The organism is Enterovibrio paralichthyis, from assembly GCF_019209835.1.
Lineage (GTDB): Bacteria > Pseudomonadota > Gammaproteobacteria > Enterobacterales > Vibrionaceae > Enterovibrio > Enterovibrio paralichthyis.
Map to the genome: position 1 here is coordinate 1 of NZ_JAHUTS010000023.1, position 56,767 is coordinate 56,767.

At 52.3% G+C, this 56,767-nt stretch carries 52 protein-coding genes and 3 tRNA genes (1 of these 55 cut by a window edge); 27 read left to right on the forward strand and 28 right to left on the reverse strand.

What is annotated here, in order from left to right; translation table 11 throughout:
* Nucleotides 1-164: 164 nt before the first annotated feature.
* The 5 genes from ychF to lolB form a co-directional block, all read right to left on the reverse strand.
* A complete protein-coding gene (ychF, locus tag KU854_RS19660) occupies nt 165-1,256 on the reverse strand; it encodes a redox-regulated ATPase YchF (RefSeq protein WP_218360048.1) in 1,092 nt (363 codons plus the stop codon).
* Between the two features lie 51 nt (nt 1,257-1,307).
* Entirely contained in the window at nt 1,308-1,898 is a 591-nt protein-coding gene (pth, locus tag KU854_RS19665) for an aminoacyl-tRNA hydrolase (RefSeq protein ID WP_054778562.1), read from the reverse strand.
* A gap of 144 nt (nt 1,899-2,042) precedes the next feature.
* Nucleotides 2,043-2,990, reverse strand: a complete 948-nt coding sequence (locus KU854_RS19670; RefSeq protein ID WP_218360049.1) for a ribose-phosphate pyrophosphokinase — start codon at nt 2,988-2,990, stop codon at nt 2,043-2,045.
* Between the two features lie 45 nt (nt 2,991-3,035).
* Nucleotides 3,036-3,887: a 4-(cytidine 5'-diphospho)-2-C-methyl-D-erythritol kinase gene (gene ispE, locus KU854_RS19675; RefSeq protein WP_418885868.1), complete on the reverse strand. Its 852-nt coding sequence runs from the start codon at nt 3,885-3,887 to the stop codon at nt 3,036-3,038.
* Nucleotides 3,884-4,486, reverse strand: coding sequence for a lipoprotein insertase outer membrane protein LolB (gene lolB, locus KU854_RS19680; protein WP_218360051.1), 603 nt, complete (start codon nt 4,484-4,486; stop codon nt 3,884-3,886). The genes ispE and lolB overlap by 4 nt, the downstream gene beginning before the upstream one ends.
* Nucleotides 4,487-4,779: 293 nt before the next feature.
* Here lolB and hemA point away from each other — a divergent pair, with 293 nt between their 5' ends.
* From hemA to KU854_RS19735, 11 genes are all read left to right on the forward strand, one after another.
* On the forward strand, nt 4,780-6,039 hold the full coding sequence (hemA, locus tag KU854_RS19685; protein WP_218360052.1) for a glutamyl-tRNA reductase: 1,260 nt from the start codon (nt 4,780-4,782) through the stop codon (nt 6,037-6,039).
* 15 nt (nt 6,040-6,054) lie between these two features.
* Nucleotides 6,055-7,143, forward strand: coding sequence for a peptide chain release factor 1 (gene prfA / locus KU854_RS19690; RefSeq protein WP_218360053.1), 1,089 nt, complete (start codon nt 6,055-6,057; stop codon nt 7,141-7,143).
* Nucleotides 7,143-7,985 carry a peptide chain release factor N(5)-glutamine methyltransferase gene (gene prmC / locus KU854_RS19695; protein WP_218360054.1) on the forward strand — a complete coding sequence of 281 codons (843 nt, stop codon included), beginning with the start codon at nt 7,143-7,145 and terminating at the stop codon, nt 7,983-7,985. The genes prfA and prmC overlap by 1 nt, the downstream gene beginning before the upstream one ends.
* A 37-nt stretch (nt 7,986-8,022) precedes the next feature.
* Nucleotides 8,023-8,406, forward strand: a complete 384-nt coding sequence (locus KU854_RS19700) for a SirB2 family protein (protein ID WP_218360055.1) — start codon at nt 8,023-8,025, stop codon at nt 8,404-8,406.
* A 2-nt stretch (nt 8,407-8,408) separates the two neighbouring features.
* Nucleotides 8,409-9,218 carry a SirB1 family protein gene (locus KU854_RS19705; RefSeq protein ID WP_054778469.1) on the forward strand — a complete coding sequence of 270 codons (810 nt, stop codon included), beginning with the start codon at nt 8,409-8,411 and terminating at the stop codon, nt 9,216-9,218.
* A 13-nt stretch (nt 9,219-9,231) separates the two neighbouring features.
* On the forward strand, nt 9,232-10,086 hold the full coding sequence (kdsA, locus tag KU854_RS19710; protein ID WP_218360056.1) for a 3-deoxy-8-phosphooctulonate synthase: 855 nt from the start codon (nt 9,232-9,234) through the stop codon (nt 10,084-10,086).
* A gap of 258 nt (nt 10,087-10,344) precedes the next feature.
* Complete coding sequence (locus KU854_RS19715; protein WP_218360057.1) at nt 10,345-11,685, forward strand: Na+/H+ antiporter NhaC family protein; 1,341 nt, start codon at nt 10,345-10,347, stop codon at nt 11,683-11,685.
* Nucleotides 11,686-11,890: 205 nt separating this feature from the next.
* Nucleotides 11,891-13,567, forward strand: coding sequence for a bifunctional UDP-sugar hydrolase/5'-nucleotidase UshA (gene ushA, locus KU854_RS19720; protein WP_218360058.1), 1,677 nt, complete (start codon nt 11,891-11,893; stop codon nt 13,565-13,567).
* Between the two features lie 142 nt (nt 13,568-13,709).
* Nucleotides 13,710-14,189 (forward strand): Cys-tRNA(Pro) deacylase, encoded by a 480-nt coding sequence (gene ybaK, locus KU854_RS19725; protein WP_218360059.1) that lies wholly within the window; start codon nt 13,710-13,712, stop codon nt 14,187-14,189.
* Between the two features lie 3 nt (nt 14,190-14,192).
* Nucleotides 14,193-14,615, forward strand: a complete 423-nt coding sequence (locus KU854_RS19730) for a lysozyme inhibitor LprI family protein (protein WP_218360060.1) — start codon at nt 14,193-14,195, stop codon at nt 14,613-14,615.
* Nucleotides 14,612-15,226 carry a LysE family translocator gene (locus KU854_RS19735; RefSeq protein ID WP_218360061.1) on the forward strand — a complete coding sequence of 205 codons (615 nt, stop codon included), beginning with the start codon at nt 14,612-14,614 and terminating at the stop codon, nt 15,224-15,226. The genes KU854_RS19730 and KU854_RS19735 overlap by 4 nt, the downstream gene beginning before the upstream one ends.
* Nucleotides 15,227-15,282: 56 nt before the next feature.
* Here the strand turns inward: KU854_RS19735 and smrA are convergent, their stop codons facing one another.
* Together smrA and KU854_RS19745 are read right to left on the reverse strand one after the other, a co-directional pair.
* Nucleotides 15,283-15,867, reverse strand: a complete 585-nt coding sequence (gene smrA / locus KU854_RS19740) for a DNA endonuclease SmrA (RefSeq protein WP_218360062.1) — start codon at nt 15,865-15,867, stop codon at nt 15,283-15,285.
* 213 nt (nt 15,868-16,080) lie between these two features.
* Complete coding sequence (locus KU854_RS19745) at nt 16,081-16,218, reverse strand: DUF3149 domain-containing protein (RefSeq protein ID WP_218360063.1); 138 nt, start codon at nt 16,216-16,218, stop codon at nt 16,081-16,083.
* Nucleotides 16,219-16,576: 358 nt separating this feature from the next.
* On the opposite strand from KU854_RS19745, the gene KU854_RS19750 reads away from it, so the two are divergent.
* From KU854_RS19750 to KU854_RS19760, 3 genes are all read left to right on the forward strand, one after another.
* Nucleotides 16,577-16,653, forward strand: a tRNA-Pro gene (locus KU854_RS19750).
* Between the two features lie 48 nt (nt 16,654-16,701).
* Nucleotides 16,702-16,778: transfer RNA gene (locus tag KU854_RS19755), tRNA-Pro, on the forward strand.
* Nucleotides 16,779-16,826: 48 nt separating this feature from the next.
* Nucleotides 16,827-16,903, forward strand: a tRNA-Pro gene (locus KU854_RS19760).
* A gap of 324 nt (nt 16,904-17,227) precedes the next feature.
* Here KU854_RS19760 and KU854_RS19765 read toward each other — a convergent pair.
* The 3 genes from KU854_RS19765 to KU854_RS19775 all read right to left on the reverse strand — a co-directional run bounded on the left by KU854_RS19765 (nt 17,228) and on the right by KU854_RS19775 (nt 21,751).
* Nucleotides 17,228-18,094 (reverse strand): TraB/GumN family protein, encoded by an 867-nt coding sequence (locus tag KU854_RS19765; protein WP_218360064.1) that lies wholly within the window; start codon nt 18,092-18,094, stop codon nt 17,228-17,230.
* A 56-nt stretch (nt 18,095-18,150) separates the two neighbouring features.
* The gene (locus KU854_RS19770) at nt 18,151-18,585 is read right to left on the reverse strand and encodes a DUF411 domain-containing protein (RefSeq protein ID WP_218360065.1); all 435 of its coding nucleotides are present in this window, start codon (nt 18,583-18,585) and stop codon (nt 18,151-18,153) included.
* Nucleotides 18,586-18,967: 382 nt separating this feature from the next.
* Entirely contained in the window at nt 18,968-21,751 is a 2,784-nt protein-coding gene (locus KU854_RS19775) for a cation transporter (RefSeq protein WP_218360066.1), read from the reverse strand.
* 111 nt (nt 21,752-21,862) lie between these two features.
* Between KU854_RS19775 and cueR the strand changes: the two genes are divergently transcribed.
* The gene (cueR, locus tag KU854_RS19780) at nt 21,863-22,261 is read left to right on the forward strand and encodes a Cu(I)-responsive transcriptional regulator (RefSeq protein ID WP_218360067.1); all 399 of its coding nucleotides are present in this window, start codon (nt 21,863-21,865) and stop codon (nt 22,259-22,261) included.
* A gap of 44 nt (nt 22,262-22,305) precedes the next feature.
* Here the strand turns inward: cueR and KU854_RS19785 are convergent, their stop codons facing one another.
* The 3 genes from KU854_RS19785 to tesA form a co-directional block, all read right to left on the reverse strand.
* The gene (locus KU854_RS19785; protein WP_218360068.1) at nt 22,306-23,154 is read right to left on the reverse strand and encodes a thioredoxin family protein; all 849 of its coding nucleotides are present in this window, start codon (nt 23,152-23,154) and stop codon (nt 22,306-22,308) included.
* A gap of 470 nt (nt 23,155-23,624) precedes the next feature.
* On the reverse strand, nt 23,625-24,452 hold the full coding sequence (locus tag KU854_RS19790) for an SDR family oxidoreductase (protein ID WP_218360069.1): 828 nt from the start codon (nt 24,450-24,452) through the stop codon (nt 23,625-23,627).
* A gap of 7 nt (nt 24,453-24,459) precedes the next feature.
* Nucleotides 24,460-25,068, reverse strand: coding sequence for a multifunctional acyl-CoA thioesterase I/protease I/lysophospholipase L1 (gene tesA / locus KU854_RS19795; protein ID WP_218360070.1), 609 nt, complete (start codon nt 25,066-25,068; stop codon nt 24,460-24,462).
* Here tesA and KU854_RS19800 point away from each other — a divergent pair.
* Together KU854_RS19800 and KU854_RS19805 are read left to right on the forward strand one after the other, a co-directional pair.
* Nucleotides 25,067-25,744 (forward strand): ABC transporter ATP-binding protein, encoded by a 678-nt coding sequence (locus KU854_RS19800; protein WP_054778477.1) that lies wholly within the window; start codon nt 25,067-25,069, stop codon nt 25,742-25,744. The two genes, tesA and KU854_RS19800, sit on opposite strands and share 2 nt — an antisense overlap.
* Nucleotides 25,741-28,161, forward strand: a complete 2,421-nt coding sequence (locus tag KU854_RS19805; RefSeq protein ID WP_218360071.1) for an ABC transporter permease — start codon at nt 25,741-25,743, stop codon at nt 28,159-28,161. The genes KU854_RS19800 and KU854_RS19805 overlap by 4 nt, the downstream gene beginning before the upstream one ends.
* 58 nt (nt 28,162-28,219) lie before the next feature.
* On the opposite strand, the gene KU854_RS19810 is transcribed toward KU854_RS19805, so the two are convergent.
* The 3 genes from KU854_RS19810 to KU854_RS19820 all read right to left on the reverse strand — a co-directional run bounded on the left by KU854_RS19810 (nt 28,220) and on the right by KU854_RS19820 (nt 32,399).
* A complete protein-coding gene (locus KU854_RS19810) occupies nt 28,220-29,554 on the reverse strand; it encodes a DUF1501 domain-containing protein (RefSeq protein ID WP_218360072.1) in 1,335 nt (444 codons plus the stop codon).
* A gap of 2 nt (nt 29,555-29,556) precedes the next feature.
* Nucleotides 29,557-31,284 carry a DUF1800 domain-containing protein gene (locus KU854_RS19815; RefSeq protein ID WP_218360073.1) on the reverse strand — a complete coding sequence of 576 codons (1,728 nt, stop codon included), beginning with the start codon at nt 31,282-31,284 and terminating at the stop codon, nt 29,557-29,559.
* A gap of 221 nt (nt 31,285-31,505) precedes the next feature.
* A complete protein-coding gene (locus tag KU854_RS19820; protein ID WP_218360074.1) occupies nt 31,506-32,399 on the reverse strand; it encodes a TIGR01777 family oxidoreductase in 894 nt (297 codons plus the stop codon).
* Between the two features lie 241 nt (nt 32,400-32,640).
* Between KU854_RS19820 and KU854_RS19825 the strand changes: the two genes are divergently transcribed.
* The 4 genes from KU854_RS19825 to KU854_RS19840 are packed head-to-tail and all read left to right on the forward strand — an operon-like array spanning nt 32,641 to nt 34,889.
* Entirely contained in the window at nt 32,641-33,345 is a 705-nt protein-coding gene (locus tag KU854_RS19825) for a DUF1538 family protein (RefSeq protein ID WP_054778484.1), read from the forward strand.
* The gene (locus tag KU854_RS19830; RefSeq protein WP_218360076.1) at nt 33,342-34,130 is read left to right on the forward strand and encodes a DUF1538 domain-containing protein; all 789 of its coding nucleotides are present in this window, start codon (nt 33,342-33,344) and stop codon (nt 34,128-34,130) included. Before KU854_RS19825 ends, KU854_RS19830 begins: the two co-directional genes overlap by 4 nt.
* Before the next feature lie 16 nt (nt 34,131-34,146).
* Nucleotides 34,147-34,497 (forward strand): P-II family nitrogen regulator, encoded by a 351-nt coding sequence (locus KU854_RS19835; RefSeq protein WP_054778485.1) that lies wholly within the window; start codon nt 34,147-34,149, stop codon nt 34,495-34,497.
* Entirely contained in the window at nt 34,494-34,889 is a 396-nt protein-coding gene (locus KU854_RS19840) for a CBS domain-containing protein (protein WP_218360077.1), read from the forward strand. Before KU854_RS19835 ends, KU854_RS19840 begins: the two co-directional genes overlap by 4 nt.
* Before the next feature lie 21 nt (nt 34,890-34,910).
* On the opposite strand, the gene KU854_RS19845 is transcribed toward KU854_RS19840, so the two are convergent.
* The 6 genes from KU854_RS19845 to KU854_RS25075 all read right to left on the reverse strand — a co-directional run bounded on the left by KU854_RS19845 (nt 34,911) and on the right by KU854_RS25075 (nt 39,208).
* Nucleotides 34,911-35,189 carry an Rdx family protein gene (locus KU854_RS19845; protein WP_218360078.1) on the reverse strand — a complete coding sequence of 93 codons (279 nt, stop codon included), beginning with the start codon at nt 35,187-35,189 and terminating at the stop codon, nt 34,911-34,913.
* Nucleotides 35,189-35,953 carry a sulfite exporter TauE/SafE family protein gene (locus KU854_RS19850; RefSeq protein WP_218360079.1) on the reverse strand — a complete coding sequence of 255 codons (765 nt, stop codon included), beginning with the start codon at nt 35,951-35,953 and terminating at the stop codon, nt 35,189-35,191. The genes KU854_RS19845 and KU854_RS19850 overlap by 1 nt, the downstream gene beginning before the upstream one ends.
* Nucleotides 35,954-36,075: 122 nt before the next feature.
* Nucleotides 36,076-36,888: a MetQ/NlpA family lipoprotein gene (locus tag KU854_RS19855; protein ID WP_218360080.1), complete on the reverse strand. Its 813-nt coding sequence runs from the start codon at nt 36,886-36,888 to the stop codon at nt 36,076-36,078.
* A gap of 57 nt (nt 36,889-36,945) precedes the next feature.
* Complete coding sequence (locus tag KU854_RS19860; protein ID WP_054778487.1) at nt 36,946-37,638, reverse strand: methionine ABC transporter permease; 693 nt, start codon at nt 37,636-37,638, stop codon at nt 36,946-36,948.
* Complete coding sequence (gene metN, locus KU854_RS19865; protein ID WP_218360081.1) at nt 37,628-38,662, reverse strand: methionine ABC transporter ATP-binding protein MetN; 1,035 nt, start codon at nt 38,660-38,662, stop codon at nt 37,628-37,630. The genes KU854_RS19860 and metN overlap by 11 nt, the downstream gene beginning before the upstream one ends.
* 420 nt (nt 38,663-39,082) lie before the next feature.
* Entirely contained in the window at nt 39,083-39,208 is a 126-nt protein-coding gene (locus tag KU854_RS25075) for a hypothetical protein (protein WP_336245268.1), read from the reverse strand.
* A gap of 513 nt (nt 39,209-39,721) precedes the next feature.
* Between KU854_RS25075 and KU854_RS19870 the strand changes: the two genes are divergently transcribed.
* The 4 genes from KU854_RS19870 to KU854_RS19885 all read left to right on the forward strand — a co-directional run bounded on the left by KU854_RS19870 (nt 39,722) and on the right by KU854_RS19885 (nt 43,600).
* On the forward strand, nt 39,722-40,831 hold the full coding sequence (locus KU854_RS19870; protein WP_218360082.1) for a TRAP transporter substrate-binding protein: 1,110 nt from the start codon (nt 39,722-39,724) through the stop codon (nt 40,829-40,831).
* A gap of 79 nt (nt 40,832-40,910) precedes the next feature.
* Nucleotides 40,911-41,477 (forward strand): TRAP transporter small permease subunit, encoded by a 567-nt coding sequence (locus KU854_RS19875; RefSeq protein WP_218360083.1) that lies wholly within the window; start codon nt 40,911-40,913, stop codon nt 41,475-41,477.
* Nucleotides 41,474-42,853, forward strand: coding sequence for a TRAP transporter large permease (locus KU854_RS19880; protein ID WP_218360084.1), 1,380 nt, complete (start codon nt 41,474-41,476; stop codon nt 42,851-42,853). Before KU854_RS19875 ends, KU854_RS19880 begins: the two co-directional genes overlap by 4 nt.
* Nucleotides 42,854-42,991: 138 nt before the next feature.
* A complete protein-coding gene (locus KU854_RS19885; protein ID WP_218360099.1) occupies nt 42,992-43,600 on the forward strand; it encodes a LysE family translocator in 609 nt (202 codons plus the stop codon).
* 10 nt (nt 43,601-43,610) lie between these two features.
* Here the strand turns inward: KU854_RS19885 and KU854_RS19890 are convergent, their stop codons facing one another.
* A complete protein-coding gene (locus KU854_RS19890) occupies nt 43,611-44,711 on the reverse strand; it encodes a response regulator (protein ID WP_218360085.1) in 1,101 nt (366 codons plus the stop codon).
* Nucleotides 44,712-45,012: 301 nt separating this feature from the next.
* Between KU854_RS19890 and KU854_RS19895 the strand changes: the two genes are divergently transcribed.
* Nucleotides 45,013-47,685 carry a hybrid sensor histidine kinase/response regulator gene (locus KU854_RS19895; protein WP_255555653.1) on the forward strand — a complete coding sequence of 891 codons (2,673 nt, stop codon included), beginning with the start codon at nt 45,013-45,015 and terminating at the stop codon, nt 47,683-47,685.
* Between the two features lie 64 nt (nt 47,686-47,749).
* On the opposite strand, the gene pta is transcribed toward KU854_RS19895, so the two are convergent.
* Entirely contained in the window at nt 47,750-49,897 is a 2,148-nt protein-coding gene (pta, locus tag KU854_RS19900; protein ID WP_218360101.1) for a phosphate acetyltransferase, read from the reverse strand.
* A gap of 159 nt (nt 49,898-50,056) precedes the next feature.
* Nucleotides 50,057-51,253 carry an acetate kinase gene (locus tag KU854_RS19905; protein ID WP_054778490.1) on the reverse strand — a complete coding sequence of 399 codons (1,197 nt, stop codon included), beginning with the start codon at nt 51,251-51,253 and terminating at the stop codon, nt 50,057-50,059.
* A gap of 498 nt (nt 51,254-51,751) precedes the next feature.
* On the opposite strand from KU854_RS19905, the gene yfbV reads away from it, so the two are divergent.
* Complete coding sequence (yfbV, locus tag KU854_RS19910) at nt 51,752-52,201, forward strand: terminus macrodomain insulation protein YfbV (RefSeq protein ID WP_218360086.1); 450 nt, start codon at nt 51,752-51,754, stop codon at nt 52,199-52,201.
* 64 nt (nt 52,202-52,265) lie between these two features.
* Here the strand turns inward: yfbV and KU854_RS19915 are convergent, their stop codons facing one another.
* The 3 genes in view from KU854_RS19915 to KU854_RS19925 are tightly spaced (at most 13 nt apart) and all read right to left on the reverse strand, a layout consistent with a single transcriptional unit that may run on beyond the window.
* On the reverse strand, nt 52,266-53,927 hold the full coding sequence (locus KU854_RS19915; RefSeq protein ID WP_255555654.1) for a BatD family protein: 1,662 nt from the start codon (nt 53,925-53,927) through the stop codon (nt 52,266-52,268).
* Nucleotides 53,928-53,940: 13 nt separating this feature from the next.
* Nucleotides 53,941-55,896 carry a VWA domain-containing protein gene (locus KU854_RS19920; protein ID WP_218360088.1) on the reverse strand — a complete coding sequence of 652 codons (1,956 nt, stop codon included), beginning with the start codon at nt 55,894-55,896 and terminating at the stop codon, nt 53,941-53,943.
* On the reverse strand, nt 55,889-56,767 hold the 3' portion of the coding sequence (locus tag KU854_RS19925) for a vWA domain-containing protein (RefSeq protein WP_218360089.1). The gene runs 87 nt beyond the window's last position; only the last 879 of its 966 coding nucleotides appear in the window; the start codon falls outside the window, past its right edge; the stop codon is at nt 55,889-55,891. The genes KU854_RS19920 and KU854_RS19925 overlap by 8 nt, the downstream gene beginning before the upstream one ends.

The window sequence follows — 56,767 nt, forward strand, 5'->3', positions numbered from 1 at the left end:
TCGCGAGGGTAAGGGCTGTGGTCAATTGCAAAATAAAAGGCTCTAAGTATGGGGACTTAGAGCCTTTATAAGCCATCTGTTGGATCGTTCAACCGATCATTTATCTCTTAACTGATCGGCATTAGGCATTAGCCAGCTTTTGTGGGGTTCAGCGCTTAACAGAATTAAACGTTAAAGCGGAAGTGGATTACGTCGCCATCTTTAACGATGTACTCTTTACCTTCCAAACGCCATTTACCCGCTACTTTCGCGCCTGCTTCACCGTTGTTTTCGATGAAATCGTCAAAACCGATGATTTCTGCACGGATAAAGCCTTTTTCGAAGTCAGTGTGGATCTTACCTGCAGCTTGTGGCGCAGTGGCACCTACAGGGATAGTCCATGCGCGAACTTCTTTCACACCCGCGGTGAAGTAAGTTTGCAGAGTCAGCAGATCGTAACCTGCGCGGATTACGCGGTTCAGACCAGGCTCTTCCAGACCCATCTCTTCCAGGAATACCGCTGCTTCATCAGCGTCCAGCTCAGACAGCTCGCCTTCGATTTCCGCACAAACGGCAACTACGGTTGCGCCTTCTGCTTCTGCGATTTCACGAACGATGTCCAGGTATGGGTTGTTTTCGAAGCCGTCATCGTTCACGTTAGCGATGTACATGGTTGGCTTCATGGTCAGGAAGTTCAGGTAATCAACCGCTGCTTTTTCTTCTTTGGTCAGTTCAACAGAACGCAGCATTTTGCCTTCTTCCAAAACTGGCAGCAGTTTTTCCAGAACCGCGATTTCGAATTTCGCATCACGGTCACCGCCTTTGGCTTTCTTTGCCTGACGCTGGATTGCGCGCTCACAGGCTTCCAAGTCGGACAGAGCAAGCTCGGTGTTGATAACATCAATATCGTCTGCAGGGCTTACTTTGCCCGCAACGTGGATGATGTTGTCGTTTTCGAAACAACGTACAACGTGACCAATTGCGTCAGTTTCACGGATGTTAGCCAGGAACTTGTTGCCCAGACCTTCGCCTTTAGATGCACCGGCAACCAGACCCGCGATGTCTACGAATTCCATGGTAGTAGGCAGGATACGTTGCGGGTTTACGATCTTCGCCAGCGCGTCCAGACGCAGATCGGGTACTGGTACCACACCTGTGTTTGGCTCGATAGTACAGAACGGGAAGTTTGCCGCTTCAATACCGGCTTTGGTCAGAGCGTTGAACAGAGTTGATTTGCCCACGTTTGGCAGACCAACGATACCGCATTTAAAACCCATGAGATGGTAACCTTTCGTTGTATAAGCAGTGAAAGCAGAACAAGACGAGTCTTATTGTGCCTTAAATGTATGCAGGCGATTTTGCGCCTTGGCCAGATCGTCTTTCAGCAAAATGTCGATGCAGCGAACGGCTTCGTCAACGGCTTGCTCAATCTGGCTCTGTTCGGCAGCAGGGGCTTTGGTCAGCACGAATCCTGCTACTTTGTCTTTGTGACCCGGGTGTCCGATCCCGATACGCAGACGGTAAAATTCTTTGTTGTTGCCCATTTTACTGATGATGTCGCGAAGGCCATTGTGACCGCCATGCCCACCACCTTTTTTGAATTTGGCAACACCCGGTGGCAAGTCCAGCTCATCGTGGGCGACCATGATTTCTTCCGGTTTGATCTGGAAGAATTTGGCCAGCGCGGCAACAGACTTACCTGACAGGTTCATAAAGGTGGTTGGCACCAGAAGGCGCAGCTCTTCACCACCCACATTGATTCTGGCAGTTAGACCGAAGTATTTTTTATCTTCTTTCAGCGACACGTTGTGGATACGTGCCAGCTCTTCTACTACCCAGGCGCCCGCATTGTGACGCGTTTTTGCATATTCCGGCCCTGGATTTGCCAGACCCACTAAAAGACGAATTTGATCGCTCACGGTGAGATTCTCATTGTTCTGTGTAAACAGTGTTACGCACAGTGGCGGAACCACCCCATGCCAAAAGCGGCTTATCCTACCATTATCTGTGCAAAACAAAAACGCCCCGCAATAAGCGAGGCGTTTTCCTGCAAAGAAGGTCGATTAAGAATCGAACATTGCAGAGATAGATTCTTCGTTGCTGATGCGACGGATAGCTTCAGCCAGCATGCCTGACAGTGTCAGCTGAGAGACTTTACCGGTCGCTTGCATTTCTGCGCTCAGTGGGATTGAGTCAGTGACGATCACTTCGTCAATCACAGAATCTTTGATGTTCTGAGGTGCGTTGCCTGAGAATACCGCGTGGGTTGCGTATGCGAATACACGCTTAGCGCCACGGTTTTTCAGTGCTTCTGCTGCTTTACACAGTGTGCCACCGGTGTCGATCATGTCATCAACGATGATGCAGTCACGGCCTTCAACATCACCGATCAGGTGCATAACCTGAGAAACGTTCGCACGTGGGCGGCGTTTGTCGATGATTGCGATGTCTGTGTCGTCCAGCAGTTTTGCAGTTGCACGGGCACGTACAACACCACCGATGTCTGGAGAAACCACAACTGGATCTTCCAGGTTTTTCGCCAGCATGTCTTCCAGAAGAACAGGGGTACCGAAGATGTTGTCCACTGGCACATCGAAGAAGCCCTGAATTTGCTCTGCGTGCAGGTCAACAGTCAGAACGCGGTCAACACCCACGTTTGACAGGAAGTCTGCGATAACTTTCGCAGTGATTGGCACACGCGCTGAACGCACACGGCGGTCTTGGCGGGCGTAACCGAAGTAAGGAATAACTGCAGTGATTCGGCCAGCAGATGCACGACGAAGTGCGTCGATCATCACAACCAATTCCATCAAGTTGTCGTTGGTTGGCGCACAGGTCGACTGGATAACGAATACGTCGCTACCCCGTACGTTTTCATTGATTTGTACACACACTTCACCGTCAGAAAAACGGCTAACGGTAGCGTCACCTAGTGACATATATAGGCGATTCGCGATGCGTTGGGCGAGTACAGGCGTTGCATTACCAGCAAACAGCTTCATATCAGGCACGGTGGAAAACCTCGGGGTTGTATCCATTGAGTGTTGTCTGTCTCATCAGTCTTGCGCATTCAGCGTGGTTAAAAGCGGTGAAGTGTTCACACCACGCGCAACAAAACCAGTAAGCCAGTCGGGCAATTTGTTAAAAGTGGAACGTGCATCTTGTTCATTTTCGAATTCAGCGAAAACGCAGGCACCTGTTCCGGTCAATCTTGACGGCGCGTATTCTAGCAGCCACGAAATAGCCTTATCAACCTCTGGGAACAACTCTCTGACTATCTTTTCGCAATCGTTTTCGTATTTTGATGCCAATAGCGCATTTAGTGTGCGCTTGGGTGTATCGCGAGTCAGATGAGGGTGACCAAAAATCTTGGCGGTGGCGATGCTAACGTCCGGTTTTGCAACTAAATACCATTTTTCTTCAGCGTCCGCCGGTTGAAGCTGTTCTCCAACGCCTTCGGCAAACGCCGTTGTACCGCGGACAAACACAGGCACATCCGCGCCCAGTGCCAGTCCCATGTCGGCCATCTCATCGACAGAAAGGCCGGTTTGCCAAAGGTGGTTCAATGCAACCAGCGTGGTGGCTGCGTTAGATGAACCACCACCCAGACCACCGCCCATTGGCAGCACCTTTTCAACATGAATATGCGCGCCTTTCTCGCAACCGGTCTTAGCTATGATGGCCATTGCAGCGCGGAAAATCAGGTTGTCTTCGACGGCGACGCCTTCAATTTCCGGTGACAGGGTGATAACACCGCTGTCATTGGGGGTGATGGAGAGTGTGTCGCCATAATCCAGAAACTGGAAAAGGGTTTGCAGATCGTGATAGCCGTTGTCACGGCGGCCAGTGATGTAAAGGAAAAGGTTGAGTTTGGCTGGAGCCGGCCAAACTGAAGTGTTTTGCATCATTGCGGATAAACCCATTCAGAGATGACCAGATTCACTTTTTGCTGGTCCTGATTCATTTTAATTTTGGCCGGAAGCAGGCTGTTGGTGTCTGCATCGTAGGCGCTGTATTCAAGCTGCCAACCGGGCTGGTTGGTTTCGGGATCGTTTTCACTGAGGTAGGCCAAACGGTTGTCAGCACCCAAGGTATATTGGTTATTCTCAGCAGGCAGGCCTTTAACCCATTGCATCATCTCATCCACTGGCAGGGCAATGCCGGTCAGTTTGTGTAACAGGCTGGCGGCATCGCGTCCCACATAGCGGTTGCCGTCGCCATCAACCAGCACTGCCATTTGGGGTGTCGCATCAAGCTTGAACAGGGTAGTCCCGAGGAAATTGGTCAGGCGAAGAGAGAGGGCGTCGCCGTTTTGCTCCCAGATAAAATTGGCGGACACCCGCTGCTCTGGGCTGATTAAGGCCACTTTGCCTTTGGCAGTGAAATCGGTAATGGCAGCGAGTGCAGCCTGATGTGCTTCCCACTCGGTTTGTGGTACCGGTGGAGGTGTCGCACAGCCGGAGAGAATGAAGACTAGTAGAAAGAGGACGTTGTAACGTCGAAACATGGGCAAACTCCGTTTTTCATTCAACCCGGGTGAAGAATGGGGTCTAGTATATCCTCGACCCTGGGATAAATCTTGTTGCATGCGTGTCACGCTAACTTTCCACACTGCATGCTTTGAAAAAACGCATTGTTGAGCTGTTGAAAAATTGGACGAAAATGGTGTGATGAGGGTGAAATAATCACACTTCTGCTTGTTAGCAGTATAGGGAGACTAATGTTATCTTTTATTCGACGGGCCCATAAAGTAAAATCCTCGGCTCGGATTTCACCTGGTGCTGTCGGTAACCCTGCTTAATGAGCTTGTTAGTTCTCGGAATTAATCATAAGACCGCTACGGTCGACCTGCGTGAAAAAGTCGCTTTTTCACCAGAACAACTTCGCGATGCATTGCACCAGCTTAAAGAAAAGCAGGTAGTGCAGAGTGGAGTGATCGTGTCTACCTGTAACCGCACAGAAATCTATTGTGAAATCGACCAGCCAAGCCCGGGTGTGGTGGTGGACTGGTTACGCGAATTCCATAACCTTGACAGCGACGCATTAGTCCCTTGCCTTTATACCCACCATGATCAGGCAGCTGCCCAGCATTTGATGCGCGTAGCTTGTGGTCTGGATTCCCTGGTGTTGGGCGAGCCGCAAATATTGGGACAGGTCAAACAGGCCTATGCAGATTCTGTCGAGCAGGACGTGATCAGCGGTGCGCTGGAGCGCCTGTTCCACAAAACCTTTACCGTTGCCAAGCGCGTCCGTACAGAAACCGATATCGGTGGCAACGCGGTGTCGGTGGCTTTTGCTGCCTGTTCACTCGCGCGCCAGATCTTTGAATCACTGGAAGACTCGACGGCGTTGCTGGTCGGTGCCGGTGAAACTATCGAATTGGTGGCTAAACACCTTTACGAGCACAAATGTAAAAACATCATCGTTGCCAACCGTACCCGTGAGCGTGCCAAGCCGTTTGCCGATGCCTTTGGTGCTGAGATCATTTCGCTGGAAGAAATTCCGGAACACATGCACAAAGCCGACATTGTGATCAGTTCGACGGCTGCACCATTGCCGATCATCGGTAAAGGCATGGTGGAAAAAGCGATTAAAGTACGTCGCCATCAGCCAATGCTGCTGATCGACATTGCTGTTCCGCGTGACATTGAAGAAGAAGTCGGTGAGCTGAATGATGCTTACCTGTATACGGTGGACGATTTGCAGTCTATCGTAGAGCGTAACCGTGAGCAGCGTAAAGCGGCAGCGGTGCAGGCAGAAGCCATCATCGACGAAGAAAGCGACAGCTTTATGATTTGGATGCGTTCACGCAGTGCCGTGGACAGCATCAAGCAATACCGTGCTCAGTCAGAAGCACTGAAAGATGAATTACTCAGCAAGAGCTTACAAGCCCTCGCCAGTGGCGCCGATCCACAAAAAGTGGTCGCCGAGCTGAGCAATCGACTAACCAACAAATTGATCCATGCGCCAACTCAGGCCATGCAGGAAGCTGCCAGAAATGGCGACGCACGTACACTGGAAACGTTGCGTCAGAGCTTAGGTCTGGATCCCCTGAAATAGTTTTTAAGACTCATTATGAAACCATCAATCATCGCCAAACTGGAAGCGCTCAGCGAGCGCTACGAAGAAGTGCAGCACCTGTTGGGCGACCCAGGCGTTATTTCTAACCAAGACCGTTTCCGCTCGCTGTCGAAAGAGTACAGCCAATTGGAAGAAGTGACCCAGTGTTTTTCGTCCTACCAGCAGGCTGTGGACGATCTGGAAGCTGCGCAGGAAATGGCGAACGAAGACGATCCTGAAATGCGCGAAATGGCGCAGGAAGAAGTGAAAGCTGCGAAAGCAGAGATCGAGCGTCTGAGCGAAGAGCTTCAGGTTCTGTTGCTGCCAAAAGACCCAAACGACGAGCGTAACTGCTTCCTGGAAATCCGTGCCGGTGCGGGTGGTGATGAAGCTGCGATTTTCGCCGGCGACCTGTTCCGTATGTACAGCCGCTTTGCCGAATCAAAAGGCTGGCGCGTGGAAGTGATCAACGCTAACCACGGTGAGCACGGTGGCTACAAAGAGATGATCGCCCGTGTTAGCGGAGAAGGCGCTTACGGTGTGCTCAAGTTTGAATCAGGCGGTCACCGCGTCCAGCGTGTTCCGGCAACGGAATCCCAGGGCCGCGTCCACACCTCGGCGTGTACCGTTGCGATCCTGCCTGAGATCCCAGAAGCCGAAATCCCGGAAATTAATCCGGCAGATCTGAAAATTGACACCTTCCGCTCATCGGGCGCAGGTGGTCAGCACGTTAACACCACCGACTCTGCAATCCGTATTACCCACTTGCCAACCGGCACCGTGGTGGAATGTCAGGACGAGCGTTCACAGCACAAGAACAAAGCCAAAGCGATGGCCGTTCTGGCGGCGCGTCTTATCAAGGTTGAAGAAGAAAAGCGTGCGGCAGAGCAGGCAAGTACCCGCCGTAACCTGCTGGGTTCCGGTGACCGTTCAGACCGCATCCGTACTTACAACTACCCACAAGGGCGCGTGTCTGATCACCGTATCACCCTGACGGTTTACCGCCTAGATGAAGTGATGGAAGGCGATTTGGACTGTCTGATCCAGCCTATCATTCAGGAATTCCAGGCAGACCAACTGGCGGCGCTGGCTGAGCAACACTAATGCCAATCAGCATTGAACATGCGCTGCGTGATGCAGCGCTTTTGTTAGCCCAGCACCAAAGTCCTTCACCGAAGATTGATGCTTCGGTGTTGCTTTGTCATGTGCTCGACAAGCCAAGCAGCTATCTCTATACATGGTCGGATAAACTACTGACTGACGAGGAAGAGGCAGCGTTTAATGCCTTACTGGCGCGTCGCAAACTCGGTGAGCCTGTGGCTTACATCATCGGGTACCGTGACTTCTGGTCGCTGCGGCTGAACGTCGAACCGAGCACCCTGATCCCACGCCCGGATACAGAAAGGCTGGTTGAACTGGCGCTGGAGCGTTTGCCGCAAGGCGAAGGTACAGTGCTGGATCTTGGTACCGGTACCGGCGCGATTGCACTGGCGATAGCCAGCGAGCGCAAGGATATCGGCGTCACTGGCGTTGATCTTCGTGACGAGGCAGTAGCCTTGGCTAAACGTAACCAGCTTGCAAACGGCATCAGCAACGCTGCATTTTTGCAAAGTAGCTGGTTCGACAATGTGCCGGCGCAGCGTTTCACCATGATTGTGAGTAACCCGCCGTATATTGACCCTGAAGACCCTCACCTTTCACAAGGTGATGTGCGTTTTGAACCAAAATCGGCACTGATTGCAGACGATCAGGGTTTGGCAGATATTCGCCATATCTGTCAGCACAGTCCTGAATATTTGGCAGACGGCGGCTGGCTGCTTATTGAACATGGTTACGATCAGGGTGAAAAGGCGAGAGCCATTTTTGCCGACGCCGGTTTTTCTGACGTTGAAACCGTGCAGGATTACGCTGGGCAAGACCGCGTTACCCTGGGCGTTTTGCGCTAACCGATATCCATCTAAACAAAGAGAGACCCACGGAATTATGTACGTTGCATTGAAGCATACTCACCTCCTTTTTATCGCATTGAGTGTCAGCCTGTTTATTATCCGCTTCGTATGGAGCATGATGGGTAGCAAGATGATGGAGAAAAAGTGGGTGAAGGTTGTCCCTCACATTATCGACACTGTCTTGCTGACGTCTGGTGTGGCACTGGTGTTTATTACGGGCTTTATCCCGTTCACACCAGCGGCACTCTGGATGACAGAAAAACTCACTTGTGTGCTGGCTTACATCGCCCTTGGCTATGTGGCACTGCATTACAGCCGTGGCATGGCATTCAGACTCTTCGCATTCTTTGGTGCGCTGGGCTGGGTGTACGCTGCCGCAGATCTGGCTATCACTAAAACACCACAGCTGTTGGGGTAACAATGATCGCGTTTACAGACCAGGAATTAGATGAGCTGACATTGATAGAAGGTGCGTTGGCACTTAACGCTGCTATCGATCCGGCAACATCCCTGCATTGGGTTCGGGCGCAGCTCGAATTGCTGGCCAAGGATGCTGAAAATTTGCTGGCAGGAGAAGCCAATGACGAGTTGCGTCTCGAAGGGTTGATCCGTCTGTTCTACAAAGAGTGGGGCTTCAAAGGCGACTTTGAGCAGTACTTTTCGTCGGACAATGCGTTTATTGAAAAAGTGCTCAAACGCAAAAAAGGGATCCCGGTGAGCCTGGGCGCTATCTTTCTGTTTTTGGCTGAAAGACTGGATTTGCCTCTCGAGCCCGTAGGCTTTCCTACCCAGCTTATCTTGCGCGTGGACTGGTTCCACCGTGAGCCGCAATACATCAACCCGTTTGACGGCGAGTTCCTGTCAGACCGTATGCTGCGTGGCTGGCTGATTGGTAAAGATGGCCCAACGGCCTCCCTGCAATCTGAGCACCTTGAAGCGTCGGACAACCCAACGCTGATTGGCCGTTGGCTGGCGGTCATCAAAAGTGCGCTGCTTCGTGAAGAAAACTACGCCATGGCGCTGCGCTGCAGTGAACTGGCGCTCACCTTCAGCCCGGATGATCCTTACGAAATCCGTGACCGTGGCTATATATTCCAGCAACTGAAATGTGACTGGGTAGCGGCGGAAGACTACGAATACTTTATTGCTCAGTGCCCGAACGATCCGGCGGCTGAGCTGTTGAAACTGCAGGTCAAAGTGTTGACCGCAGAAGCTCCTATTTTCCATTAATCAGGAAGTCACCATGACAACACAAAAAACGGTTCAGATTGGCGATATTCAAGTTGCTAACGACAAGCCATTTGTTCTTTTTGCCGGGATGAATGTGTTGGAGTCTCGCGATCTGGCGATGCAGATCTGTGAGCACTACGTGGAAGTTACCCAGAAGCTGGGCATTCCTTACGTGTTCAAGGCGTCTTTTGACAAAGCAAACCGCTCATCTGTGCACTCTTACCGTGGCCCGGGCCTGGAAGAAGGCATGAAGATTTTCCAGGAGCTGAAAGACACTTTCGGCGTGAAAATCATCACCGACGTACACACAGAAGCGCAGGCGCAGCCTGTTTCTGAGGTGGTCGACGTGATCCAGCTGCCAGCATTCCTTGCCCGCCAGACCGATTTGGTTGAAGCGATGGCGAAAACTGGTGCGGTGATCAACGTGAAGAAACCGCAGTTTATGAGTCCGGGTCAGGTTGGTAACATCGTTGATAAGTTTGCTGAGTGTGGCAACGAAAACGTGATCCTGTGTGAGCGTGGTTCATGCATGGGTTATGACAACCTGGTGGTAGACATGCTGGGTTTCGACGTGATGAAGAAGGCGAGCAATGGCAGCCCAATCATCTTTGACGTGACCCACTCACTGCAATGCCGCGACCCATTCGGCGCAGCGTCCGGTGGCCGCCGCTCTCAAACTGTTGATCTGGCACGTGCCGGTCTGGGTACCAAGATTGCGGGTCTGTTCATTGAAGCGCACCCGGATCCGGACAACGCGCGTTGTGATGGTCCTTCAGCGCTGCCACTGGCAAAACTGGAGCCATTCCTGAAGCAGATGAAAGCACTGGACGATCTGGTTAAAAGCTTCGAAGAGCTGGATATTCAATAAGGATTGATTCAGTGAAAAGTAAGCCGGCGCATATGCCGGCTTTTTTGTGCCTGTTACAACCAGCAACCGTGAATTTCGGTATTCAGCTGGCGGCGCACTGTCAACACGGTGTCCATATGGATTAAGGTGGCTGCCATATTGATATTTTTATCGATTAAATAAGATTTATTGATTACGGCCGTTTAGACGTCTATTTGTTGACGTGTCGGAGGTTTGCCTTTAACCTGCGTTCACATCACAAAAAATATGCAACACAACATGACACAGAAGCAAACTAAAATACATCCTTCAGCCATTGCGCTGCTGCCCTTTGGGCTTTTCCTGTGCCTGTTTATCGGCACCGGTATTTACTTTTCCACCCAGAATGTCGAGTTCGCGTTTTACCAGCTGCCGGCGCCTATCGCGGTTCTGCCTGCGATTGTGCTTGCAGTATTGATGAGCAAAGACAAGCTGAATGATGCCATCGGCCAGTTTATCGAGGGTGTTTCCCACCGCGATATCACGGCAATGTGCATGATCTATCTGCTGGCGGGTGCATTTTCCGCGGTTGCGAAAGCAACTGGTGGGGTTGATGCTACCGTAAACCTTGGTCTGGCCGTTCTCCCTTCCAGTTTCATTTTGCCTGGCCTGTTTTTGATTTCTGCCTTCATTGCAACCTCCATGGGTACCTCCATGGGTACCATCGCTGCAGTCGCCCCTGTGGCACTGGGCATTGCAGACACCACGGGTATTGATGCAGCGCTGATGGCCGGTGTGGTACTGAGTGGTGCCATGTTCGGCGACAATCTTTCAATTATCTCGGATACCACGATTGCGGCGACCCGATCCCAAGGCTGTCACATGAAAGACAAATTCCGCGAGAACGTGAAAATTGCGGTTCCTGCAGCCGTTGTGGCACTGGTTATCTTCTTCATCTCAAACGAAGTCACTGTAGCGCCGGTTGCGGGCGATGTTGACTGGCTGGCAGTGTTGCCATACCTGACCATTCTGGTGCTGGCAGTGTCTGGCATGAACGTATTTGTGGTACTGGCTATCGGTATCCTGTTTGCGGGCATAGTTGGCATGGTGCAAACCCCGGACTACAGCCTGATGACCTTTGGGCAGGACGTTTATAAAGGTTTTGGCAGCATGCAGGAAATCTTCCTGTTGTCACTCCTGATTGGTGGTCTGGCCGAGCTGATGCGCCAACAAGGCGGACTGGCTTTTGTCACAGACAAACTCAGCACTCTGATCATGTCCCGTGCAGACAAAGATGCAGAAAAAGGTTCTCCCCGTGCAAGTGAAGCGGGTATCGCAGCGCTGGTGAGTATGACTAACCTGTGTACTGCGAATAACACGGTTGCCATTATTGTGGCTGGTGGCGTCGCGAAAGAGCTGTCTGTGCAGCACGATGTCGCACCAAAGCGCAGCGCAAGCCTGCTGGATATCTTCTCCTGCGTTATTCAGGGCGTGTTGCCATACGGTGCTCAGGCACTGCTTCTGGGCTCCATTTTCGAGCTATCACCACTGAGTGTGGTCAGCCAGTCCTACTACTGTTTCCTGCTGGCAATTGCAGCCGCATTTGCCATTGCGCGAACAAAGGGTCAACACCCGGCCTGATGTGAGCCTAACACCTCAATTGCCGACGACATGTCGGCAGTTGAGGTGTTTTTCAGTGATCTACACGGCACTTTCTTGAAAGTCCCCTGTGCGAGCCAGAGTAACTATTTAGACTACTTCGTGAAAATGAAAAAGCAGTCTGGGTTAAACTCCGGCGGCGTGCGGACAAGGTTGTGCGCCGTCGAAAATCACAATAGGTATCACCATGAAGGAACGCCTCTCTTTGAAAGCAGCCATCAGCGCTGCATTGCTTGCCACACTGGCAGGTTGCTCAACCACTAACGAAACAACGGAATACGTTCCGGGCTGGCAACCGGATACCACGTATAAAGTGACAATCCTGCACACCAATGACCACCATGGCCGTTTCTGGCACAACAAGTATGGCGAATACGGCATGGCGGCACGCAAAACCCTGATTGATAACCTGCGTGAGCAAGCAGAAGCGGATGGCGCATCTGTACTGCTGCTTTCTGGCGGTGACATCAACACCGGCGTGCCAGAGTCTGACCTGCAAGACGCTGAGCCAGATTTCAAAGGCATGACCATGATTGGTTACGATGCCATGGCGCTGGGTAATCATGAATTCGATAACCCGCTGGATGTTCTCGACCTTCAAATGCAGTGGGCGGATTTCCCAATGCTGTCTGCCAACATTTACGACAAAGCCACCGGCGAGCGTAAATATCAGGCGTATGAAATTTTTGAGCGTAACGGCCTGAAGATTGCTGTTATCGGTTTGACTACCGAAGACACGGCCAAGATTGGTAACCCGGAATTTATCGGTGAGCTGGAATTCCGTGACCCGAAAGAAGAAGCGAAGCTAGTGATAGCGGAGCTGGAGCAAACCGAAAAGCCAGACATCATCATCGCGGCGACCCACATGGGTCACTACGAAGATGGCAAACGCGGCATCAACGCGCCGGGTGATGTGGCACTGGCCCGTTATCTGGACGAAGGCTCATTAGACATGATTGTGGGTGGTCACTCACAAGAGCCGGTTTGTATGGAAGGCCCCAATATGTACAACACATCGTTCAAGCCGGGCGATGAGTGTAAACCTGACAACCAGAATGGTACCTGGATTGTACAGGCGCATGAGTGGGGCAAATACGTCGGCAAGGCAGATTTTGAGTTCCGTAACGGTGAGCTGAACTTGGTGTCCTATGATCTCATTCCGGTTAACCTGAAGAAGAAAGTGGAAGTCAATGGCGAGAAGAAACGTGTCTTTATCGAGGAAGAAATTCCAAAAGACAAAGCTATCTATGATTTCCTGAAACCGTATCAGGAGAAAGGGCAGGGTCAGCTGGGCGTGAAAATCGCTGAAACCAATGGCAAGCTGGAAGGTGACCGCAATGTGGTACGCTTCCAACAAACCAATCTGGGCCGTCTGATCGCAGCAGCACATAAAGATCGCGCCAAAGCCGATTTCGCCATCATGAATTCCGGCGGTGTGCGTGACTCTATCGAAGAAGGCGACGTGACCTACAAGCAGGTACTGACAGTTCAGCCATTTGCCAACATGGTAACGTATACCGATATGACTGGCGCAGAAGTGCTGGATTACCTGAATGTTGTAGCAACTAAACCGGTAGATTCCGGTGCTTACGCGCAGTTTTACGGTATTTCCATGACGGTTTCACCGGATGGTGTCAGCGATGTTGTGATTGGGGGAGAGCCGCTTGATCCGAACAAAACCTACCGCTTCACTGTGCCAAGCTACAATGCGGCGGGTGGTGATGGATATCCGAAGATTTCTGATCACCCAGGCAACGTCAACACCGGTTTCGTAGATGCTGAGGTATTGAAAGATTACCTTGAGAAGCATTCGCCTATCGATGTGAACGAATATCAGCCAAACGGCGAAATTACTTACCAGTGATGGTGCTGGTGTTACGCTGAGAAAACTAAGATTGAAACGCGAAAAGGCACTGGAGACAGTGCCTTTTTTTGTGTCATTATCAGAATCCTATAGAGAGACACTGTGTATGCAGTTTGTCGCGTAAGGATTCAGAGAGACGTTTATGACACCGGCAATTATCCTGGCGGAAAAAGCAGGCATTACTTTTCATGTGCACAGCTACGACCATGACCCTAAAAACACCAACTTTGGGCTGGAAGCTGCAAGCGTGCTCGGGCAACAACCGGCGCGTGTATTCAAAACGCTCCTTTTTTCGATGAATGGTGACCCGAAACAACTGGCCGTTGCGGTTGTACCGGTATCCGGCCTGCTGGATTTAAAAGCGGCGGCAAAAGCGGCAGGCGCTAAAAAAGCAGAAATGGCCAACCCGGACATTGCTGAAAAAACGACAGGCTACGTGGTAGGTGGAATTAGCCCACTGGGCCAGAAAAAACGTCTGCCGACATTTTTAGATAACAGTGCGCAAGCCTTTGATACGATTTACGTCAGTGCGGGAAAACGTGGCCTTGAAATTGAACTTTCACCGGCGGATTTACTCTCACTGACACAAGGAAAATTTGCCGCTGTCGGCAAGGAGGGCTAGTCGATGCAAAAGCGTTGGTGGGTATTCATGTTGTTAGGTTTACCGCTGACTGCCAGTGCAGGTGATAAAGAACATTCTGCGCTGATGCAATGTTACAAGGCACACGAGACACATGTTGAAGTGACGGCGTGCCTTGATAATCACTGGCAGATCATAAAAGGCGAGCTTGGAAAGACGGAATCCGCATTAAAAGTGCATTTTATCGAGCTGGATTCTATTTCGTCCGCATCTGATGCTGCGCCATTGACTGACAAAGCTTACGCGACATTTCGTGACTGGCGCGAAGCTCAATGCAAAATGGTAGAAGCGAGTTACGCCTCCGGCTCAGGAAGTGGGCAGGGATACCTTAATTGCATGATTGAAATGACAAAAGAGCAAATCAGCCGCCTGAACAGCCTGATGGGCGTGAAAGGGGGGGGAAAGTGACCCTTACCGTTTGGTTTAGTCTGGCGTTGGTGTGTGCGTTGGGGGCGATGTCACCGGGGCCAAGCCTGGTTGTGATGGTGCGCCACAGTCTTGCTGGCGGCAGGTTGCATGGCATTGTCGCAGCATGGGCACATGCATTGGGCGTTGGGCTTTATGCTGTGCTTACCTTGCTGGGGTTGGCCGTGATCTTGAAAGAGTCTCCCACTGTTTTCAGCTTCATTACCTATGCCGGTGCCGCCTATTTGGCGTGGTTGGGGGTGAAATCGCTGCGTGCCAAAGGAGGCGTGGCAGCCAAACTGGAAAAAGGGGAAAAAACAACACTGCTGGAAGCGGCGCGCGATGGTGCGATGATTTCCGTGTTGAACCCGAAACTGGCACTGTTTTTCCTCGCCCTTTTCAGCCAGTTTGTTGCCATTGGCACTGACACCTTCAGCCGCAGCGTTATCGTTATCACCCCGTTTATTATCGACGGTTTGTGGTACACGCTGGTGGCTTTGGTCCTTTCATCCAACCGGATGCTGGAAAAGCTAAAGCAAAAAGCAGTCTTGATTGACCGTTTATCGGGGATCGTATTGATTGGTCTTGCCGCGCGGGTCATTGTGACTTTGTAGAGAGCAGCTCGAAAAAGATAAAAACAGGAGCCGAGGGCTCCTGTTTTGGTTTGGCACTATGCCCGGCGGTGAAGATGCCGCTCGCGGGTTTCCTGTTTTTTTTCCTGACTCTTTTTGATCATCACATACAAAGCGCCAGTACCGCCTTGATGGCGCTGGGCGGAATGAAAACATTGTACGTCGCTGATCTGCTCAAGCCATTGGCAAACGAAGCTTTTCATCTGCGCAGGTGGATTCGAGCGCTCACCTTTGCCATGCACAATAATCACGGAGCGGATATCCATGCGCTGGCATTGCTTCAGGAATCGCAGGATTTCGTCTCTGGCATCTTTCAGGCTGTATTTGTGCAAATCAAGTCGGGCGTGAATGTCATATTTACCCAGCCTGAGTTTGCGGAAAACGCCGTCCTGAACGCCCGGGCGTTTGAACGCCACGATATCATCGGGCTTCAGCATTCTGGCATATTCAAGGGAAAGGTATGCGGGATCACCCTCAGACAGCGATTGTGCGGCCAGCTGTCGCGCCAATTGGGCATCGGTCGGTTGGTGGTTAGTGTTAACTTTCTCCACCGTGTCGTGTTTGATGGGGGCAACATCCGCCATCATTTCCCGAAATAAATCGAACTCGTTGTTACCGTTCATGGTCTTTACGGGTTATTGAAGCATCGCCACAGTATAGCGACAAACCAAATCAAGGTCATCGTATGATGTTGCTGATGCTGTAGACGAGAAGAGGAAAGTAAAAAGGATTATTGGTAGCGACTGCTCGCGCTTAGCCGGAAAGAAAAAAAAAGCCAGGGTGCGATATCGACCCTGGCGTAAGCAACCAAGTCAAAAACTGGTTTAAGGGAACTGTTACGCTTGGGGCGCTTTCATTGCCTGATAGACAAAAAATCCACCCATGGCACAGATCATGAGTAATGCACCAAAAATGACGATCATGGAAGAAAGGCCAATTGCGTTGCCGAACAGTAGGTTTAACCAAAACTCCATCATTGTGCTCCTTGTATCTGTGAACGTTGCGCTAAGGTTGCCAATACGTGAAGGGTTGCGTGATGATCTGGATCAAGTGAATGGGGTGTTAGTGGCACGTAACAATTCAAGTGTGTGAGAGCGCGCAAAATATACGCCACTGGTGATCCTTTGACCGAACGGTTCGTATCACGCAAAAATCGCAATAAAACACTTGAGTCTTATGCTCGGATGAGTATTATTAGCCACCTCTGAGGCGCACAGCGAATCAGGCAACAGTCGGTGAATGGCGCGGTTTAGTAACGCATCACGGCTTTTGGGAATAGCGGAGCAGAGGGTGACCCTCTGATAGCGAAACCCAAAAAAAGAAATACATGCTCGGTGAATAGCGCAGTTTGGTAGCGCATCTGGTTTGGGACCAGAGGGTCGGGGGTTCGAATCCCTCTTCACCGACCACTTATTCAGGTATACAGCCGCCTCTGTTATCAGAAAGTGTTGTACAGTCGGTGAATAGCGCAGTTTGGTAGCGCATCTGGTTTGGGACCAGAGGGTCGGGGGTTCGAATCCCTCTTCACCGACCACTTATTCAGGTATACAGCCGCCTCTGTCATCAGAAAGTGTTGTGCAATCGGTGAATAGCGCAGTTTGGTAGCGCATCTGGTTTGGGACCAGAGGGTCGGGGGTTCGAATCCCTCTTCACCGACCACCATTTGAAGCCTCGCAGCAATGCGAGGCTTCTTTCGTTATGGTGATTGGAAAGGCGTAGTTTGGTGGCGCATCCCATCTTTTAGAGAATCGCGGATCGGAAGTTTGGGTGCAGGTGGTCGGGCGCCAAACTCTGCAGGCTTTACATCTTCTTCCGGGGAATTTGCGCATCCCTTCTAAGCAGAATGAGGTAGAATGGCCGCAACATTCACATCCCGCAGTAAGGAAGAGGTATGAGAAAGTCGTTCATCCTGTGGTTTATTTTGCTGTTTTTCGTTTCGATGATCGTCACCAAAGTAGTGATCAGCGGCTAAACCTACCCGGTTTATGGCAGTGCCGGGAGTGTGCAGGTCGACCTTTTGCCCTGTGTTAAAGGCTTAACGTCAAACCCGGCATTGCGTAGCAATGGCACCAACCCCTGTTTTCCATAAAGGTGCAGCGCACCGACCACCATCACGTAGTTTTCCTCAGTAAATCTCGATTTATCACCCATCGCTTTGAGCCAGTTGTGGTTGCGCTCCGCAATCAGCTTGTGTTCGAAGTCACTGGCAGTGCCCATATCATCGACAATCGTGGTCAGCTTTTCTTCGTCACCAGCCAGCCATGAATCAATCAGGCAGGGCATGAAATCTTTTGAAAGCTCCCAGTATTTGAGGGTGTCAGTCAACAATTCCAGGCCATCATTTTCTGCCTTGGCCAAGAGGTCAATCTGCTGCTGCACAGTTTCAAGTGCGATAACCGGCTTATTCTTAGCGGTGGTTTGCGAGAGAAAATAGAGGTCAACGCCCAGCAGCTGGTTTAAACCCATTGAGTTGACCTGCTGCATCTGCAAGGCTATGGCGACTTGCCAGGGAGGTAGGTTTAACAAGTTTTCAGCCGGTAGTCCTGCATCGGCAGCAACATTGGCGAGTACCTGCTTTTGCGAAGCATTAAGATGGGTGCGGGTTGGTTTGCTTTTTGGAAAGCGGACGTTGGTATCGTTAATGATATCGGCTTCAACAATCAGGGCGTCGGCATTATTGAACCGTGTAACGATGATCTCTGGCAGCGGGTAGAAATCTGGTCTGCCAGCATGGACTGACCCCATGATGGTGAAAGTGACACCCTCTTTTGAAGCCTGCCACACCTGTGGTGTCGAAAAAGAAAATGAAGAGAAAAAGAGCGTGAAAATCAGGGTGATAAAGCGTGTCATGAAGCCTCCATACTTGTGCAGTAACAGTATGGAGGCTGAGCGCATGATTGTCAGTCTTAGTTGTGCTTGTTAAACACCATGGTCATGCCATTTTTGGAGAAGCCAATCACTTCATACGGGTCTTTTTGATCGCCATATTCCATACCTGGTGAGCCAACAGGCATACCCGGTACCGCCAAACCTGCCAGTTTAGGTTTCTTCTCCAGGAAAGCTTTGACATCGCTCGCTGGAATGTGGCCTTCAAACAGGTATCCATCTATAACAGTGGTGTGGCACGAGGCGAGCTGAGGTTTAATGCCCAGTTTCATTTTAATGGGGTTCATGTTGACGTGGTCTTCAACTGCCATTTCAAAGCCATTGTCTTCCATATGCTTTACCCACTCTTTACAGCAACCGCAATACGGCGACTTGTAAGTAATGCCAGCAGATGCAAATACGCTCGTAGAAAGCAGGGCAAATGAAAGCGCCGCTAATTTAGGAAGTTTTTTCATAGCTTCTCCTCAGTGTTTTTTTATCTTGTTGCAGCAGTGGGGAACATGACTCGCCCCATCCCGCAAGTTGTTATCTTTGAAGTGATAGAGATGACGCTTTGCCCGTTGCCAAAAAGTACGGCTGAGCGTAACCCTCGCATCCTCTATCACCCGTGTTAAATCAACCAATCTGACATCGTAAACCAGCGATACGCATTTGCCGTCTGTCCTGACGCTCTGTACGCCCGCATTTTGCAGCGCCTGTACCTGCCCAGAGGTGAGGGGCGCTGCAAGTTTTAGATGCCGTTGAATGGTATAAGCCTTTTCCATTTCAGACTGTTATTTTTTCTTTGCCAGCCAAAACCACCAGACAATGGCGGCAATCAAGGCAACGCCGAGAATATTAACCAACATGTTTGTCTCCTTTTTGGGGTTTGAACCAGCGCAGACGGTTTGCATTACTGACCACTGTGATGGAAGAAAGTGCCATTGCCGCACCTGCGACCACTGGGCTTAACAACGCGCCGGTCAATGGGAACAAAATACCTGCCGCAATAGGGATACCCAGCGAGTTGTAGATAAACGCGCCAAACAGGTTCTCTTTCATGTTACGGAGTGTGGCCTTGGATAGGGTCAGTCCGTCAGTTGCAGCATCAATGGAGTGGCGCATCAGGGTCATCTGTGCGCTCTCAATGGCCACGTCACTGCCGCTGCCAATCGCGATCCCCACTTCTGCTTTCGCCAGTGCAGGGGCATCGTTAATACCGTCACCAATCATCGCGACCTTGCGGCCTTCTGATTGCAGTCGGGTAATGACGTCTGCTTTGCCGTCTGGCAATACGCCTGCCACCACTTCATCAATCCCGGCCAGTTTTGCAATCGCGTTAGCAGTGTCAGGGTGATCGCCTGTCAGCATCACAACGCGGTAGCCCAGAGATTTCAGCCTCGCCACTGCACTCGCAGAATCTGCACGCAGTGGGTCGCTAATGCCAATCAGACCCAGCAGGGTTTCACGTTTAGCCAGATACACAGCGGTTTCACCGCGGCTCGCCAGCACTTTGGCGGCATCGTTCCCTTCGCCAAGTGCTATGCCGTTGTCTTCCATCAGACGGGCATTACCCAGCAGGTATGTTTCGCCATCGATAACCGCTTTCAGGCCTTTTCCGGGAATACCTTCAAACTGGCTGATGGTTGAAAGCGCAAGGGATTTAGCTTTTGCCGCTTCCAGTACCGCTTTCGCCAGCGGGTGTTCAGAACCTTGCTCCAGGCTGGCAGCCAGTTGTATCAAGGTATTTTCAGCCTGGGAAATACCCACGACAGATGTCACCTGTGGCTTGCCTTCAGTCAGTGTGCCGGTTTTATCCAACACGACGGTGTCGACATTCGCAGCATGTTGCAGCGCTTCAGCGTCTTTGATCAACACGCCCAGCTCAGCTGCTCGACCAACCCCGGTGGTTACAGACATTGGGGTCGCCAGGCCCAGAGCACAAGGGCAGGCAATAATAAGCACAGTTGTTGCTGTGACCAACATAAAACTGAGTTTTGGATCCGGACCAAAGTTGTACCAGACCAGCGCAGTCAGGATCGAAATGATCATGACAGTCGGAACAAAGATCGAAGAAATGGTGTCCGCCATACGGGCCAGTGCCGGTTTACTGGTTTGTGCCTGTCGCACCAGGTGAATGATGCGCGACAGCATGGTATCACTGCCAATGCCGGTCGCTTTAAACAGCAGGCTACCATTCTGGTTTACCGTACCTGCATGAAGCGCATCTCCCAGGTTCTTATGCACGGCCAGCGGTTCACCGGTCAGCATAGACTCGTCCACATAGCTTTCACCGTCTTCAACCACACCATCAACCGGGATTTTTGAACCGGGTTTAACGCGCAGCATCATGCCAGCTTTTACCTCTGCCAGCGGTACCTCACGTTCCTGGCCGTTTTCCACAATCAGTGCTGTAGGCGGTTGCAGGTCAAGCAGGCGATCCAGCGCTTTTGACGTGGAAGCGCGCGCTTTCGCTTCAATGGCGTGGCCAAGGGTAACCAGACCCAGAATCATCGCTGTCGCTTCAAAGTAAACGTGGCGAGCCTGTTCAGGAAATACATGGGGTGCAACGACAACAGCCGCAGAGTAAAGCCACGCAGCACCTGTACCCAGTGCGACCAGGGTATCCATGGTCGCACGGTGGTGTTTGAATGCTTTAAATGCATTCACATAAAAGTGTTTACCGGCTGTGAAAAGCAGCGCCAATGTGGCCAGTGCGACAATCCCCCAACCGATTTGGCTGGTGGTGCTTTGCACTGACATGGTGCCACCTAGCAACCCCCACAGCATCAATGGTGCGCCCAGACCCAGCGACAACCAGGTGTTGCGTTTGTGTTCTGCCAGTTGTGAAGCATGCAAGTCGGCCTGACGCTGGCGCCGGGTTTCTTCGTTTTCACTCAGCTCAGCGCCATAGCCGGCGTTGGATACCGCAGTAATCAGGCTTTGGGTGTCTGCGCTGCCGGTGACCATAGCCGTACGTTCAGCCAGATTGACACTTACCCCATCAACGCCTGGGACACTTTTCAGTGCACCTTCGACAGACAACACGCAGCTGGCGCAGGTCATGCCGGTCAGGATCAATTGCTGGGCGTTGTCAGCGTTTATGACAGCGTCAGGTGTTGATTCAGTCGGTGGCTCTTGCACCGTATCAATAGCCTCTTGTGCCGTATCAACAGCCAGCGGTGCTAGTGCTTCAGTCTCAGTTTTAGTTTCGGTAGCCGCTTTATCAGGAACCTGATAACCGGTTTGCTCAACAATAGTGACAAGATCTTCACGTGAAAGTGAGGAGGTGACACGGGCACTGTTCTTTTCTACATCGGCATAATAGACGCCTGGTGCGGCTTCAAACGCAGCTTTCAGTTTGGCAACGCAGCGCCCACAACTTAATCCCGCCAGCGGCAGTGCAATGGTGTCAGCCACTGTATAACCCAGACCTTCAACCGCTGAAATCACATCAGCCAGCGGCGCGTCGGCATTGATGGTGAGCGAGGTGGTATCTGCCTTCGCCAAGGTTACGCCGTCAAGCGGTTCTACTGCGGCCACTACTTTTCTGGCGCAGTTCATGCAATTCAGTCCGCTCAAAGGGAGCGTGATAGTTGTCTCCGTGCTTTGCGGCGGAGTTCGGAGTTCGATGTCAGCCATAGCGTTACCTATTTTTTCTTGCAGTCTTGGTGTCAGACTGTTCATAATTCCGAAGAATAAACCTTCCAGCAACTGTAAGGTCAAGCATGAATTTGAGACAGAGGTGATTGAATGAAAATTAATGAGATCGCCCGTTTGACGGGACTGACGCCCAAGACCATCCGCTTCTACGAACAGAAAGGGATCATCAGCGAACCGGCGCGTGCCGAAAACGGTTACCGTGCTTACGGTCAAAAACACATTAATGAACTGCAGATGATCCGCCGCTCCCGTTTGGTGGGGTTCAGTCTGGATGAATGTCAGGCGTTGCTTGAAATGTCCCGCAACCCAAATATGCGAAGTGCGGATGTGAAACGAAAAGCGTTGGAGAAAATCGCGGAGATTGACGAAAAAATATTGGAGCTTCAGGCGATGAAAACCTCGTTGCATACACTGGCGGATGCGTGCCCCGGTGATGACAGTGCCTGTTGCCCGATCATTGATGCCCTTTCTGAAGGGGACGAAAAGTAAAAAAGCGCCGGAAAGGCGCTTTCGCTCATCGTGGACAGGACCAATCAGTAAAGCAGTGAGTAAAGCTGGCGGCGGTAACGTGCGGCTATTTCATTACCTTGACCCAACGCAGCCAGGATATCCATCATGGTTTTCTTGGCTTCACCAAAGTTCATGTCTTTGCGCAGGATACCCATCAGCAGCTCCAGCGCTTCTTCCTGACGGTTTACCTGACTGAATTGAACAGCAAGCTCAAACGCCAAATCATGGTTGTTTTGGTCTGCTTCAAACGCGCTTTGCAGTTCGCGTATTTCAGGGGTATCTGCCGCTTGCTTGTGCAGCTCCACTTTCGCTACCAGCGCTTTGTATTGCGCATCTTGATCTTGCATTAGCACGGTAGCGAGCACCGCTTCAGCCAAATCAAATTGCTGGGTTTCAACAAAGCACTCAGCAACAGCCAGCTTGAACTGGCCATTCTCACCTAACGCTGCTTCAACAGATTTCAGCAAAGGCAGCGCTTCAACATAGTTGCCGTCAGCCATCAGAGCTAGCGCATTCTTGAATACCATTTCATCCTGGCTTGGTAGGTGACGCACCAGCATTTCACGAACCGTGTCTTCGGTTTGTGGGCCAGCAATGCCATCCACAGGCTGACCGTTGCTGAACAGTGCAATGGTTGGCAGTGCGCGAACGCCAAACTGGGCAGCTAGCATTTGCTGTTGTTCACAGTTGAGCAGGGCAAGGGTGAACGCGCCTGCATACTCGTGAGCGAGCTTCTCAAGTGCCGGGATAATTTCGGTGCTTTCCGGGCTCATTTGCGCCCAGAAATGGATAAGTACTGGCGTTTCTACAGAGCCTTCAAGGATCGGCTGAAAATTTTGCTCAGTCAGTTCAACAATATAATTCGGATGCATAACGTCGCCTGATCGTTAGGGGATGAGTGTGCTTGGGTATAAAGGTGGGGCGCGCGCTGAGAAAATTCAAGGCATTATCCGTCAAAAGGCGCAGAAAACTTGGAGAGTTTGACGCGGGATCAACCGGAGGATCGATTTTCCCAGCAACGAAAAAGGCCACTGATAATTCAGTGGCCTCAATCTTTTGCGCTCGTCGATGTGAAACGCTGACTTAAAACACAAGCAATACTGCCAGCGTTACACTCAAACAGAGCCAGTTCAGTTGACTAAGGGACATAGTCCGGCTCCTTTTGGGGTATTTGTTCTTTTATTGTTTCCCCGTTCACTTCCTGTTCCGACATGCGTCACATCTGTGTGGCTGATGAGGGCAGGTGTTTCACGGTACAAGGAGAAGCTTAGCTAAGGTTTATGACAGATTAATGAATACAAAACGGCTTTTTGCACTGTATTTTTTGTGAGAACGGTCTAAGTTAGCCACCTTTTGCTAACAAACGGTCTAACGTTTTGGCGGGCAAGAGCCTTTTACACAGCGCCATGTACTGGGTGGGCTTGGTCACCCGGTAACGTATTTTGGGGTTGGCTGAGGTCAGCGCGTGCACCAAAGGTTCAACAATCGCATCGGCTGGCAGCGTGTATTTATTGGAAGAGTGTTCGCTTTCCAATCGTGCCTGCTGAGAGAGGTAATCGTTTTTAAAACGGCTGCTTTCCGGATTGATATAGCGGAAAAATGCGTTCAATGCGTTGGCGCGAAAACGGCTCTCGATAGGGCCGGGCTCGATCAAACTTATCTTTATCGGCGTTCCTTCAAGCTCAAGGCGGATCGTATCTGTCCAACCTTCAACAGCAAATTTACTGGCGTTATAAGCGCCGCGAAATTTCAGCGCCACAAATCCCAAGACCGAACTGTTTTGCACAATGCGGCCTTTTCCGTTTTCGCGCATCATCGGGATCACCGCCTGGGTCAGGGTGTGCCAGCCAAAGAAATTGGTTTCAAATTGTTTCCGCAGCGCATCAGTGGGCAAATCCTCCAGTGCGCCGGGTTGACCATAGGCTCCGTTGTTAAACAAACCAAACAGTTTGCCTCCGGTCAGACTTTTCACTTCTTCCACGGCTTTGAGAATGGAGGTTTCATCGGCCAGGTCGAGGTGTATACAAGTCAGCCCTTCTGCTTTCAGCTGCGCGACATCTTCCTGTTTTCGGCACGACGCAATCACGTTAAAGCCCTGTTTTGCCAGCGCGTGGGCGCACACATAGCCGATGCCGGAGGAACAACCGGTCATCAATACGGCGTTGTTCATTGCGTTTTTATCCTTGTTCGTTCAGGTGCGGAAGCAGGTTCTCGGTCACATATTCTGCAATCCAAGGTTGGGCGACCGGTTTGGGATGCAGCCCGTCAGACATCATCCAGCCATCGGTCAGCACCACTTTTTCCATAAAAAAGGGCAGTAATGGAATTTGCATTTCTTTACTTAATGCTGGATAGATATCAGCAAAAGCCTTGCTGTATCGTTGACCATAGTTAGGTGGGATTTGGATCTGCATCAGGGCGACCTGGGCTCCACTTTCCTGACTTAAGTTGATCAATTTAGTGAGGTTCTGGCGTATCTGCTTGGGAGGGAAGCCCCGCAAGCCGTCGTTGGCACCCAACTCAATCAAAACCCATTCCGGCTGATGTTGTTCCAGCAGTTGTGGCAACCTATCCAGGCTGTTGCCTGTGGTATCGCCGGAAATACTGGCATTGACGACCCGGGTGATGTCACTCGATTGTGCCAGTTTCGGTTCAATTAACGTCGGCCAGCTTTTTTCTATGGCCATTTGATAGCCCGCGCTCAGGCTGTCGCCCAAGACCAAAAGCGTTTGCGAAGAAACGCTGAAACTCATCATCAAAAGACAGAAAGAAAGGATGCGAAACATGACTACTCCAGTGATCAGGGCCAGTAACGTGTCAAAAACCGTGAGGACAAATGCACAGTCTCTGACCATTCTGCAGGATGTTTCCCTTCAGGTCGAGCAAGGGGAAAGTATTGCTTTGGTTGGGGTTTCCGGCGCAGGCAAATCAACACTCATGACTTTACTTGCGGGTCTGGACACCCCAAGCGTGGGGGAAATCGAATTGCTGGGCAAACCGCTTAGTCAGTTGGATGACGATGCGCGCGCTGCGCTCAGGGCTGAATCTATCGGTTTTGTGTTCCAAAGTTTCCTGCTGGTGCCATCGCTCACGGCGCTGGAAAACGTATTGCTGCCTTGCACCATCCGTGGTGATGATGAAGACGAAGAAAGGGCAATGTCCCTGCTGGCATCCGTTGGCCTTAAAGGGCGTGAAACCCATTTGCCGTCGCAGCTTTCCGGTGGTGAACAGCAGCGTGTTGCCATTGCCCGCGCCTTTATGACCAAACCCCGCGTGCTGTTTGCGGATGAGCCGACCGGCAACCTAGACCAACACACCGCGGCGACCATTATTGATCTGCTGTTTGCCCTCAACCGCGACCATGGGACGACGCTGATCCTTGTTACCCATGACCCAGCGCTGGCTGAGCGCTGTCACCGTACCTTGCATCTCAATGCGGGCGAATTGATGGGGGCAGCATGAAGAACAACCTGACCTGGCGCTGGGCGTGGCGCGAACTCACCCATGGACAGCTCTGGCCGGTTGTCGCAGCGCTGGCACTCATTATTGCCTGTGTGTTTGCGCTTTCTGCGCTGGCGGGGCGGATTGAATCTGTGCTGACCCAGCAGGGGCGTTCAATGCTCGCAGCGGATATGGTGCTGCGCAGCAACCAGCCAGTGAGCCCTGATACGGTCAGCGCTTTAAGCCGTGATGGCGTGGAAAGCTCCAGCCAGACCCGCTTTGGCACCATGGCATTTAGCGAAAACGACATGCAGCTTATCAGCGTGAAGGCGGTGGAAAGCAACTACCCATTGCGTGGAGTGCTTGAACTGCAGAATGCGCAAGGCATTCAGAGTCAGGTCAAACCGGGTGAGCTTTGGCTGGAGGAGCGCCTATTTTCACTGCTCAACGTTAAACCGGGCGATAAGGTGGACGTGGGTGATCTGACCCTGACAGTCAGCGGAAAAATTGTCTCTGAGCCTGAGCTTTCCTTCAACCCGTTCAGCCAGATGCCAGCTGCCATGATGCACCTGAGTGATGTGGAGGCGGCGGGTGTGGTGCGCCCCGGCAGCCGGGTCAGCTACCGCTATTTCTTCCGTGGTGATGATGATGCTTTGGCGGCGGTTAAAGACACCTATTCGCTGCAAGAAGGCCAACGTTGGATTGATGAAAACACTGGGGATCGCACCGGCGATATACTGGAGCGCAGCCGCGGTTATCTGTCTCTCACTGTGGTGCTTGTGATCATTATGGCGGCGGCAACCCTGCTGCTGACCTGTCAGCATTATGTCGACAGCCGCACCCAGACCCTGGCAATGGTGAAAAGCCTCGGCGCACAGCGAAGCTGGGTTCGCCGCTGGCTTGGCCGACAGCTTGTTATGTTGATGCTGATGGCGACAGCGTTGGGGCTGGGCTTTGGCTTTATGCTCGAATACCTGTTGCGTCTGCCGCTCGGCGATGTCCTGCCTTCTCCTTTGCCGGGCTACGGTCTGTTGCCTTGGTTGCTTGGGCCAATCGTTGCTTTGCTGGTTGCCCTGCCTGCACTTGGCATTCCACTTATCCGCCTGATTGAAGCGCCTGCCATGAGCGTGCTTCAGGAGCAGACCTCTGTGAAGGCGCGGAAAAATCCATGGAGCTGGCTGCTGGCGGCTGTGCCTGTGCTGGCCTTGATCGCCTGGTCCTACGATAACCGTTTGCTTTGGTTGGTATTGGCTGCGCTGGTGGTGATGCTGAGCCTGTTGGCGGCGATTGGGGTGATGGTGCTGCGCTTTGCACAAAAACGGGTTCGCCATCCAGCCTTTAAACTGGCGTTGAGCCGCATTACGCGAAACCCGGCAGCCAGCGGAGCCCAACTTGGTGCGCTCGCCACTTCGTTCATGTTGCTCACTATTATCTGGCTTTTGCGCACCGATCTGTTGGAGGACTGGCAGCAAACCCTGCCGCCGGACGCGCCGAATGTGTTTGCGCTTAATATCGCCAAAAGTGAGCTAGATGATTATGTCGGGCGACTGGACACCAATAGCCTTGAACGCTCGGAGGCCTACCCGATTGTGCGGGGACGTCTGGTGGCAAGCAACGGTGAGCACTACGCCGAGTTGACGCCGGACAGGCAAGAGCGCGACGAAGCGCTGCGCCGTGAGCTGAACTTTACCTGGCGCGATAGCCTGCCAAGCCATAATGATTTGATCGCGGGGCAATGGCCGACGGAAGGGGGCGTGTCGGTGGAATCTGGCATTGCCGACAGACTGGGATTGAAGCTCGGGGATGTGCTGACCTTTTCGGTCAACAGCCAGGAGTTTGATGCGACGGTCAATTCCATCCGGGATGTGGAATGGCGAAATATGAAGCCTAATTTCTACTTCATCTTCGACCCAGCGCTGGTGGAAAACCTACCAGCAAACTGGTTGGTGAGTTTCAGGCTGGAAGATGGGCAAAGCGAGATCCTTAACCAGCTGGGGCGGGATTTCCAGACCGTCACCTTGCTTGACCTTCGCACCATGAGTGGCCGCATTCAGGTGATCCTGCGCCAGGTGAGTTTGTCTTTATCTGTACTGGCGGGGCTGGCCGTTGTCAGTGGCCTGTTGCTTCTGCTGACTCTGCTGCGGATTACCCTGGCAGAAAGGCAGCGGGAAATCATGCTCTACCGGACGCTGGGCGCAAGCAAAAAACGCATCAACACCACGCTGTGGGCGGAATACGGCATCATGGCGCTGGTCTCGGGCTGTATGGCGGTGGGCGGTGCTGAGCTTGCGATGGCGGGGCTGCTGAAGTGGGGCGTTGAATTGCCGGTGCGGATCCATCCTGAAGTCTGGCTCAGCCTGCCAACACTGGCTGTCGGGCTGGTGTTCGTGACGGTTGCCTGGATGCTGCGGGGATTGCTGGAGCCGCTGAAACGCTGATTTCCCGCGATGACAGAAACGACAAGGCCAGCCGAAAACGGCTGGCCTTTTTGTTGCTTTAACCGTTTCGGGTGAGGTCGAGCGGCGCAAAATTGGCGTGATTCGGGAAGGTCTCACGGATTGTTGCGTCAGACGCGCCCAACCAACGGGCGAGCGCAATATACACCTGATCAGCAGCGATGGTCGGCAGCAAGCGGCCGCGTTCAACAGCATCCGGCCCTTCCGGTCGGTAGTCAGGCCAGGTGCCGATAAACGCAGAGCCATCGATTGCCCCACCCATCACAATTTGGTGTCCGCCCCAGCCATGGTCTGTGCCTGTGCCGTTCGCCGGAATGCGGCGGCCAAAGTCGGAGTGGGTAACAGTGATGACATTGTCGTGCAGTCCCAAGAGTTTGAGGTGAGCATTGAAGGCCGCCATGGCATCACTCAATTCCGCGTACTTCTCATTCAGGGCACGGTTTTGATCAGCGTGGGTATCAAAACCGCCAAGTTGCAGAAAGAATATCTGCGTGCCCTGATTCAGCTCTGTGCTTTTGCGGATCAAGCGCGACGTCATGCGAAACTGGGTACCAAGCCCCGTGTCCGGATAGAGCGGCATATCGTCTTCATCGGCAATGCTGTCAATCACGTCCATCAAGGTGTTTGCAACGTGAATAGAATCCTTGCCGACGGACGCCAGTGTTTGGTCAAAAGCGTCGCCATCCACCTCAGCAAAGTAGTCATCCAGCGCAGTAACAGTGTTGGCATTGGCATTCAGCTCGGTGATCTTTTTGCCCCGGATAATGTTCTGATTCAGCGTGTTTGCGCGCAGAAGCTGGGTTTCACCGGCATGGCTGTATAGCGGAGCAAGGTTGGTACCTGACAGATCCTGGTGCAGCACATCCATCAAACGTCCTGCCCAGCCCGTTGTCAGGCTGTAACCCACAGCGCCTTTTTCCCACTCGTTCTTTTGCGAGTTGTGGGAAAACAGAAATGGCGGTAACCGATAGCCCTGGGTTTCTGCTTCTTCCTTGGTCAGCGGTTCGCGAAGGATGCCGCTGTTGACGATGACACTGGCTTCCCGATTGGCAAAAACCTCGGCCAATTTGGTCATTTTCGGGTGCAGGCCGAGCGAAACCTCGAGATTGTCCCGGCAGCGTCCCGTTGCCGGAACAGGCAACAACTGTTCTTTAGCCAACGCAAGATCAGGGCGCACATCAAAATAGGTTTGGTAGTGCGTTTCGCTGGTGGGAACCACCATATTGGCGGCGTCATTCCCACCATCCAGCAGCACGCAAACCAGCGCTTTGCTGGCTCCTGTTGAGCCTGCAAAGCCCAGCGGCGCAGTCAGCACGGAAGGTGCAGCGACAGAAAGCACAGTGATGTTCTTTAGAAAGTCACGACGGGTAACCATATCTACCTCTGGATCAAAAATTCGGGACTAGTCACCACCAGGGTGAGCGCAATGGCCGCTTTGTTCTGGTAAATCCGCTCTGAAGCAATGGCATTCATCATGGCGACACGGAGCGTATTGCTCATTGCTCCATCAAGAAAGCGTGCATTGATAAGATCAGGCAGGGCATTCTCATCCGCTGACTGTGCAGCAGTGAAATAGGCTGACAGATCCAGATAGATAGCGTTGTCACAGCGAACGGTATCCGGTTTGTACACCCTTGAAAAACGCGGACGCAGCGCATTCTGGTAACTGATAAATCCGGCCCATGGCATGATTTCAAATTCAGGTGCCTTCAGCCCGCTGTCGGAAAGCGGCCCGCTGGGGCTGAATTCCGGTGAATAAAAGTTAAATACGGATGTGGCTGCCAGTGGTCCCTGTGCAATGGAATGGAAAATTTCATTGGTATCAAGGGGAAGGGCATCCTTACCGCCATAGGTTTTCGCGTTGAGGATCCGGAACACTTCGGCGACAGCCAGGATTGGCTCTTTGAGTTTGGCTACCGGGTAGCGCTCAGGATTGCTTGAACCGTTTAGAGCCTCGTCATCCAGCCAAATTGCCGCGAACACACTTTCCATGTCGCCACGAATTCCCTGCCCGTTATCGTTAAACGCCTGGGCAACACGCTCGATGTAAGCCGGAGAAGGGTTTGACGTCACCAGACGCTGGATCAGGTGGCGCGCGACAAACGGCCCGGTGTTCGGGTGCTCGAAAAGAATATCCAACACATCCTGCACATCTTTCAGCGGTGTTTGACCGGCAGGGAGCGTATGGCCGAAAACGGTTTTTTCGCCATCATCGTGCCAGCTTCCCCATTTGTCAGAGCCCGGCATCATAGGCTGGATCAATCCTTTTCCATCCACCGGGCGGTTGGTTTCAGGGTCGATAACGCGGTCGGAATAGGTCCAGCCACTGAATGCCCGCGCAATTTCTTCGACATCACCCTGAGTGTAGGTTTGGATTTTATTGCCCTGGCTGTCCAGCTTGGGCGTGCCATCTGTGTTCAGCTCGTACAAACCGATGGTAAAGAGCTGCATCACCTCCCGCGCATAGTTTTCATCCGGATACGTGCCGCGTTTAGGGTTGTGCTTTTTGCTGTTCACCATGCTGAGGTAACTGCCCATGGCCGGGCTGAGCGTGACGGCTTCAAGCAGGTCGCGGTAATTGCCGAAAGCATGTTGTTGCAGGATATCGTAATACGCAGCAAGGCTTTGTGGGTAACGGCCGATATAGGCAAAGCGGCGGCTGACAACCAGGATCTGGCTCAGGGCGAACGCTGCGCGCTGGCGAAGCTGGTCTTGTCCATACAGCATCTGATCCCACCAGATTCCGTCACGGGCGGTGGTTGAATTGGGGCGGACAAACCAGCAGTTGGATGGCGGTGCCATCGACTCGATCGTTGGCAGGGCGGCCTCAAGCATCTTACGTTGAGAGGTAACGGGCAGGTTGAACTGCTGCTCCATCCAGTTGATGTACCCCATCCGGTTGAGATCTGCTGAAAGCGAGGCTGAGTTGCCTGCCGTCGCGCGTTCAATAAAGCTGTGTTGTTGCTGCTCAGAAAGGTAGGCAGGCGCGTTGTCCGGCAACCATGATGGCAGGTTTGGTACCGTTACGGACGGGATTTCGCTTTTACCGTTGCAACCCAGTAAAAGTGGGAGCATTAAGGTGGCCAGCAGGGGGATTTTGTTCATTCTTTCTCTCGGTGTATTGAGGTGCGGGGAATCTAGGCAGGGCTGTTAAATTGGTCAAGAAGAAAGGGAAATATTACGCACTAATGTCATATTTGTGAGATGTCGTTGAGGAATTTTAACCACTTCCGCTGCGGGACAGCGGCAAGGAAAAAGACAGCGTGAAAGGGAGCGGATGAAAGCGCAGGGCTGGCTTGCTCTGCGCTCGTTATCAGGGAAGGCTTTTATTGCAGCAGGTTGTCTAACGCTGGCGATAAATCGGGATATTCAAACCCGTACCCGCTGTTTTCCAGTGCCCGCGGCACAGCGCGCTGGCTGTCGAACAATAACTGGCCGGCTTCACCCAGCATCAATGAAATGACGAATTTCGGGGTGAACAGGAAGTGGGGACGGTGCAGGGACTTTGCCAGTGACTGGCTGAAGACTTTGTTGGTGACCGGCGTTGGCGCTGTGAGGTTAAACGGCCCACGCGCGTCGGCATGGTTGAGTAAGTGAATGATGCCACCCACCATGTCATCAATATGGATCCAGGGGAAATATTGGTGTCCATCGCCAATCGGCCCGCCCAGTCCGAACTGGTAAGGCAGCAGCATTTTCTTCAATGCCCCGCCTTTTTTACTCAGTACGATGCCGGTACGCAGTAGGCATACCCGGGTTAAATCAGAATCAGCCCTCATGGCAATTTTTTCCCAGTTTGCGCAGACGGAGTGGGCAAAGTCAGAAGCGTCCACCACCAGAGACTCATCAATGATCCTGTCACCCTGATCGCTGTAATACCCGACCGCTGAGCCGCTGATAAAGGTGTGGGGCGGGGTGTCTGCCGCCTGGATCAAATCCACCAGCTTTTGGGTGATCCCCCAACGGCTGGAGCAGATGATGCCCTTTTGGTTTTCCGTCCAGCGTTGATCCACGATGGGTTCCCCAGCGAGGTTTATCACCGCATCAATATGGTTCATGCCACCCAGCTGGCTGAGGTGGTTAATCAGGTGGACTTTTTCAGGTAAAACGCGGCTGGCTTTCTCCGGCGAGCGCGTCAACACGGTGATCTCGTGGGAAGCGAGCCGGGGGATCAATGCCCGGCCGATCAGTCCGGTGCCGCCGGTGATAAGGATATGCATGTGACAGTGCCCCTCAAGTGGTTATTAGAACCAGTATGCATTCAATTGGTTAATTGATCAGCCAGACAATGATCTTAATGCCGAAAATCGTGAGTCCCCTGTTAGCTGTATCACCCTATTGATATTGTGGATTGGAAATTTCGCTGACCTTGGCCCAGTTTTAAAGACACAAATGTACTTTTCGCCTTAGTTTTGTTTTTTCGGAGTATCAGTGAAGGGATTGGCTGCATTACTCACTGCGATGTTAGGCAGCCTGAAAGACTTGCTGCCCATCATCCTTGTCATCGGTTTTTTCCAAATCATCGTTTTGCAACAACCTCTGCCAGACTGGATATCGATCATGGTCGGTTTGGTGCTGGTGGTCGTAGGGCTGACTTTCTTTGTTTTTGGCCTGGAAATGGGTTTGTTCCCCATCGGTGAATCCATGGCTCACTCCCTGGCGCGAAAGGGCAGTGTGTTCTGGCTGATTGTCTTTGCTTTCCTGCTTGGCTTTGGCACCACGATTGCAGAGCCTGCGCTAACTGCGGTTGCGGCGGAAGCAGCGCAAGTGGCGGCGGAGGGGGGCATGATAGGAATGACGCCAGAAGCGCAGTCGTCCTATGCCAATGGCCTTCGGGTGACGGTGGCACTGTCTGTTGGGTTCGCCATTGTATTGGGAGTGCTCCGTATACTCAAAGGCTGGCCTATTCACCGCATCATCATTGGCGGCTACATCCTGGTGGTGATTATGACCGCCTTTGCCCCGCGCTATATCATCGGGATCGCATACGACTCGGGGGGCGTGACAACATCCACGATCACTGTGCCTCTCGTGACAGCTTTGGGGGTGGGGCTGGCGACGGTCATCAAAGGCAGAAATCCCATGGTTGATGGCTTCGGCCTGATTGCCTTTGCATCACTCTCACCCATGATATTTGTGATGGTTTACGGGATGGTGGTGACATGACAGTCCTGTTAGACCTCATTCCTACTTTCATTTCCACCCTGTTTTCCACTGTGGTGGATGTCATTCCCATTGTCTGCATTCTCTTCGGCTTCCAGCTCGCGGTGCTGCGAAAACCCATCGTGAATCTGAAGCGGATCATCTTTGGGTTTGTTTACGTCATCCTTGGGTTATCGCTGTTCTTGATGGGGTTGGAACTGGCGCTGTTCCCCCTCGGCCAGTCCATGGCGGTGCAGCTCACCGCACCGGAATTTTTGTTTGGTGAGGGGATGAGCATGCCCCAAACCGTTACCTGGCAGCACTATTACTGGGTTTACCTGTTTGCTGCAGCCATTGGATTTAGTACCACGGTGGCAGAGCCTTCTCTGATTGCAGTGGCGATCAAAGCCTCGCAGGTTTCCGGTGGCGCGATTAGCGTGAATGGGCTGAGGTTTTCAGTCGCACTGGGTGTGGCGATGGGGATCTCGCTCGGTTGCTACCGCATCGTGGCGGGTGACCCCATTCACTTTTACATCATTGCCGGTTACATCGTGGTGGTGATCCAAACCTTCTATGCACCTAAATTTATTGTGCCGCTGGCCTATGACTCCGGCGGCGTAACAACGTCAACCGTGACTGTACCCTTGGTGACGGCGTTGGGATTGGGACTGGCATCCACCGTGCCGGGAAGGAGTCCACTGATAGACGGCTTTGGTCTTATTGCCTTTGCCAGCCTTTTTCCCATGATTACAGTAATGGGATATGCGCAGTTAACCGAGTGGGCCGCTAAACGCGGACGCGCTCAATAACCAAGAGGGATTAGCAATGCGGTTCAAACTGATAGTGGCCTTCATTGAAGACTCCAAAACCGATGCGGTACTGGATGCAGCGCGTGACGCGGGGGCAACAGGTGCGACGGTAATTAATAACGCGCGGGGCGAGGGGCTGACCAAACAGAAAACCTTTTTTGGCCTGACACTGGATGTGCAGCGTGACGTCATGCTGTTTGTGGTGGAAGAGCACCTTGCCCGCAGTGTGCTGGAAACCATCAACGAGGTTGGCGAGTTTGATGCGACGTCCGGCAAGGGAATCGCTGTGCAACTGGATATTGAGGATGCCGTTGGGGTGGCACATCAGGTGCGCGAGTTAAGTAGCGTGATTGAGGAAGAACTATGAAAACGACAAAAAAAGTCAGGGAAGTCATGAAGCAGGATTTTGCGCTGATAGATGGATTGACCACGGTTTCTGAAGCGATCCGGATTGCGCGGGATAAAGAAATCAAGGCGCTGATCGTGAAAAAGCGCGATGATCATGATGAATATGGACTGGTGTTAATGAATGACATCGCTAAAAAAGTGCTGTCACAAAACCGTTCGCCGGAGCGGGTTAACGTTTATGAGATCATGACCAAACCTGCACTGGGTGTATCGCCGGATATGAATGTGAAATATTGCGCCCGCCTGTTTGAGCGCTTTGGTATCAGCCGGGCACCCGTCATTGAAAACGGTGAGGTGCTGGGTGTGGTGAGCTACAACAGCATAGTCATGTACGGCATGGTGTCGGATTAAAACAGCATGCCTTTGCGGCGATCAGTGGCGGTCAATATGGCCGAGATCGCGATCGGGAGCAAAAACGTCCCGCACACGTTGTTTCAACACTTTGGCGTCGGGAAACCCGCCATCGCGTTTGCGCTCCCAGATAAGCTCGCCATTGCAATGGATTTCAAACCGCCCGCCAGTGTCGGGATGGAGGGTCAGGCTGGCGACTTCCTCGCTGAAGGTCGAAAGCAGTTCCTGTGTCATCCAGGTTGCACGTAGCATCCAGTTGCATTGGCGACAGTAATAAATATCAATGGTGACTTTTTCCATTAGAGCACTCCCCATACAAGCTTCACCCCGACCGCAAAGGTCAGCAGCTCAAACGCAATCTTGATAAGACGGTTACTGTATTTGTCCGCCATGTAGGCGCCAAGGTAGCCACCCAGCATTGAGCCAAGCAACAAGGCCGGTATCCACGGCCAATAGATTTCAGCGCCTGCCCACGCCAGTGTCACTGCTCCCAAACCGTTCCAGAACAGGCCTACACTCACTAGTGTCAGTGCCACCGCCTGTTTGTAATCGAGCCCAAACCAGCGCACAAGAAACAAGGTAACGAATAGGCCAGTGCCTGCGGTAAGGGAGCCGTTCAGGAGCCCGATAGCACTAAGGCCAAGGCAGCCGATGACAAGCCCAAAGGTGGTTCGGTTACGTGGCTCTGCTTCCTGCCCAAGGGATTTACGCATTCGGGAATAAAGACCAAGCAGGATGATAAATGCACCGAGCAGGCCTTCCGCGACAGGGCCTGGAACAAACAAAATCAGGTTGGCACCGATGATCACCCCGGTTGCTCCTGCCAGGGTGACATAGACGGTGAGCTTGGGGTCAAGGTTACCGCTGCGCCAGTGCTTGAGTGCCGCGCCCAGACCTAAGGCGACAGACGCTACTTTATGGGTGGCGAGTGCCACTGAAAAGGTGAGGCCGAGAAACAGCAACAGGGGCAACTGCAAAAGACCAGAACCGCCGCCTGCCAAAGAGGCGAGGGTGTTGGCAAACAGAGAACCGATAAAAAGCCCGAGGGTTGAGAGAAAGTCCATATTCGCTCACGACAATTCAAAGTGAAAAAGCAGTGTAGCAGTTTGTCTGCAGGTAGAAAAAAGCCCGTGGAGATCACAGGCTTTTGATTGGGAGCAACGGTGTGGATTGGTTGAAAGACTGCTTACCAGCCTTTCACCGCGCCGCCGTCAAACAGCTCATCAGCCGCGCTGAATACTGCGTCAGTTTGGTATGCCTGAACGAACTGCTGCACGTTCTGTGCTTTTACGTTATCAGTGCGCGCCACAATCAGGTTCACGTATGGTGATTCCTTATCTTCAACAAAGATGCCATCTTTTGCTGGCGTCAGGTTGATTGCATTGGCGTAGGTGTTGTTGATGATAGCCAGCGTGACGTCATCCAGAGAGCGTGGCAGTTGCGCTGCTTCCAGTTCGATGATTTCCAGGTTTTTCGGGTTTGCAGTGATATCCAGAACGGTCGCCTTCAGGCCCGCTTCGTCTTTCACTTCAATCAGACCCTGCTTTTCAAGCAGCAGCAGTGAGCGACCAAGGTTGGTTGGGTCGTTAGGCACGGCGATTTGCGCTCCGTCTTCGATTTCCGCGACGGATTTCACCTTGCTGGAGTAACCGGCAATTGGATAAACCAGGGTGTTACCCGCGATTTCAAACTTGTAGCCACGGTCAGTGATTTGCTGATCCAGGTATGGCTTGTGCTGGAACGCGTTGGCGTCGATGGAGCCCTCTTCCAGCGCCGCGTTTGGCGACACGTAATCGGTGAAGGTCACCAGCTCTACGTCCAGACCGTATTTTTCTTTCGCTACTTTTGCTGCAACTTCAGCGATTTGTTCTTCTGCACCGGCCATCACACCGATTTTTACTTTAGACAGATCAACCGTCTCTTCCTGGCCACAGCCGGTCAGTACCAGTGCCGATGCCAAACCTACAGCGGCTGCAATTTTCTTGAGCGTAAAAGTCATCTTGTATCTCCTTGATTTTATTTTCCATTTATGACGGATGGCGCAGCCACCCGCGTTTTATCTGTGGTCTACCCGTTTAACCAGGTAATCACCGAGTGATTGAATGAGCTGCACCAGAATGACCAGCATGACGACGGTGATCAGCATGACAGTGCCGTCAAAGCGTTGGTAACCGTAGCGGATACCCACATCGCCCAGACCGCCGCCGCCAACAGCACCGGCCATGGCGGAGTAACTCACCAGCGTGACCAGGGTGATGGTCGCGCCGTTCAGAATACCCGGCAGTGCTTCCGGCAGCAGTACTTTGCGGATAATTTGCAGTGGGGTTGCGCCCATTGCCTGCGCCGCCTCAACCAGACCTGCCGGTACTTCCAGCAGTGCGCCTTCAACCAGACGGGCGATAAACGGAATGGCGCCCACGGTCAGCGGCACAATCGCAGCGCTGGTACCGATAGAGCTGCCCACCACAAAGCGGGTGAACGGGATTATCGCCACCAGCAGGATAATGAAAGGGATAGAACGGCCAATGTTGACTACAGTGCCCAGCACCTTGTTGAGAAGGGCATTTTCCAACAGGCCGCGCGGTTTGCTCAGGTGCAGCAAGACGCCTACAGGAATGCCAAATAGAAAGCCAATCGCACCGGAAACAAACACCATGGTGAGGGTTTGGCCGAGAGCATCAATCAGAAGGTTTACCAGGCGTTCGTTCTCTGCGAACCAACCTGAAACGGCAGCAATATTAAGCGACATAGCCCAGCACCTCGATGTTTACATTGTGTTCCTTCAAAAATGTCAGCGCGCGGGCGACGTTTTCTTCTTCTCCGAAAAACTCCGCCAGCATCAGGCCAAATTTCACGCCCCCGGCGTAATCCATGTCAGAGCTTAAAATGCTTACATCAATGTCGAACTTTCGGGAAGCCTGACTGATGAGCGGGGCATCCACACTGGCGCCGGTAAACTCAAGGCGTACCAATGGCGGCAGGGTACCGTCGTTTTGCGGCTGCAGGCGCTCGGCGTAATCCTGCGGGATCGACAAATCCAGCGTCGAGCGGATAAAGGTGCGTGCCAACTCGGTTTTCGGGTGGGCGAAGATGTCGCCCACCGGGCCTTTTTCCACCAGTTCTCCGTCGCCAATGATGGCCACTTCATGACAGATGCGCTTCACCACATCCATTTCATGAGTGATGAGCAAAATGGTCAGTCCCAGTTTCTGGTTGATGGTTTGCAACAGGTTGAGGATGGCGTGGGTGGTCGCTGGATCCAGCGCGCTGGTGGCTTCATCACACAGCAGCACTTTTGGCTCACTTGCCAGTGCACGTGCAATCGCAACACGCTGCTTCTGGCCGCCACTGAGGTTGGACGGGTAGCTTTGGTGTTTGTCATTGAGGCCAACCAGATCCAAAAGCTCCGTCACTTTTCGCTGGATGTGCTGCTTGTCTTTGCCAGCAAGCTCCAGTGGCAGCGAGACGTTTTCGAACACAGTGCGTGAAGAAAGCAGGTTGAAGTGCTGGAAGATCATGCCAATCTTCTGGCGCTCGCGCGTCAAATCAGACTGGGAGAGGGCAGTCAGCTCAACACCGTCGACAGACACCTGTCCGCTGGTTGGGCGTTCCAATAAATTCACAATGCGGATCAGGGTGCTTTTGCCGGCACCGGAAGCGCCAATCACGCCAAAGATCCTGCCTTGGGGGATCTGGAGGTTAATATCGCGCAGGGCATGGATCGTTTGTGCGCCCTGTTTGAACTCCTTATTAACCTGTTTTATCTCGATCATATGCCGTCCTGGACAAAATCCGTTTAAGAATCGAATAAAAATGCAGCGATTGTTGTTGGATTATTGCTGCTATCTGGTTTTTGATGCTATTTGCTGTTGCAACTTAAGTCAATGGATATTTTTACGGCTAGACGTCTAAACGTATATTTGATTTTGAAGAGAGAATAAAACGGGAAAATAGAAGGAGATAGGGTGTTGGCGTTGTGTGTCTTTCACCCTAGAAATACCGAATCCCTCACGCTTTGTAACCTTATTTTTGCAGTTGCACATTTTAACTGACTGCTTTTTGTACTGGCGCACTGATTCAGGATGTGGGATGCAATAAACTGACGTGCTTGGAATGGTAATAGGGACAGGGATGTGAGGACGTCATTTAAAACAATGATGTTAGCGACAAGCGCCTTAAGCTGGCTGCTTGTCTCACTGATGCCTGTGATCAATGCCCACGGCAGTAACGCCGGTGTTTGGGAAACCCTGTGTACCGTTAACGGATTTAAGCTGGTCAAGCTCGATACGGCTGACACTTTGCAGGGCACGGGTAAACATGATGGCAAGCCTTGCCCCTTTGCCAATTTTTCAACGTTTCACCACCTCACCCTGAATACCTCACAAACGTATACTCAAACCCGCTTTGTTGGGCGCCTCGATTACTCTTTAATGGCTCGAAGAGTAAAGTTTGAATCGCCCATCCCCCGCGCACCGCCAGTGAGTATTCCGTCAATTGTTCAAGCTTTCCAAGGTTCCTTTCATTTCCTTCCTCATTGCTTTCCCATTTTCCCTCTTCATTTTCCGACATCCTCTGGCACATCGCTTATCGGCCACAGAGCACTTTTGCAATCAGATGGTTAAATAAACGACGGTCATTGTTTGACCGACTTCAAACTCCCTCGTGCTGAGGCTACTTGCGATGGCCCAGAATGAGTAAAGTTATTGCAACATCTTATTAACCGTGTGTTGGTGGATGTGACAGGGACTTTTCAAGGCAGCGCCCACCGTTATACCTATTACCATTTCGTGTTGCCTTATCGATATCGCCATTCCGAGCAAGGAGACTGAAACATGTTAAAACGTCGTTCGTTTCTCGCTGCGACCACAATAGCACTGGGTGTGCTGCTGTCCGGTTGTGGAGAAGAGAAGCAGGAAGCTGCTGCACAGGCACAACCTGCTGAACAGGAAAAAATCACCTGGAAAATGGTGACCACCTGGCCAAAGAACTTCCCCGGTTTGGGAACAGGGGCGAACAACCTCGCTGAGCTGATCACGGACATGAGCGATGGCCGCCTTGAGGTGAAAGTCTACGGTGCTGGCGAATTGGTCGGTGCGCTGGATGTGTTTGATGCAGTCTCGCGCGGTACAGCGGAAATGGGGCATGGCGCAGGCTACTACTGGAAAGGTAAAGCGCCGGCAGGGCAATTCTTTGCTGCGGTGCCTTTTGGTCTGACTGCGCAGGAAATGAATGGCTGGATTTACAGTGGCGGAGGTTTGGAGCTGTGGGCAGAAGCCTATGAACCATTCGGTATTATCCCGATGCCTGCCGGTAACACCGGTGTGCAAATGGGCGGTTGGTTTAACAAGGAAATCAACAGCATTGACGATCTGCAAGGTTTGAAAATGCGTATTCCTGGCCTGGGCGGCGAAGTGCTGAAACGTGCGGGTGGTACGCCGGTACTGCTGCCGGGTGGCGAAATCTTCCCTGCACTGCAATCGGGTGCGATTGACGCGACTGAGTGGGTAGGCCCTTACAACGATTTGGCGTTTGGTCTGCACAAAGCGGCGAAATACTACTACTACCCAGGTTGGCACGAGCCGGGCACAACCCTGGAAGCGCTGATTAACAAAGCCGCGTTTGACAAACTGCCGAAAGACCTGCAATCCATTGTGCTGGCAGCTACCCGTGTTGCAAACGCAGACATGCTGGCGGAGTTTACCGCGCGCAACAATGCGGCGCTGGAAAGTCTGGTGAATGAACACAATGTGGATCTGCGTCCGTATCCGAAAGAAGTGCTGACCCAGCTGCAAACCCTGGCTGACGAAGTGGTGGCGGAGCAGGCTGAAGTGGATGCGATCAGTAAGAAAGTGTACGACTCTTACAAATCGTTCCGCGATCAGGCGATTGACTGGCATGCGATTTCCGAGCAAGCCATGTTGAACGCGCGTAACCCTCAATAAGTTCGAAAGGCAGCACCCTGTGTGCTGCCGCTTTCGTGTAGAAATCCCCAAGCCTTTTGGCTGAAGTTAGAGTTCTCGTATGGATACCGCCTCTCCTTTTCTTATATCCCTGATCAAGGGGATCAACCGATTCAGTGACTGGACCGGGCGCCTTGTCTCTTGGTTTGTGTTGGCGATCGTGCTTATCACCTTCGTGGTGGTCGTGATGCGATACATTTTCAACACAGGCTCCGTCTTTATGCAGGAGTCGGTTCTTTATTTTCACAACTACGTCATCATGTTGGGTGCGGCTTATGCCTTGTTGAAAGGCGCGCATGTGCGCGTAGATATTTTCTACCGCCCAATGTCAGACAAGAAAAAAGCCTGGGTGGATTTGCTGGGTTTTGTCTTTCTTTTGCTGCCAACCTGCGGCTTCATTTTCTTTATAGGATGGGATTACGTGGCTGCGTCCTGGCATATTCTTGAAGGCTCGCAGGAAGCGGGTGGGGTGAATGCCCGTTATATCTTCAAAACCAGTATCTTGTTGATGCCTGCTCTGGTGATCCTGCAAGGCATTGCGGAGTCCCTGAAAGCGGTACTGACGCTGATGGGCTATCAGGATGCAGTCAAACAACTGGATGAACACGATGAGGAGCACGCACTATGACAGAGTTCCTCGCCCTGTTTCTTTTCCTGTTTACCTTCGGTGTGCTGTTGTTGGGTTATCCGGTGGCTTTCTCGCTGGGAGGCTCGGCACTGCTGTTTTCCCTAATTGGCTGGTTGACTGGTACCTTTGATCCGGCTTTCCTTGAAGCAATCCCAAACCGCATTTCCGGCACACTTTCTAATGAGTTGCTGGTGGCTATTCCGCTTTTCGTCTTTATGGGCGTGATGCTGGAAAAATCCAAAATCGCAGAAGATCTTCTCGATACCATGGGACAGGTCTTCGGTGGTCTGGCCGGTGGTCTTGGTATATCAGTCACCATCGTGGGCATGCTGTTGGCGGCGAGTACTGGCATTGTAGGCGCAACGGTTGTGACCATGGGTTTATTATCCCTGCCTTCAATGATGAAGCGCGGCTACTGCCCGCGTATCGCCACGGGAACCATCTGTGCCTCGGGCACGCTTGGGCAGATTATTCCGCCGTCTATCGTGCTGGTGCTGTTGGGGGATGTTATCTCCTCGGCATACCAACAAGCGCAACTTGATCAGGGGATTTACTCACCGGAAAGTGTCACTGTCGGCGATTTGTTCCTTGGCGCACTAGTGCCGGGTTTTGTGCTGGTCGGGCTATATATTGTTTACCTGATTGCCATTGCGATCTTCCAGCCGCATCGCGTACCACCGATCCCAGCGGAAGATCGCAAGGTCAGCAAAGAGCTTTACCTTCAAGTGCTGACGGTGCTGATCCCGCCGGTGCTGCTGATTGTATTGGTGCTGGGCTCTATCCTGACCGGGATTGCTACACCGACTGAAGCGGCTTCGGTTGGCTCTGTCGGTGCGATTGTACTGGCTGCCAGCAAGCGCATGTTCAGCATACCTATCCTCAAGGAAGTGTTGCGCACCACCACGGAAGTGACAGCCATGGTGTTTATGATCCTTATTGGGGCGTCGATTTTTGCGTTGGTGTTCCGTGGATTTGGCGGCGATGACATCGTGCGGGATTTCCTGCATAGCCTGCCAGGGGGCGTGTTCGGTGCCATGTTGCTGGTCATGTTGGTGCTGTTCCTGCTTGGGTTCTTCCTCGACTTTATCGAAATCACCTTCGTCGTGGTGCCTATCGTTGCACCGATATTGCTGACAATGGGGGTTGATCCGGTCTGGCTGGGGATCATGATTGCACTGAACCTGCAAACCTCCTTCCTGACACCGCCATTTGGCTTCTCGCTGTTTTACCTGCGCGGGGTTGCGCCGGGCTCAATTTCCACCAGTGACATTTACCGTGGTGTACTGCCGTTCATCGTGATCCAGCTGATCGTACTGTCACTGCTTGCCTACTGGCCAACAATGGCAACCTGGTTGCCGGAGCTGGTTTACGGCTAAAGCGTACAATGGCCTCCTGTTGTGGAGGCCAATTTTTCAACGTTATATTGCTTGACGGCGACAAAGGCTCGGTTTCTACTACGCTTCTTTTTGCTTGTTATGTCCGGAGTTTAAGTGACATCTGCAGTCGATATCGCCATGCTGGCGGTGTTTATCCCCACTTTCTTTTTTGTCTCTGTCACACCGGGTATGTGTATGACCCTAGCGATGACGTTGGGTATGAGTATTGGTGTTCGCCGCAGCCTTCACATGATGTGGGGTGAGCTGATTGGTGTTGGTCTGGTGTCGCTGGCATCTGTCGTGGGTGTGGCGGCAATCATGCTGAACTATCCGGGGCTGTTCAACGTGCTCAAATATGTTGGCGGCGCGTACCTGTTTTATCTCGGCGTACAGATGTGGTTGTCTAAGGGCAAAATGGCCATTCCGGACGACCTTTCTGCTAAAGGGAATACATCCGCAATGACGCTGGCGATGCAGGGCTTTGTTACGGCGATTGCCAATCCGAAAGGGTGGGCGTTTATGGTTTCTCTGCTGCCGCCATTTATCAATCCGCAGATGGAACTGGTGCCTCAGCTCTCGCTGCTAATCGGCATTATTCTGCTGACAGAATTTGGCTGTTTGCTGCTGTACGCAAGCGGTGGCCGTACGCTGCGCCATTTCCTGCAAAAAAGCGGAAATGTAAAGATGATGAACCGGATTGCCGGGTCGTTGATGATGGGTGTCGGTGTTTGGCTGGCAATGGGCTAATCGCCCGGTTTTAGTCTTTGTAGGTCTCTGCGATGCGGATAAATTCGTGTTGGAGATCGAACATGATATCGACCAACAGGGGGTCGAAGTGCGATCCCCTGCCTTCGCGGATAATCGCAAACGCTTCGTCATTGGTCATCGCGGCCTTGTAAACCCGTTTACTCACCAGCGCATCAAACACGTCAGCTACCGCCATCAAGCGGGCACTGAGGGGAATATCTTCCCCGGCTAGACCTTGCGGATAGCCAGAGCCATCCCACTTTTCATGGTGGCCATAGGCAATTTCTTTTGCCGCGCTCAGGAACGGGTAGTTCGCGCCCACTTCCTCTTCTGCTTTCACAATTGCATCGTATCCCAACTTGGCGTGGGTTTTCATGATGTCGAATTCTTCTGCCGTCAGCTTGCCGGGCTTGAGCAAAATGGCATCCGGGATCCCTACTTTTCCGATGTCATGCAATGGCGCGGTTTTGAACACCATATTGATAAAGTCTGGTGTCACGATATCCGGGTATTTGCCGCGAAGATAAAGCTGGTCGGCGAGGATTTTGACGTAGTACTGAGTGCGGACAATATGATTCCCGGTTTCCTGATCGCGGGTTTCCGCCAGACTTGCCAAAGCGTTAATGGTGACATCCTGGATGACGCTCAGCTCTTTGAGCCTGCGTTGTACTTCCGCTTCCAGAAACGCATTCTGATCGTGGAGGAAATCTTTGGAGGCTTTGTTCTCAAGGTGAATACGGATTCGCGCCATGGTGATCGGTGGGCTGAGAGGCTTTTTGATGTAATCGGCAGCGCCGACAGAAAAACCAAACTCTTGATCTTCGCCTTTGGATTTAGACGTGAGGAATATTACGGGAATGTCCTGACCATTTTTTTTGGCCTTTATCTGGCGACACACTTCATAGCCGTCCATGCCCGGCATGACGACGTCCAACAAGATCAAATCGATGGCAAACTTTTCAACGATTGCCAGCGCTGTCTGTCCATTGGTTGCCGCTTTCACCTCATAGTCGTCTTTCAGCATTTCGCTGACAAACACAAGGTTTTCAGGGGTGTCGTCGACAACCAAGATTGTAGCGCGCTTTTTTCCCTTGTTTTGCGGTGACACCATTAACCGGATCCTGATTCACTTTTCACTTATTCAATCCTAGGTCTACTCTTACTAATGTTCCAATTATGAGTCGCATTATTTTAATTGAGACATGCGGTTACGCGATACAGAGGCTTTCACAGATGAAGGCTGTCTGGTCAGTCGCGGTAATGCGGATGACTGAAGACAGACCACAGGTATCAGCATGGTCAGTACAGGGGTTAGAGAAATCGCCAATATCACCTCGGTCATGGGGAATCAGTGCGGAGCAGGGCAAGTGCTGAGGCAAGGGCTTTTTTGTTTATCTGTTTTCGTGTATGCCATGTTCACAGCCGCCTCATTGCGCGCCGAAGAAGAGCATGGGTACCTGTCTGTCAGGGAATTGCCTCCTCAGGGCGAGGGCATAATTAGTCTGGTCCCGCTTCTGGTCGGGCTGGTGATATTTCTCCTGGCGATTCTGATATGGGGCGCTTCCAGCTACAAAGCTCTGCAACAGCGCCTCAAGGAGAAACACGAGGCCAACCTGCAACTGGAAAAAGATCTCGATATTGCAAAGCGTTCAGCCAAAGTGGCCTATCAGGCGAAAAAAGAGTTTCTCTCTAATATGTCCCATGAATTTAGGACGCCACTAAATGCCATTTTGGGGATGTCCCAGTTGGCGCTGGACAGCGGTCTTGAAGGCAAGCAGCAGCGATATATCAAACGGGTGATCAGCGCAGGAAACACGCTGTTAGATGCTCTGAATGAAGTGTTGACCTTTACCCGGGTCAAGGCCGGTAAACTCCAGATTGAATGGGTGGAGTGTAACCTTGAAACCGTTCTGACACCGGTCGCCACGGTATTGGGCGAGCGGGCGCAGGAAAAAGATATCCTGTTTTGTATCGATCTGGATTTGGCAATTCCCAAAATCATTGATGCTGATTCAGTGCGCCTGACTCAGGTGCTGATGGCGCTAGGGGATAACGCTATTAAGTACACGGAGGAAGGCGAGGTTACCCTGTCCGTCACCCTTGAATCGTGCCGTGAGTCGGACATTAAAATCCGGTTCACTATCAGCGACACTGGGGTGGGTATTCGCCGGAAGGATTTGGAAGACCTGTTCCGCCCTTTTGCTCAGGCTGATAGCTCGGCATCCCGTCAACGGGGAGGTAGGGGGTTGGGATTGGCGCTATCCCGGGAGCTGGTCTCTATGATGGGAGGGCAGCTGCAGGCAGAAAGCCGGCTCGGGGAAGGCAGTGTTTTCTCGTTCACACTGCCCTGTCAGTCTGGCCTGCGTGAAAGCTCCCGTCTTGGTGGTGCATGGGCAAGAACCCTGACAGCAAAAAGCGTGCTGGTGATATCGCCCCACAGCAGTTTTATCAACAACATCAAGGCGCCCCTTATCTATGTCGGTGCCAACGTCAGTCAGTGTCTGAACTGGGCTGATGTGGAAACGCGCCAGTCAGCCATCGAGCAACGCTGCTTTGAGCACATTATTGTTGATTGGGAATTTCTGCCTGCGGAAGAAAAATCAGCCCTGTACACCTTATTCAACCGCCTTTCACGAGAGCAATCCATACTCCTGCTCTGCCACCAGAAACATGGACTCGACCTCCTCGATACCCGACCCAATTTTGCGTTCAGTTGTCTCTCTATGCCGGTGTTGCCGTCGTTGCTGCTGAAAACATTGACGCAGGAAACTCACACTGTCTCTCCGTTCAAACAAGAGCTGCAGGAAGTTGAAATTGAGGACTGGCCTGACGAGGAATTGGGCGTTCTCGATAAGGTGGTGTTGCTGGTGGAAGACAATCTTATCAATCAGGAAGTGGCGCTGGGGGCACTGGAATCCCTGCCGGTGAATGTCCTTGTTGCGAATAACGGTGCCGAAGCGGTGGAGATGGTGAAATCGCATCCCGTTGATATTGTCCTGATGGACATGCAAATGCCGGTGGTTGACGGGGTGATGGCGACCCGGATTATCCGGGAAGAGTTGGGGATGTTGCGCCTGCCCATTTTGGCCATGACGGCAAACACCCATCCCCATGACATTGCAGCTTGCCGGGACGCGGGAATGAACGCCCATATTGCTAAACCCATCGACTTTGATCTGCTGAGAAACCAACTGATTGAATGGTTGACGCAAGAAGAAAAAGATGCGGAAAAAACGGATGCTCCGGTTGAAAGGACGATGCTTTTTACGCCTGCAGAACCAGAACCAGAACCAGAACCAGAACCAGAACCAGAACCAGAACCAGAACCAGAACCAGAACCAGAACCAGAACCAGAACCAGAACCAGAACCAGAAGTGCCCATAACGCCACAGATTGTGCCGATTGCAGCCCAACAGGAAGGTGCTGTGACCGAACCGTCCCGAGGGAGAATAAACATGGAATACGACGATATGATGTTTGACCTGATGGTCGACAATGTTCCCGGCATTAACCTCGGTGAAGGGGTGCAGCGACTGGGAGGCAATAAAGCCAAGTACCTGAAAATACTGTCGCTGTTTTTAAATTCTCAAGCCAAGGCGATGGAGCAGCTTTTGGCTGATGGTACGATGGAAGACAAGGCAATTATGGCTCATTCCTGTAAAGGGGCGGGAAGCAACATTGGGGCGACAGATATTTCTGCAACGGCAGCAGTGCTTGAAGAAAAGTACAACAACGGTGAGGTAGTCACTGAAGGGGAAGTGCAGGCGTTGCAGGCGATGATCCTGGAGGCGCTGCAGAAATTCGACGAGATCGCCCAAAGTGCTGCGACGGCCGAACCGGTAACGACAGAGCCGGAAGAAATAAAACCGCTGGATGCCTACCTGGTGGAACAGTTGAATGTGTTGCTGGTCAGCTTGCAGGAATTTGATATCGAAGTGCAGGACAAAGTGTCGGCATTGTCGAAATCCCTGCCACAGTGGTGCAACCAACTCGAGGAATTCAAACGGCTGCAGGAGGCGGTTAATCAGTTCGATTTCCTGACGGCGGAAGAGCACCTCAAGGCACTACAAAAGAAAACCGGATAAGACGCAACTACGGAAACAAAAAAGCCGATGCATTGCATCGGCTTTTGTCATTTCAAAGCAGGACTTAGATAGCCGCTGCTTCTGCGTCGTCAGCTTGTTTCGCCTGGATCGCAGTCAGTGCAACGGTGTAAACGATATCGTCTACCAGTGCACCGCGTGACAGGTCGTTAACAGGCTTACGCATGCCTTGCAGCATTGGACCGATTGAAACCAGATCCGCTGAACGCTGTACCGCTTTGTAAGTGGTGTTACCGGTGTTCAGGTCTGGGAATACGAATACGGTCGCTTTACCTGCTACTGGAGAGTTTGGTGCTTTAGAAGCAGCAACGTTTTCCATGATAGCGGCGTCGTACTGCAGAGGACCGTCGATCATCAGATCAGGACGTTTCTGCTGAGCAATCAGTGTCGCTTCACGTACTTTCTCAACGTCTGCACCCTGACCAGAAGTACCGGTAGAGTAAGAGATCATTGCAACACGTGGCTCGATGCCGAATGCTTTCGCTGAATCTGCAGATTGGATGGCGATTTCAGCCAGTTGCTCTGCGTTTGGATCTGGGTTGATCGCACAGTCACCGTAAACCAGAACCTGGTCAGGCAGCAGCATGAAGAACACAGAAGACACCAGAGACGCGTTTGGCGCAGTCTTGATGATTTGCAGTGGCGGACGGATGGTGTTTGCTGTGGTGTGAACCGCACCAGAAACCAGACCGTGAACTTCGTTCGCTTCCAACATCATAGTACCCAGTACTACGGTGTCTTCCAGTTGCTCACGCGCAACCACTTCGGTCATACCCTTGCTCTTACGCAGCTCAACCAGACGCGCAACGTATTGCTCGCGAACTGCAGCAGGATCGATGATAGTAACGCCAGCGCCCAGAACCACGCCTTGTTGCTCAGCAACACGCTTGATTTCTTCTGGGTTACCCAGCAGCACACATTCCGCAATTTTACGCTCAGCACAGATTGCTGCCGCTTTAACGGTACGTGGCTCATCACCTTCAGGCAGAACGATACGCTTAGCCGCTTTACGTGCCAGCTCAGTCAGCTGGTAACGGAATGCTGGTGGGCTCAGGCGACGCTCACGCGCTGCACCTTCAGACAGAGACTCAACCCAGTTACCATCAACATTTGATGCAACGTGGTTTTGAACGAATTCAACACGCTCTTTGTCGTCTGCAGGTACTTCCAGGCTGAAGCTTTGCAGGTTCAGGGAAGTCTGCCAAGTGTTACCTTGGGTAGTGAATACTGGCAGGCCAGATTCGAATGCGCGTTGGCACAGACCTTTCAGTTCTTCTGGAATGCTGTAGCCGCCAGTCAGCAGCAGGGCACCGATTTCCAGGCCGTTCATCGCTGCCAAACAGGCTGCAACGATAACGTCAGGACGGTCAGCAGAAGTTACCAGCAGAGAGCCTGCGCGGAAGTGTTCAACCATGTTAGGGATTGAACGCGCACAGAAAGTGATGCTCTTGATACGACGGGTGTTGATTTCACCTTCGTTTATCACTTCAGCGTTTAGGTGCTTCGCCAGATCGCTCGCACGCGTTGCGATCAGCTCAATGCTCCATGGCACGCAACCCAGTACGCGGATAGGGCTGGAGTTGAAGATCTCCATCACTTCTACGTTGCTGGTTTTTGCTGCGTTCGCATCATCAAAGATGTCAGACAGGTCTGGACGGGTGCGGCCTTGCTCATCCACAGGCGCGCCGTGTTTGTTGATGATAACGCCAGCGATGTTCGGGTTCTTGCTACCACCGAAGTTAGATACTGCTACCTCAATGCGCTCTTTCAGTTGCGCTGGGTTGTCAGTACCTGGAGTGGTGACGAACACGATTTCCGCATCCAGAGTCTTCGCGATTTCGTAGTTAACTTGGTTCGCGAATGGGTGGTTGCGGGTAGGTACCAGACCTTCAATCAGCGCCACTTCTGCATCAGCAGTTGCGTCTTTAAAGCGGGCGATGATTTCTTCCATCAGCACGTCAGCTTGATCAGTACGGATCAGTGCTTCAGCGTTTGCCATGGTCAGTGGCTCTGCCACTTTCATGTCGCTGTTTGCTTCAATGATGGTTGTAGTCAGGTCAGGCTGGTTACCGCCGTGGCGAGGCTGGGCGATAGGCTTGAAAAATGAGACGCGAAGGCCCTTTTGTTCCATCGCACGCAGTACGCCAAGGCTGACGCTGGTCAGGCCGACACCTGTGCCGATTGGAATGAGCATAATAGTACGGGACACGCTTGATTCCTCTTTACTATGTAAGATGCAAAACCCGCGTGAGCAGGTTTTGGTCAGTATTCAGTTTGGCTGTTAAGGGTATAACTTTGCCAAATTGAAACGGCTGATCTCATTGATCAGCCGCATGTTTGCATCAAATGGCGATTAGATTTCAGCCAGACGTGCAGTGTCTTGTGCGATAACCAGCTCTTCGTTAGTAGAGATAACCATCGCTGGAACACGGCTGTTATCAGTAGTGATAACGCCTTCGCCGCCGAAGCGAGCTTTCAGGTTGCGCTCTTGGTCAACTTCAACACCCAGCAGACCCAGACGGTTCAGAACCAGCTCACGGATTGGGCCAGAGTTCTCACCGATACCGCCAGTGAACACGATCGCGTCCAGACGGCCGTCCAGGCACGCAGTGTAACCAGCAACGTATTTCGCCAGACGGTGGCAGAATACGTCCATTGCGCGAGTCGCTTCTTCTTTAGAGCCGTAGTTGTCTTCAACGAAACGGCAGTCAGAAGTCACTTCAGTCAGACCCATCAGGCCAGACTCTTTGGTCAGCATGTTGTTGATTTGCTCAACGCTGTAACCCAGTGCATCGTGCAGGTGGAAGATGATTGCTGGATCCAGGTCACCAGAACGGGTACCCATTACCAGACCTTCAAGCGGCGTCATACCCATAGAAGTGTCTACAGATTTACCGTTCTTGATTGCACATACAGATGCGCCGTTACCCAGGTGACAGTTGATGATGTTCAGTTCTTCAACTGGCTTGCCAAGTTGTGCAGCTGCTTCTTGAGCGATGAAATAGTGAGAAGTACCGTGCATGCCGTAACGACGGATACCGTTCTCTTTGTACAGCTTGTATGGCAGTGCGTACAGGAACGCTTCTTCAGGCATAGTCTGGTGGAACGCAGTGTCGAATACCGCTACGTTTTTCAGGTTAGGGAACGCAGCTTTAGCCGCTTCGATACCTACCAGGTGCGCAGGGTTGTGCAGAGGTGCGAAGCTAGAAGCGTCTTCGATACCTTTCAGTACTGTGTCACAGATCAGTGCAGACTTAGTGAACTGCTCGCCGCCGTGAACTACACGGTGACCGATTGCGCCCAGGTTTTCTGCCAGTTCTGGTTTAGAAGCCAGAATGGTGTCAACGATGAAGCTCAGTGCTTCTTTGTGTGCAGCACCTTCGCCCAGTTGAGCTTCGTGTTTGCCGTCCATTTTCCACTTAATGCGAGCTTCTGGCAGGTGCAGACACTCAGCCAGACCAGACAGGTGCTCATCACCTGATTGTGCGTCGATGATAGCGAACTTCAGCGAAGAGCTGCCGCAGTTAAGAACAAGAACCAGCTTAGACATTTGAGACTACCTATTCGTGTAAAGTAGATGGTGTTAACTAATCGGAGAAGGATAGTTGATGGAAATCACACTAACCGTCTCTTAAAAAGCATTTAGCAAAATTTGTCGCGGAATAGATACATCGCTCATCGGTCCATGATAGATACCAGCTCGTACGCCTATCAGATTTCAAAAAATCTGTAACACGCCTGATCGAATTCAGGTCATGTGTACGTAACCGGATATGCAACGAAAAACGCCAGACAGACTCACCTTCACGCAAGCCGACTAGGCGGTTTGTTGCGCTGCTGGCCATCCATTTGGCGTTTCAGTGGTTGCGAGATAATCAAATCCGAGCAACAATTGATTTAGGTCGGCTAAGTCTAGCGATACTTGCGTCAGATAACAAAAATTTTTGAGTCATTCTTGATTTGAATTAATGTTTCTCAACTTTATTTTAACGGTTGCAGCAAGTTTTTAGCCGATGATACAGTGACATCGCTGAGAGGTATGCGCCATATGAGTGATAAAAATATTTGGGATTCGTTCCGTGATGGGCAGAAGTACATGGCGGAATGGCCAGTGCGCAAAGAGCTCGCGGCAATGTTCCCTGAAAACCGTGTAATCCGTGCAACCCAGTTTGCGATTAAAGTGATGCCAGCTATCGCTGTGATCAGCGTGCTGATGCAAATGGCATTCAACAATCAATCTGGCTTGCCACAGGCGATGATTATCGCACTGTTCGCACTTAGCCTTCCTTTGCAGGGGCTATGGTGGTTAGGCAAGCGACGCGATACCCAACTGCCTCCTGCGCTGGCTGGCTGGTATCGTGAACTGCATGAAAAGATCGTCAGCGAAGGCGGAGCCATGCAACCAGTGAAAAACCGCCCGCGCTACAAAGAGCTGGCACAAACACTGAACCGCGCTTTTAAACAGCTCGACAAAAGTTCTCTGGAACGCTGGTTTTAATTGCTGCACTGATAGAGAAACGCCCCGCAAATGCCGGGGCGTTTTGTTTTTCAGCCGCACCTAATCAGGACAGTTCACGTAACCGTGTTTGGCGACTGTCGCTTTTCTTTACCTTCCCTGCCTTTGCCAGCAACTGTAACAGCCTTGTGTTTTGCCAAGGTGTCGCAGACGGGCTGTAACGGCTTGCCATCATAGCAGCAACTTCTTGCTCAATCTCTCCATTCAGCGCAGAGGGCAACAATGTCCTGTCCCATGCACGAAGCGCTGCAGCCACTTTAACGGTGTCATTCGATTTCACGGCATCAATCAATGCCTGAAGCGAATTAGACGTGGCGATCCCAGTAGGGTTTCCAGACGTAACCTCAGCGGATGCTGGGCGCTTGCGGATATACAGCACCAGCGTGCCCAGCCAAAGCAGCGCAAATGCAGCGGTTGTCCAGGGCCAGAATCCGGCATCAGAGACGACTGTGGTTGAACCGTTTGCTGTGGCTGCAGATTCAGGCGTAACAGGCGCTGAGGCATCAGGTGTTGGCATGACTGGCGCTTGTGTCGCGCTGCCTGGTTTCACCGTCAAATCCAGTCCTGCCAGTTCACTGGTTTGTTGCTCGCCACTTTCCGTGTTGAACCAGTTAATGCTGAGCGCAGGCAAAGTGATCTTTCCGGTTTCGCGCGGAATGATGACCTGTTTCACCGTCATGATGGTGGAATCACCATCACGGCTGTATACCGGTTTGTCGGCATACACGCGCACACTTTGCGGATAGTCAATCGCCAGATCCGGCATCGCGCTTTGCTCAATATTCTTGATTTTCAGCGTGATCTCGCGGTTTATCGCTTCCCCGACTTCCACGTCAAGCGGCTCAGAAAGGGCATCAGGCTGCCAGCTTTGGGCGAGTTCAAGCTTCGGCGTTGGTAACCAAAGTCCCTGATAACCCACCGGTTTATCTTTGATGTTCAGGGTGACATTTTTTGCTTCCCGGCTGATGGGGACGCCAAGAGACGGGCCCCAGCCACTGCTGCCTTTCACTTCTGTACCGCTGAAAACCGCACCGTTGAGCGTCAATTCACCGGCCTTGGTCGGCGTAATTTGATACAGACGGCTGATCACAATGTAGCGACGGCCATTCAGCACCGCTTCCGCCTGCACATCTTCACCCACCTGTTTGACGTCCAGCCCTTCACCGGAGGGCGCCTTCAGGGTTGGGGAGTCAAGCTGGGTGCCGATCATCAGCCGGACACGGTAGTTGAATGTTTCGCCTATATAACCTTCATGGCGGTCAAGGGAGGCTGTCACTTTGACGGCACTGTCATCCAGCGCATTGCCTTTTTCCCCAGCATCCAGCACGCGGATGGAAATGGGCTCGGTATTCATTCCCTCAATATCAAGGCTTGGCAGGGTATAGGTGCCGGTTTTCTTCGCTGCGACAGCGATACGCCAGACGGTGCTGCGGCTCATGCTGCCATTGATGATTGAGGTGCTGTTGCTGATACTTGGCCGGCCGTAGATAAAATCTTTGTCCAATGGTGATAAGTCCAAAGCATCGTTGCCGACACTGTCATCGACTGAGATGGTGAGCTGGAACGCATCGCCAACGGGCACCACATTTTGTGACACCGTTGCGACGGCAGACGCCGCGAACGAGAGTCCGGAAACCAGCATCAGCGACAGGCCAAGCAGTGCCGACACAGCGCGGCGTAAAACGGAAGTGGATGTTAAACGTGTCATTTTCATTGTTCGTTTACCATGAATTTTCTGTCGGGGCAGGGGCGTCTTTCTCCCTTGCCTGGAGAATAAGTTGCGCACGGATCAAAGCTGCGGTGTCATCGGGAACCTGCTCCAGCTTTTTCAGCACAGGATGACTGGCCTGCAAACCGCTCTGGTTGCCATCCTCAGCGCCGGAAGCGTCAGATTGCGCTGAAGCCGCCTCTCCTTTGCCATCACTGCCTTGTTCACCCTGCATCGCCTGACTGGCAGAGCCTTGATTTTCACCTTGCTGGGCTCTGGATTCAGCATCTGCTTTCTGTCCACTTTGTTGCGAAGGTGAAGGTTCTCCCGGTCCTGATTGGGATTGGTCATCTGCTCCAGATTGGCTTTCCTGGCCCTGCGGGTTGCCTTGCGAAGATGACGCGCTATCGTCACCCTGCTGACCCTGCTGACCCTGCTGACCCTGCTGACCCTGCTGACCCTGCTGACCCTGCTGATCTTCGCCGGATTGTCCTTCTTGCGACTGGCTATCCTGTGCGTCAGACTGGCCTTGCTGGCCTTGCTGGCCTTGCTGGCCTTCGTTGCCCTGTTGTGGTTTTGATTCTCCTTCGCCACTGTTTTGTTGCTGTTGCTGTTGCTGTTGCTGTTGCTGTTGCTGTTGCTTCAGCGCCTGATCAACCACATCCAGGTTATGTTTGGCATCGGCATAATCCGGGTTGGACTCCAGCACCGAGCGGTAGGTTTCAGCGGCTTTTTCCAGTTCGCCAGCCTGTGCGTAGGCGTTGCCCAGGTTGTAGCGCGACGTCGGATCATCAAGTTTGGACAGGGTTTCAATCGCGCCTTGATAATCGCCTGCTTTGTACTGTGCAATGCCTTTCCACTGCGGAGACTGGAAAGCATCAGCCGCGTCTTGGTAGTTGCCTGACTCAAACTGCTCATAACCCTGTTGGTCATCTGTTTTAAATACTGCAGCATTGGCGTGGTCGATAGGCATCACCACCAAAAGGGCAGCCAATACCACGCCACGGCGAAAGCCCATCAAGGCAAGAAGAAGCACAGGAATGATCAGCCAGTAGCCATCGTTGATGCGCTCTTCAATGGTTTTCTTGGCCGCATCTGAGGTGCCGGAGAGTGGCTTGGCAGTGAAGGCCACCAGGTTGTCCACGTCCTGATCCGTAGGTTGCCATATTTGCAGCATGCCGCCGGTCGCTTTGGTGACATCAGAAAGCGGAGCCAGATCCATTTTGGCAATCACAGGGTTGCCGTTTTGCTCCAGCAGTGAACCATCAGGCAGTGGGATCGGTGCGCCTTGCTGCGTGCCAACCGCCAACACGGATACACGATAGTTTTTCCCTTCAAGCACATTCAGGGTTTGCGCGGCCTCTTTTTCACTCATGCCGTCGGTGATGACAATGATGTCACCTTTGGCAAAGCCAGCTTGCGTCAGCAAATCGATAGCCTGTTGAACCCCTGCCGCTGCGTTACTGCCTGCAATCGGCATAATGGCGGGTGACAGGTTCGGGATCAGGTTTTTCAGCGTCGCGGCATCTTCTGTCAGCGGGCTGACGATATAACCGTCTGCGGCATAAGTGACCAGACCCGTGCTGCCTTCTTTCCAGCCCGGCAACATATCCAGCGCTTTAAAGCGTGCCTGTGCCAGTCGGCTGGGGGCGATGTCGGTCGCGTACATAGAGCGTGACATATCCATGACAAGTACCCTTGCACCGGCAAGGTTCACGGCAGGCAATTCGGTTTTCTGCCAGCTTGGGCCCGCCAAAGCGACTACAGCCAGCAGCCATGCCAGTGCCAACACACCAAGCGGCCAGCGCTTGGTTTTGCCTCGCGCGGTGTTGCCACCCGCGAGCAAGCTGGCGAGGTGCGGGGCGATAAGGCCGGATTTCTGTGCTTTTTCTTTCAGCCAGGGCAGCAGCAAAATCAGCGGCAATGCTGCCAGCAACCACAGTGGATGCATAAAAGTAAAATCAGCCATTGCGTCTCCTAATGACGGCAATCAGTGCCGACAACAACAGGGCTAACGCCAGTGGATAGCGGAACATTTCATCGCGTGGACGCCAGGTTTGCTGAACGGTAGAGATAGGCTCCAGCTGATCGATGATCTGGTAAATTTTCTCAAGCTCCTCAGGATTACGGGCACGGAAATACTCGCCGCCCGTGGTTTTGGCGATGGCGGTCAGAGTGCGTTCATCCAAATCCTGTGAAGGATTAACGATGCGTGAACCAAACAGGCTTCGCTGGCGCATCTGCTCTGCACCCACGCCCACGGTGTAAATTGTCACACCGTACTCTTTGGCCAATTTGGCCGCTTCCAGCGGATCAATCACACCTGCAGTGTTGGCACCGTCGCTGAGCAAAATGATCACACGCTGCGGCGCCTTGCTGTCAATAAAGGTTTTGGTGGCGACACCAAGCCCTTCGCCGATAGCAGTCTGCTGGCCTATCAAACCCAACACCGCACGCTCCAGTTGCTGCGAAACCGTGTTTCTGTCAAGCGTCAGCGGCGTTTGCAGATAGCCGTGGTCAGCAAACAGCACCAAGCCGAGACGATCGCCTTCGCGCTTGCCGATAAAATCTGACAGCACATGTTTGACCGCATCCAGACGGTTAATCGTTCCGCCGCTAGGCAGTTGCATGTCTTCCATTTCCATTGAGCCGGAAAGGTCGACGGCCAGCATCATGTCGCGGTGCTCAGGCTGGATTTGGATCGGATCGCCATACCAGACTGGACGTGCCAGCGCAGTCACCAGACTTATCCAAAATAGCGTCATCAGGACATAGCGCATCTTGCTGCCAGTCTGCTTTCCGCCCAGCCCTTGTGGCAATTTCGGCAGGTGAATAGCAGC

Bases quoted from the DNA above. Each gene is read 5' to 3' on its own strand.
- ychF (WP_218360048.1), bottom strand. From the start codon at position 1,256: ATGGGTTTTAAATGCGGTATCGTTGGTCTGCCAAACGTGGGCAAATCA.
- ispE (WP_418885868.1), bottom strand. From the start codon at position 3,887: ATGATGCAAAACACTTCAGTTTGGCCGGCTCCAGCCAAACTCAACCTT.
- lolB (WP_218360051.1), bottom strand. From the start codon at position 4,486: ATGTTTCGACGTTACAACGTCCTCTTTCTACTAGTCTTCATTCTCTCC.
- hemA (WP_218360052.1), top strand. From the start codon at position 4,780: ATGAGCTTGTTAGTTCTCGGAATTAATCATAAGACCGCTACGGTCGAC.
- prfA (WP_218360053.1), top strand. From the start codon at position 6,055: ATGAAACCATCAATCATCGCCAAACTGGAAGCGCTCAGCGAGCGCTAC.
- prmC (WP_218360054.1), top strand. From the start codon at position 7,143: ATGCCAATCAGCATTGAACATGCGCTGCGTGATGCAGCGCTTTTGTTA.
- KU854_RS19700 (WP_218360055.1), top strand. From the start codon at position 8,023: ATGTACGTTGCATTGAAGCATACTCACCTCCTTTTTATCGCATTGAGT.
- KU854_RS19705 (WP_054778469.1), top strand. From the start codon at position 8,409: ATGATCGCGTTTACAGACCAGGAATTAGATGAGCTGACATTGATAGAA.
- kdsA (WP_218360056.1), top strand. From the start codon at position 9,232: ATGACAACACAAAAAACGGTTCAGATTGGCGATATTCAAGTTGCTAAC.
- KU854_RS19715 (WP_218360057.1), top strand. From the start codon at position 10,345: ATGACACAGAAGCAAACTAAAATACATCCTTCAGCCATTGCGCTGCTG.
- ushA (WP_218360058.1), top strand. From the start codon at position 11,891: ATGAAGGAACGCCTCTCTTTGAAAGCAGCCATCAGCGCTGCATTGCTT.
- ybaK (WP_218360059.1), top strand. From the start codon at position 13,710: ATGACACCGGCAATTATCCTGGCGGAAAAAGCAGGCATTACTTTTCAT.
- KU854_RS19730 (WP_218360060.1), top strand. From the start codon at position 14,193: ATGCAAAAGCGTTGGTGGGTATTCATGTTGTTAGGTTTACCGCTGACT.
- smrA (WP_218360062.1), bottom strand. From the start codon at position 15,867: ATGAACGGTAACAACGAGTTCGATTTATTTCGGGAAATGATGGCGGAT.
- KU854_RS19745 (WP_218360063.1), bottom strand. From the start codon at position 16,218: ATGGAGTTTTGGTTAAACCTACTGTTCGGCAACGCAATTGGCCTTTCT.
- KU854_RS19765 (WP_218360064.1), bottom strand. From the start codon at position 18,094: ATGACACGCTTTATCACCCTGATTTTCACGCTCTTTTTCTCTTCATTT.
- KU854_RS19770 (WP_218360065.1), bottom strand. From the start codon at position 18,585: ATGAAAAAACTTCCTAAATTAGCGGCGCTTTCATTTGCCCTGCTTTCT.
- KU854_RS19775 (WP_218360066.1), bottom strand. From the start codon at position 21,751: ATGGCTGACATCGAACTCCGAACTCCGCCGCAAAGCACGGAGACAACT.
- cueR (WP_218360067.1), top strand. From the start codon at position 21,863: ATGAAAATTAATGAGATCGCCCGTTTGACGGGACTGACGCCCAAGACC.
- KU854_RS19785 (WP_218360068.1), bottom strand. From the start codon at position 23,154: ATGCATCCGAATTATATTGTTGAACTGACTGAGCAAAATTTTCAGCCG.
- KU854_RS19790 (WP_218360069.1), bottom strand. From the start codon at position 24,452: ATGAACAACGCCGTATTGATGACCGGTTGTTCCTCCGGCATCGGCTAT.
- KU854_RS19800 (WP_054778477.1), top strand. From the start codon at position 25,067: ATGACTACTCCAGTGATCAGGGCCAGTAACGTGTCAAAAACCGTGAGG.
- tesA (WP_218360070.1), bottom strand. From the start codon at position 25,068: ATGTTTCGCATCCTTTCTTTCTGTCTTTTGATGATGAGTTTCAGCGTT.
- KU854_RS19805 (WP_218360071.1), top strand. From the start codon at position 25,741: ATGAAGAACAACCTGACCTGGCGCTGGGCGTGGCGCGAACTCACCCAT.
- KU854_RS19810 (WP_218360072.1), bottom strand. From the start codon at position 29,554: ATGGTTACCCGTCGTGACTTTCTAAAGAACATCACTGTGCTTTCTGTC.
- KU854_RS19815 (WP_218360073.1), bottom strand. From the start codon at position 31,284: ATGAACAAAATCCCCCTGCTGGCCACCTTAATGCTCCCACTTTTACTG.
- KU854_RS19820 (WP_218360074.1), bottom strand. From the start codon at position 32,399: ATGCATATCCTTATCACCGGCGGCACCGGACTGATCGGCCGGGCATTG.
- KU854_RS19825 (WP_054778484.1), top strand. From the start codon at position 32,641: ATGTTAGGCAGCCTGAAAGACTTGCTGCCCATCATCCTTGTCATCGGT.
- KU854_RS19830 (WP_218360076.1), top strand. From the start codon at position 33,342: ATGACAGTCCTGTTAGACCTCATTCCTACTTTCATTTCCACCCTGTTT.
- KU854_RS19835 (WP_054778485.1), top strand. From the start codon at position 34,147: ATGCGGTTCAAACTGATAGTGGCCTTCATTGAAGACTCCAAAACCGAT.
- KU854_RS19840 (WP_218360077.1), top strand. From the start codon at position 34,494: ATGAAAACGACAAAAAAAGTCAGGGAAGTCATGAAGCAGGATTTTGCG.
- KU854_RS19845 (WP_218360078.1), bottom strand. From the start codon at position 35,189: ATGGAAAAAGTCACCATTGATATTTATTACTGTCGCCAATGCAACTGG.
- KU854_RS19850 (WP_218360079.1), bottom strand. From the start codon at position 35,953: ATGGACTTTCTCTCAACCCTCGGGCTTTTTATCGGTTCTCTGTTTGCC.
- KU854_RS19855 (WP_218360080.1), bottom strand. From the start codon at position 36,888: ATGACTTTTACGCTCAAGAAAATTGCAGCCGCTGTAGGTTTGGCATCG.
- KU854_RS19860 (WP_054778487.1), bottom strand. From the start codon at position 37,638: ATGTCGCTTAATATTGCTGCCGTTTCAGGTTGGTTCGCAGAGAACGAA.
- metN (WP_218360081.1), bottom strand. From the start codon at position 38,662: ATGATCGAGATAAAACAGGTTAATAAGGAGTTCAAACAGGGCGCACAA.
- KU854_RS25075 (WP_336245268.1), bottom strand. From the start codon at position 39,208: ATGTTTACCCGTGCCCTGCAAAGTGTCAGCCGTATCGAGCTTGACCAG.
- KU854_RS19870 (WP_218360082.1), top strand. From the start codon at position 39,722: ATGTTAAAACGTCGTTCGTTTCTCGCTGCGACCACAATAGCACTGGGT.
- KU854_RS19875 (WP_218360083.1), top strand. From the start codon at position 40,911: ATGGATACCGCCTCTCCTTTTCTTATATCCCTGATCAAGGGGATCAAC.
- KU854_RS19880 (WP_218360084.1), top strand. From the start codon at position 41,474: ATGACAGAGTTCCTCGCCCTGTTTCTTTTCCTGTTTACCTTCGGTGTG.
- KU854_RS19885 (WP_218360099.1), top strand. From the start codon at position 42,992: ATGCTGGCGGTGTTTATCCCCACTTTCTTTTTTGTCTCTGTCACACCG.
- KU854_RS19890 (WP_218360085.1), bottom strand. From the start codon at position 44,711: ATGGTGTCACCGCAAAACAAGGGAAAAAAGCGCGCTACAATCTTGGTT.
- KU854_RS19895 (WP_255555653.1), top strand. From the start codon at position 45,013: ATGTTCACAGCCGCCTCATTGCGCGCCGAAGAAGAGCATGGGTACCTG.
- pta (WP_218360101.1), bottom strand. From the start codon at position 49,897: ATGCTCATTCCAATCGGCACAGGTGTCGGCCTGACCAGCGTCAGCCTT.
- KU854_RS19905 (WP_054778490.1), bottom strand. From the start codon at position 51,253: ATGTCTAAGCTGGTTCTTGTTCTTAACTGCGGCAGCTCTTCGCTGAAG.
- yfbV (WP_218360086.1), top strand. From the start codon at position 51,752: ATGAGTGATAAAAATATTTGGGATTCGTTCCGTGATGGGCAGAAGTAC.
- KU854_RS19915 (WP_255555654.1), bottom strand. From the start codon at position 53,927: ATGACACGTTTAACATCCACTTCCGTTTTACGCCGCGCTGTGTCGGCA.
- KU854_RS19920 (WP_218360088.1), bottom strand. From the start codon at position 55,896: ATGGCTGATTTTACTTTTATGCATCCACTGTGGTTGCTGGCAGCATTG.